51 protein-coding genes, 1 pseudogene and 1 riboswitch (1 of these 53 only partly in view) are annotated in these 56,249 nt (G+C 71.0%); of the genes and pseudogenes, 17 read left to right on the forward strand and 35 right to left on the reverse strand.

Going from position 1 to position 56,249, the window contains the following annotated elements:
- The 3 genes in view from AC5WS8_RS10080 to AC5WS8_RS10090 are tightly spaced (at most 1 nt apart) and all read right to left on the reverse strand, a layout consistent with a single transcriptional unit that may run on beyond the window.
- Positions 1-748: the 5' portion of a DUF3710 domain-containing protein gene (locus AC5WS8_RS10080; protein ID WP_496102975.1), read on the reverse strand. Its footprint begins 14 nt before the window's first position; only the first 748 of its 762 coding nucleotides appear in the window; its start codon is at positions 746-748; the stop codon falls past the left edge of the window.
- A gap of 1 nt (position 749) precedes the next feature.
- Complete coding sequence (gene dut / locus AC5WS8_RS10085; RefSeq protein WP_496102976.1) at positions 750-1,265, reverse strand: dUTP diphosphatase; 516 nt, start codon at positions 1,263-1,265, stop codon at positions 750-752.
- Positions 1,262-1,846, reverse strand: a complete 585-nt coding sequence (locus tag AC5WS8_RS10090; RefSeq protein ID WP_496102977.1) for a PaaI family thioesterase — start codon at positions 1,844-1,846, stop codon at positions 1,262-1,264. The genes dut and AC5WS8_RS10090 overlap by 4 nt, the downstream gene beginning before the upstream one ends.
- Positions 1,847-1,904: 58 nt before the next feature.
- On the opposite strand from AC5WS8_RS10090, the gene AC5WS8_RS10095 reads away from it, so the two are divergent.
- On the forward strand, positions 1,905-2,378 hold the full coding sequence (locus AC5WS8_RS10095) for a DUF3093 domain-containing protein (protein WP_496102978.1): 474 nt from the start codon (positions 1,905-1,907) through the stop codon (positions 2,376-2,378).
- A gap of 40 nt (positions 2,379-2,418) precedes the next feature.
- On the opposite strand, the gene AC5WS8_RS10100 is transcribed toward AC5WS8_RS10095, so the two are convergent.
- From AC5WS8_RS10100 to AC5WS8_RS10115, 4 genes are all read right to left on the reverse strand, one after another.
- Positions 2,419-3,309, reverse strand: a complete 891-nt coding sequence (locus AC5WS8_RS10100) for a hypothetical protein (protein WP_496102979.1) — start codon at positions 3,307-3,309, stop codon at positions 2,419-2,421.
- Positions 3,310-3,322: 13 nt separating this feature from the next.
- Positions 3,323-3,619, reverse strand: a complete 297-nt coding sequence (locus AC5WS8_RS10105; protein ID WP_003993510.1) for a DUF4193 domain-containing protein — start codon at positions 3,617-3,619, stop codon at positions 3,323-3,325.
- A 392-nt stretch (positions 3,620-4,011) separates the two neighbouring features.
- A complete protein-coding gene (locus AC5WS8_RS10110; protein ID WP_496103153.1) occupies positions 4,012-5,244 on the reverse strand; it encodes a sensor histidine kinase in 1,233 nt (410 codons plus the stop codon).
- A gap of 5 nt (positions 5,245-5,249) precedes the next feature.
- Positions 5,250-5,903 (reverse strand): response regulator transcription factor, encoded by a 654-nt coding sequence (locus AC5WS8_RS10115; protein WP_360960674.1) that lies wholly within the window; start codon positions 5,901-5,903, stop codon positions 5,250-5,252.
- A gap of 420 nt (positions 5,904-6,323) precedes the next feature.
- On the opposite strand from AC5WS8_RS10115, the gene AC5WS8_RS10120 reads away from it, so the two are divergent.
- Positions 6,324-6,497, forward strand: a complete 174-nt coding sequence (locus tag AC5WS8_RS10120; protein WP_388561937.1) for a hypothetical protein — start codon at positions 6,324-6,326, stop codon at positions 6,495-6,497.
- A 156-nt stretch (positions 6,498-6,653) separates the two neighbouring features.
- Here AC5WS8_RS10120 and AC5WS8_RS10125 read toward each other — a convergent pair whose 3' ends face one another.
- Positions 6,654-7,484 carry an inositol monophosphatase family protein gene (locus tag AC5WS8_RS10125; RefSeq protein ID WP_496102980.1) on the reverse strand — a complete coding sequence of 277 codons (831 nt, stop codon included), beginning with the start codon at positions 7,482-7,484 and terminating at the stop codon, positions 6,654-6,656.
- Positions 7,481-8,608: a ferrochelatase gene (locus AC5WS8_RS10130; protein ID WP_496102981.1), complete on the reverse strand. Its 1,128-nt coding sequence runs from the start codon at positions 8,606-8,608 to the stop codon at positions 7,481-7,483. The genes AC5WS8_RS10125 and AC5WS8_RS10130 overlap by 4 nt, the downstream gene beginning before the upstream one ends.
- A gap of 248 nt (positions 8,609-8,856) precedes the next feature.
- Here AC5WS8_RS10130 and AC5WS8_RS10135 point away from each other — a divergent pair, with 248 nt between their 5' ends.
- Both AC5WS8_RS10135 and sepH read left to right on the forward strand, forming a co-directional pair.
- Positions 8,857-10,173 (forward strand): D-arabinono-1,4-lactone oxidase, encoded by a 1,317-nt coding sequence (locus AC5WS8_RS10135; RefSeq protein ID WP_496102982.1) that lies wholly within the window; start codon positions 8,857-8,859, stop codon positions 10,171-10,173.
- A 461-nt stretch (positions 10,174-10,634) separates the two neighbouring features.
- Entirely contained in the window at positions 10,635-11,666 is a 1,032-nt protein-coding gene (gene sepH / locus AC5WS8_RS10140) for a septation protein SepH (RefSeq protein ID WP_496102983.1), read from the forward strand.
- Positions 11,667-11,771: 105 nt separating this feature from the next.
- Here the strand turns inward: sepH and AC5WS8_RS10145 are convergent, their stop codons facing one another.
- Positions 11,772-12,626 carry a sulfurtransferase gene (locus tag AC5WS8_RS10145; RefSeq protein WP_496102984.1) on the reverse strand — a complete coding sequence of 285 codons (855 nt, stop codon included), beginning with the start codon at positions 12,624-12,626 and terminating at the stop codon, positions 11,772-11,774.
- 324 nt (positions 12,627-12,950) lie between these two features.
- Here AC5WS8_RS10145 and AC5WS8_RS10150 point away from each other — a divergent pair, with 324 nt between their 5' ends.
- The gene (locus AC5WS8_RS10150) at positions 12,951-13,751 is read left to right on the forward strand and encodes a VOC family protein (protein WP_496102985.1); all 801 of its coding nucleotides are present in this window, start codon (positions 12,951-12,953) and stop codon (positions 13,749-13,751) included.
- A 31-nt stretch (positions 13,752-13,782) separates the two neighbouring features.
- On the opposite strand, the gene AC5WS8_RS10155 is transcribed toward AC5WS8_RS10150, so the two are convergent.
- The 4 genes from AC5WS8_RS10155 to AC5WS8_RS10170 form a co-directional block, all read right to left on the reverse strand.
- Positions 13,783-14,433: a thymidine kinase gene (locus tag AC5WS8_RS10155; RefSeq protein WP_496102986.1), complete on the reverse strand. Its 651-nt coding sequence runs from the start codon at positions 14,431-14,433 to the stop codon at positions 13,783-13,785.
- Positions 14,434-14,534: 101 nt separating this feature from the next.
- Entirely contained in the window at positions 14,535-15,725 is a 1,191-nt protein-coding gene (locus tag AC5WS8_RS10160) for an alkaline phosphatase family protein (protein ID WP_496102987.1), read from the reverse strand.
- Positions 15,725-16,312 (reverse strand): DUF5998 family protein, encoded by a 588-nt coding sequence (locus AC5WS8_RS10165; protein WP_471432974.1) that lies wholly within the window; start codon positions 16,310-16,312, stop codon positions 15,725-15,727. Before AC5WS8_RS10165 ends, AC5WS8_RS10160 begins: the two co-directional genes overlap by 1 nt.
- A 51-nt stretch (positions 16,313-16,363) precedes the next feature.
- Positions 16,364-19,177: a bifunctional acetate--CoA ligase family protein/GNAT family N-acetyltransferase gene (locus AC5WS8_RS10170; RefSeq protein WP_496102988.1), complete on the reverse strand. Its 2,814-nt coding sequence runs from the start codon at positions 19,175-19,177 to the stop codon at positions 16,364-16,366.
- A gap of 156 nt (positions 19,178-19,333) precedes the next feature.
- Here AC5WS8_RS10170 and AC5WS8_RS10175 point away from each other — a divergent pair, with 156 nt between their 5' ends.
- Positions 19,334-19,615 (forward strand): HPr family phosphocarrier protein, encoded by a 282-nt coding sequence (locus AC5WS8_RS10175; protein ID WP_103844608.1) that lies wholly within the window; start codon positions 19,334-19,336, stop codon positions 19,613-19,615.
- 433 nt (positions 19,616-20,048) lie between these two features.
- Here the strand turns inward: AC5WS8_RS10175 and AC5WS8_RS10180 are convergent, their stop codons facing one another.
- Positions 20,049-20,792 (reverse strand): SDR family oxidoreductase, encoded by a 744-nt coding sequence (locus AC5WS8_RS10180; RefSeq protein WP_496102989.1) that lies wholly within the window; start codon positions 20,790-20,792, stop codon positions 20,049-20,051.
- A gap of 104 nt (positions 20,793-20,896) precedes the next feature.
- Here AC5WS8_RS10180 and AC5WS8_RS10185 point away from each other — a divergent pair, with 104 nt between their 5' ends.
- Complete coding sequence (locus AC5WS8_RS10185) at positions 20,897-21,745, forward strand: LysR family transcriptional regulator (RefSeq protein WP_496102990.1); 849 nt, start codon at positions 20,897-20,899, stop codon at positions 21,743-21,745.
- A gap of 377 nt (positions 21,746-22,122) precedes the next feature.
- Here AC5WS8_RS10185 and AC5WS8_RS10190 read toward each other — a convergent pair whose 3' ends face one another.
- The 4 genes from AC5WS8_RS10190 to AC5WS8_RS10205 form a co-directional block, all read right to left on the reverse strand.
- Entirely contained in the window at positions 22,123-22,818 is a 696-nt protein-coding gene (locus AC5WS8_RS10190; protein ID WP_496102991.1) for a GntR family transcriptional regulator, read from the reverse strand.
- Positions 22,819-23,021: 203 nt separating this feature from the next.
- Entirely contained in the window at positions 23,022-23,774 is a 753-nt protein-coding gene (locus tag AC5WS8_RS10195) for a M23 family metallopeptidase (RefSeq protein WP_496102992.1), read from the reverse strand.
- A 12-nt stretch (positions 23,775-23,786) separates the two neighbouring features.
- Positions 23,787-23,937: riboswitch (cyclic di-AMP (ydaO/yuaA leader) on the reverse strand.
- Between the two features lie 223 nt (positions 23,938-24,160).
- Positions 24,161-25,549 carry a M16 family metallopeptidase gene (locus tag AC5WS8_RS10200; RefSeq protein ID WP_496102993.1) on the reverse strand — a complete coding sequence of 463 codons (1,389 nt, stop codon included), beginning with the start codon at positions 25,547-25,549 and terminating at the stop codon, positions 24,161-24,163.
- A complete protein-coding gene (locus AC5WS8_RS10205; RefSeq protein WP_496102994.1) occupies positions 25,546-26,904 on the reverse strand; it encodes a M16 family metallopeptidase in 1,359 nt (452 codons plus the stop codon). The genes AC5WS8_RS10200 and AC5WS8_RS10205 overlap by 4 nt, the downstream gene beginning before the upstream one ends.
- Before the next feature lie 333 nt (positions 26,905-27,237).
- On the opposite strand from AC5WS8_RS10205, the gene AC5WS8_RS10210 reads away from it, so the two are divergent.
- The gene (locus tag AC5WS8_RS10210; protein ID WP_496102995.1) at positions 27,238-29,694 is read left to right on the forward strand and encodes a DNA gyrase/topoisomerase IV subunit A; all 2,457 of its coding nucleotides are present in this window, start codon (positions 27,238-27,240) and stop codon (positions 29,692-29,694) included.
- Between the two features lies 1 nt (position 29,695).
- Here the strand turns inward: AC5WS8_RS10210 and AC5WS8_RS10215 are convergent, their stop codons facing one another.
- From AC5WS8_RS10215 to AC5WS8_RS10230, 4 genes are all read right to left on the reverse strand, one after another.
- Positions 29,696-30,775 carry a CobW family GTP-binding protein gene (locus AC5WS8_RS10215; RefSeq protein ID WP_496102996.1) on the reverse strand — a complete coding sequence of 360 codons (1,080 nt, stop codon included), beginning with the start codon at positions 30,773-30,775 and terminating at the stop codon, positions 29,696-29,698.
- A gap of 327 nt (positions 30,776-31,102) precedes the next feature.
- The gene (locus AC5WS8_RS10220) at positions 31,103-31,270 is read right to left on the reverse strand and encodes a hypothetical protein (RefSeq protein WP_496102997.1); all 168 of its coding nucleotides are present in this window, start codon (positions 31,268-31,270) and stop codon (positions 31,103-31,105) included.
- A 244-nt stretch (positions 31,271-31,514) separates the two neighbouring features.
- Positions 31,515-32,366 carry an NAD(P)H-binding protein gene (locus tag AC5WS8_RS10225; RefSeq protein ID WP_496102998.1) on the reverse strand — a complete coding sequence of 284 codons (852 nt, stop codon included), beginning with the start codon at positions 32,364-32,366 and terminating at the stop codon, positions 31,515-31,517.
- Positions 32,367-32,424: 58 nt separating this feature from the next.
- The gene (locus AC5WS8_RS10230; protein ID WP_496102999.1) at positions 32,425-33,138 is read right to left on the reverse strand and encodes an SDR family NAD(P)-dependent oxidoreductase; all 714 of its coding nucleotides are present in this window, start codon (positions 33,136-33,138) and stop codon (positions 32,425-32,427) included.
- Between the two features lie 112 nt (positions 33,139-33,250).
- On the opposite strand from AC5WS8_RS10230, the gene AC5WS8_RS10235 reads away from it, so the two are divergent.
- A complete protein-coding gene (locus AC5WS8_RS10235) occupies positions 33,251-34,159 on the forward strand; it encodes a helix-turn-helix domain-containing protein (protein WP_496103000.1) in 909 nt (302 codons plus the stop codon).
- A gap of 501 nt (positions 34,160-34,660) precedes the next feature.
- On the opposite strand, the gene AC5WS8_RS10240 is transcribed toward AC5WS8_RS10235, so the two are convergent.
- The gene (locus AC5WS8_RS10240; protein WP_496103001.1) at positions 34,661-35,440 is read right to left on the reverse strand and encodes an SDR family NAD(P)-dependent oxidoreductase; all 780 of its coding nucleotides are present in this window, start codon (positions 35,438-35,440) and stop codon (positions 34,661-34,663) included.
- 415 nt (positions 35,441-35,855) lie between these two features.
- Here AC5WS8_RS10240 and AC5WS8_RS10245 point away from each other — a divergent pair.
- Positions 35,856-36,155: pseudogene (locus tag AC5WS8_RS10245) on the forward strand (IS110 family transposase); the annotation flags it as partial.
- Positions 36,156-36,371: 216 nt separating this feature from the next.
- Positions 36,372-37,202 (forward strand): helix-turn-helix transcriptional regulator, encoded by an 831-nt coding sequence (locus tag AC5WS8_RS10250; RefSeq protein WP_496103002.1) that lies wholly within the window; start codon positions 36,372-36,374, stop codon positions 37,200-37,202.
- 142 nt (positions 37,203-37,344) lie between these two features.
- On the opposite strand, the gene AC5WS8_RS10255 is transcribed toward AC5WS8_RS10250, so the two are convergent.
- Together AC5WS8_RS10255 and AC5WS8_RS10260 are read right to left on the reverse strand one after the other, a co-directional pair.
- Complete coding sequence (locus AC5WS8_RS10255; RefSeq protein ID WP_496103003.1) at positions 37,345-37,731, reverse strand: hypothetical protein; 387 nt, start codon at positions 37,729-37,731, stop codon at positions 37,345-37,347.
- 134 nt (positions 37,732-37,865) lie between these two features.
- Complete coding sequence (locus AC5WS8_RS10260) at positions 37,866-39,032, reverse strand: citrate synthase/methylcitrate synthase (RefSeq protein ID WP_496103004.1); 1,167 nt, start codon at positions 39,030-39,032, stop codon at positions 37,866-37,868.
- Between the two features lie 96 nt (positions 39,033-39,128).
- Between AC5WS8_RS10260 and AC5WS8_RS10265 the strand changes: the two genes are divergently transcribed.
- The 4 genes from AC5WS8_RS10265 to AC5WS8_RS10280 all read left to right on the forward strand — a co-directional run bounded on the left by AC5WS8_RS10265 (position 39,129) and on the right by AC5WS8_RS10280 (position 43,990).
- Complete coding sequence (locus tag AC5WS8_RS10265; protein WP_496103005.1) at positions 39,129-40,385, forward strand: citrate synthase; 1,257 nt, start codon at positions 39,129-39,131, stop codon at positions 40,383-40,385.
- 136 nt (positions 40,386-40,521) lie between these two features.
- Positions 40,522-41,475, forward strand: coding sequence for a ferredoxin family protein (locus AC5WS8_RS10270; protein ID WP_496103006.1), 954 nt, complete (start codon positions 40,522-40,524; stop codon positions 41,473-41,475).
- Between the two features lie 119 nt (positions 41,476-41,594).
- The gene (locus AC5WS8_RS10275) at positions 41,595-43,316 is read left to right on the forward strand and encodes an ATP-binding protein (protein WP_496103007.1); all 1,722 of its coding nucleotides are present in this window, start codon (positions 41,595-41,597) and stop codon (positions 43,314-43,316) included.
- Positions 43,313-43,990: a response regulator gene (locus AC5WS8_RS10280; protein ID WP_496103008.1), complete on the forward strand. Its 678-nt coding sequence runs from the start codon at positions 43,313-43,315 to the stop codon at positions 43,988-43,990. Before AC5WS8_RS10275 ends, AC5WS8_RS10280 begins: the two co-directional genes overlap by 4 nt.
- Before the next feature lie 17 nt (positions 43,991-44,007).
- On the opposite strand, the gene AC5WS8_RS10285 is transcribed toward AC5WS8_RS10280, so the two are convergent.
- The 3 genes from AC5WS8_RS10285 to AC5WS8_RS10295 form a co-directional block, all read right to left on the reverse strand.
- Entirely contained in the window at positions 44,008-45,069 is a 1,062-nt protein-coding gene (locus tag AC5WS8_RS10285) for an ABC transporter substrate-binding protein (RefSeq protein ID WP_496103009.1), read from the reverse strand.
- A gap of 81 nt (positions 45,070-45,150) precedes the next feature.
- Complete coding sequence (locus AC5WS8_RS10290; RefSeq protein WP_496103010.1) at positions 45,151-46,014, reverse strand: ABC transporter permease; 864 nt, start codon at positions 46,012-46,014, stop codon at positions 45,151-45,153.
- The gene (locus AC5WS8_RS10295; RefSeq protein ID WP_496103011.1) at positions 46,004-46,819 is read right to left on the reverse strand and encodes an ABC transporter ATP-binding protein; all 816 of its coding nucleotides are present in this window, start codon (positions 46,817-46,819) and stop codon (positions 46,004-46,006) included. Before AC5WS8_RS10295 ends, AC5WS8_RS10290 begins: the two co-directional genes overlap by 11 nt.
- Before the next feature lie 161 nt (positions 46,820-46,980).
- Here AC5WS8_RS10295 and AC5WS8_RS10300 point away from each other — a divergent pair, with 161 nt between their 5' ends.
- On the forward strand, positions 46,981-47,673 hold the full coding sequence (locus AC5WS8_RS10300) for a response regulator (RefSeq protein ID WP_496103012.1): 693 nt from the start codon (positions 46,981-46,983) through the stop codon (positions 47,671-47,673).
- A gap of 51 nt (positions 47,674-47,724) precedes the next feature.
- Here AC5WS8_RS10300 and AC5WS8_RS10305 read toward each other — a convergent pair whose 3' ends face one another.
- Genes AC5WS8_RS10305 through AC5WS8_RS10320 form a run of 4 tightly spaced genes read right to left on the reverse strand, consistent with a single transcriptional unit; the run spans position 47,725 to position 52,501 of the window.
- Positions 47,725-49,317, reverse strand: coding sequence for a monocarboxylic acid transporter (locus AC5WS8_RS10305; RefSeq protein ID WP_496103013.1), 1,593 nt, complete (start codon positions 49,315-49,317; stop codon positions 47,725-47,727).
- Positions 49,314-49,877 carry a DUF485 domain-containing protein gene (locus AC5WS8_RS10310; RefSeq protein ID WP_496103014.1) on the reverse strand — a complete coding sequence of 188 codons (564 nt, stop codon included), beginning with the start codon at positions 49,875-49,877 and terminating at the stop codon, positions 49,314-49,316. The genes AC5WS8_RS10305 and AC5WS8_RS10310 overlap by 4 nt, the downstream gene beginning before the upstream one ends.
- Positions 49,861-50,331: a hypothetical protein gene (locus AC5WS8_RS10315; protein ID WP_496103015.1), complete on the reverse strand. Its 471-nt coding sequence runs from the start codon at positions 50,329-50,331 to the stop codon at positions 49,861-49,863. Before AC5WS8_RS10315 ends, AC5WS8_RS10310 begins: the two co-directional genes overlap by 17 nt.
- Before the next feature lie 46 nt (positions 50,332-50,377).
- Positions 50,378-52,501, reverse strand: a complete 2,124-nt coding sequence (locus AC5WS8_RS10320; protein WP_496103016.1) for a DNA gyrase/topoisomerase IV subunit B — start codon at positions 52,499-52,501, stop codon at positions 50,378-50,380.
- A 441-nt stretch (positions 52,502-52,942) separates the two neighbouring features.
- Between AC5WS8_RS10320 and AC5WS8_RS10325 the strand changes: the two genes are divergently transcribed.
- Positions 52,943-53,173, forward strand: coding sequence for a DUF7455 domain-containing protein (locus AC5WS8_RS10325; RefSeq protein ID WP_496103017.1), 231 nt, complete (start codon positions 52,943-52,945; stop codon positions 53,171-53,173).
- A 214-nt stretch (positions 53,174-53,387) separates the two neighbouring features.
- Here the strand turns inward: AC5WS8_RS10325 and AC5WS8_RS10330 are convergent, their stop codons facing one another.
- Both AC5WS8_RS10330 and AC5WS8_RS10335 read right to left on the reverse strand, forming a co-directional pair.
- A complete protein-coding gene (locus AC5WS8_RS10330) occupies positions 53,388-54,206 on the reverse strand; it encodes a serine protease (RefSeq protein WP_496103018.1) in 819 nt (272 codons plus the stop codon).
- A 120-nt stretch (positions 54,207-54,326) separates the two neighbouring features.
- Positions 54,327-55,865: an RNA polymerase sigma factor gene (locus tag AC5WS8_RS10335; protein WP_496103019.1), complete on the reverse strand. Its 1,539-nt coding sequence runs from the start codon at positions 55,863-55,865 to the stop codon at positions 54,327-54,329.
- Positions 55,866-56,249: the final 384 nt, after the last annotated feature.

Consider the following 56,249-nt stretch of genomic DNA (forward strand, 5'->3'; position numbering starts at 1 on the left):
TGATCTCCGGGCCGCGCTGCAGCTGGCCCATGCCGCCGGAGAAGCGGGAGGCGCCCTCCTCCTGCTGGACGCCCTCGGGCACCATCTGCGCATCGTTCGGCAGCTTCAGGACGATCGGGTCGCGCGGGGCCATCGGGCCGTCGCCCCGGACCACGACCGTGTCGCGGAAGATCTGCTCGAGCAGGCCGGCGGCCTGGGGCTGCACGGCGCCCTGCCCGGAGATCACGCCCCGCAGGAACCAACGGGGACCGTCCACGCCGACGAACCGCACCACCTGGAAACCGCTCGTGCCGTCCGGCAGCTGCACCGGCACCTGCGCGCGCAGCTCCCAGCCCAGCGGCCCCTCGACCTCGTCGACAATGCCACCCTGCTGGGTGATCCCGCTGGCGATCTCCTCGCGTACCTCGCCCCAGATGCCTTCGCGCTTGGGCGCGGCGAACGCCTGGAGCTGGACGGCGCTGTCGCGCAGCACGACGGTCGCCGCGACGATCGCGTCGCCCGCGACCTCCACCCGCAACTCCATGCCCTCGACCCCGGGCACGAACAGTCCGCCCAGGTCCACCCGGCCCTCGCCGGGCTCACGGACCTCGGACACGTCCCAGGGGCCGTCGGGCCGGGGCTCCGGTTCGAGCCTCACGCGCTCTCGCTCGACCTCGTCGTCCGCCTCAGTGTCGACACCGTCGACGACCTGCTCGGCCTCGCCGGCCGCGTCCTCGGCGGCACCCTTCTTCTTGCGACGTCCGAACACGTCACTGTCCTTCCCGGTCGGATACGACCGAAGCGTATCGATTCCCACCCGTTGTGCCGCCCACGGCGGCATGACCGCCGGTGGACCCGAAGCCCCCCTCGGCCCGCGCGGAGCCGGGAAGCTCCGCGACCTCCTGGAAGCGGACCCTCTCGACCTGCTGGACGACCAGTTGGGCAATCCGGTCGAAGCGCTCGAACCGCACGGACTCGCGCGGGTCGAGATTCACCACGATCACCTTGATCTCCCCACGGTACCCGGCATCCACCGTCCCCGGGGCATTGACGAGGGCGACACCGCAGCGTGCGGCGAGACCGGACCGCGGATGCACGAAGGCCGCGTACCCCTCCGGCAGCGCCACAGACACGCCCGTGGGCAGAACGGCCCGCTCTCCCGGTGCCAGTTCGCAGCCGACGGTGGTGCGCAGATCGGCTCCCGCGTCACCGGGGTGCGCATACGCCGGAAGCGGTACGTCCGGGTCGACGCGCCGGATCTGCACGTTCACCGGTTCGCCGCTCACGGGTTCACCTCGAAGGCTCGTGCGCGCCGGAGCCGGTCCGGGTCCTCCATGGCCGCCCGGATCTCCTGGGCGCGGCCGTGTTCGGTGAAGTGGTCCACCTTCACCTCGATGAACAGGGCCTCGGCACGGACCGCGACGGGTCCCCCGGGGCCGCCGATCCGCCCGGTCGCCCTCGAGTAGATCTTGCGTCCCGCCACCGCCGTCACTTCGGCCTCCAGATACAGCACGGTACCCACGGGCACGGGCCGTACGAAGTCGGTCTCCAGCCGCCCTGTGACCGCGATGGTGCGCAGCAGCCAGTTCAGGGAGCCGAGGGTCTCGTCGAGGGCGGTGGCGAGGACCCCGCCGTGAGCGAGGCCGGGCGCGCCCTGGTGCGCGGGGCGGACGGTGAACTCGGCGGTGACGGACACGCCCTCACCGGCCCGCGCCTCGAGACGCAGCCCGTGCGGCTGCTCTCCCCCGCACCCGAAACACTGCCCGTAGTGCGCGCCGAGGGGCTCACCCGGCGCCGGGGCGTCGGGGTGCCGTACGGGTGCCACCGCGTCGGCCGGGGGCGTCAGAACCGAGGAAGTACCACTCACAGGCGCAGACCTTACCCGCGCGTGAACGGGTCGCGGACACCGTGCCAAGCTTGGCTCCATGCAGCTCTCCGCGCCGCCGTACGAAGAACGCCTGACCGCGCCCCGCTCCTGGTGGCTGATGTGCCTCCTGGTCGGTGTCGCCATGGCCCTGGTACTGCTGCCGTTCGGACCGCTTCCGCTGCTCGGCGGACTGGTCGGCGGTACCGCGGCCTCGGCGGTCGTGGCCAGCTCCTACGGGTCGATCCGCATCCGCGTGGTCGGCGACGCGCTGATCGCGGGCGAGGCGAGGATCCCGGTGTCGGCGCTCGGCGAGGCGGAGGTGCTGGACCGGGACGAGGCCCGCGCCTGGCGCACGTACAAGGCGGACACGAGGGCTTTCATGCTGCTGCGCGCGTACATTCCGACGGCGCTGAAGGTGGAGGTCACGGATCCGGCGGACCCGACCCCGTACCTCTACCTGTCGACCAGGGAGCCGGAGAAGCTGGCGGCGGCGATCAAGGCGGCCCGGGCGGAGAGCCGGGGGACGCTGTAGGGCGGGTCGCCCTGTAGGGCGGGCCACGTTGCCGGGCCGCTCACTCCCCGAGCGGCGAGGGACCCGGTGGCTGCTCCAGCGGCGGCAGTTCCGGCAGGGCCTCCCACGGCACCTGCATCCTGCGCAGATCGTTCCGGATCCGCTGCGCGACCCTGCGGGTGTCGCGGCGGTTCATGACCGCGCCCACGGCGGCCCCGACCATGAACGGCATCAGGTTGGGCAGGTCCCGCACCACCCGCTTCATGATCCGCTGTCGCAGCTCCCGCTTCACGCGTCCGCCGAGGGCCGCGTCGACGGTGGCGGGGTTGGTCATGTCGATCCCGCGCTCGCCGGCCCAGGACCTCAGGTACAGCGTGCTGCGCTGGGCGAGGCCGCCGGGCGGCCGTAGCCCGTACACCTCGTGCAGTTCGGCGATCAGCTTGAGCTCGATCGCCGCGACACCGGTGATCTCCGCGGCCAGCTCGGTCGGGAGGGCCGGAGGCACCGGCAGCATCGCCGCGGCACCGACCGAGGCTCCGACCGTGGCCGTCGCCGCCGCCGCGCCCGCGACCAGTTTGTCGGCGATCTCCTCGGGTCCGAGGCCGGGAAACTGCCGGCGCAGGACGGCGAGGTCCCGTACCGGGATGCGCGGGGCCATGTCGATGATCCGGTCGGCGAGATACGCCAGAGCCGCCCTGGCCGCGTCGCCGCCCCTGCGGACGCCCTCCCGGAGTCCTGTGCGGATTCCCCCGCGGACGGCGGCCGCGCGGCGCCGTACGGCCGGCACCAGGGGCCCCGCCGGGGCCGCCGGGGCATGCGATTCGAGCGAGGCTGTTCTCTCACCGGAAGAGCCCCGCTCGACGTCACGTGCGCCGTGGGAGCCCTTGTCGGGCTCCTGCTCCGCTCCCCCGTGTGTGAAGCGGCGCTTCCAAGGAGGGGTCGAGCCGGTCACGGCCGACCCTGCCTCAGTCGCAGTCGCGGCAGATCGGCTGCCCGTTCTTCTCCCGTGCCAGCTGGCTGCGGTGGTGCACCAGGAAGCAACTCATGCAGGTGAACTCGTCCTGCTGCTTCGGGAGCACCCGGACGGCCAGCTCCTCGTTGGAAAGATCGGCGCCCGGCAGTTCCAGGCCCTCCGCGGCCTCGAACTCGTCGACGTCTACGGCGGAGGCGGACTTGTCGTTCCGCCTGGCCTTCAGCTCTTCGAGGCTGTCGGAGTCGACGTCGTCGTCGGTCTTGCGTGGGGTGTCGTAATCCGTTGCCATTTCGCTCTCCCCCTCTGGGTCTCTGCGGTGTCTCCAGCGCACGTAACGCGTGAGAGGCCGGACTTGTGCCCGCCTCGAGGCGGAGATTTTGCCTCACATCAAGGTCTGTTACTCAATCGACACCCAACCGGACTCCTCAAGAGTGATCGGCTTGGATGGCGAAGCGGACCGTACACGGTCCCGGTGGCACAGTTCAAAGCCATCTCACCGCGTACTACCCGTGATCCAGGCACCGGAAAACCCGGATATTCCGGCTTTGTTGACGCTCCCGACATCACGGAGCGTAGGTGGCCGGAATCATTTCCCTGTGATCGATCGCACACCGCCCAACCTGGACCCTCGCCCGAAAATTCCGCCCAAAGCGAACTCCGGGGCGAGGGTGGGGCATGATCTCAGAGCGGTAGGGTGACGCGCATCACAAGCCCACCCCCTTCGCGCGGCTGTGCGCTGATGTGACCGCCGTGGGCGCGGGCGACGGACCTCGCGATGGACAGGCCGAGGCCCACGCCCTTGTCGCTGCCCGTGCGCTCCGTGCGCAGCCGCGTGAAGGGTTCGAAGAGGTTGTCGATCTCGTACGCGGGGACCACCGGTCCGGTGTTCGAGACGACCAGCACCGCCTGGCCGTGCTCGGCCTGCGTGGTCACCTCGACCCAGCCGCCCTCCGGAATGTTGTAGCGCACCGCGTTCTGCACGAGGTTCAGGGCGATCCGCTCCAGCAGGACACCGTTGCCCTGGACGACCACGGGGGCTCGCTCGCCGCGGATCTCGACGCCCTTGGCCTCCGCCTCGGCGTGCACCTGGTCGATGGCCTGGGAGGCCACCTCGGCGATGTCGACCGGCTTGCGCTCGACGATCTGGTTGTCGCTGCGGGCGAGCAGCAGCAGGCCCTCCACGAGCTGCTCGCTGCGCTCGTTGGTGGCGAGCAGCGTCTTGCCGAGCTGCTGCAGTTCGGCGGGGGCGCCGGGGTCGGACAGGTGCACCTCGAGCAGCGTGCGGTTGATGGCCAGCGGGGTGCGCAGCTCGTGTGAGGCGTTGCCGACGAACCGCTGCTGGGCCATGAAGGCCCGCTGCAGCCGCTCCAGCATGTCGTCGAAGGTGTCCGCGAGCTCCTTCAGCTCGTCGTCCGGGCCGTCCAGCTCGATACGGCGGGACAGGTCCGAGCCGGCCACCGCACGTGCGGTGCGGGTGATCCGGCCGAGCGGCGAGAGCACACGGCCGGCCATCGCGTACCCGAAGGCGAAGGCGATCACCGCGAGGCCGAGCAGGGCCAGCAGCGACTGGCTGAGGAGGTTGTCCAGGGCGTGCTGGCGCTGTTCGTTCACGCAGGCGTCCAGGGCGTCGTTGAGCACGCTCGCCGAGGTCTGCTGCGGCAGGTTGCAGGTGTCGCTGGCCACCTGGCCCTGAAGGATCTTGAACGGGAGTTCGCTGCCCGCGTTGAGGGCGTGCGCCGCGAACAGGTAGATGATCGACAGCAGCAGGATGCCGGCGATCAGGAACATGCCGCCGTAGAGCAGCGTGAGCCTTATGCGGATGGTCGGACGCAGCCAGGGGAACGGCAGTTCCGGCCTGCGGGGGTCCCAGGTGGGCTTGGGCGGCGCCGTGGGTGGTGCGGGTGTCGTGGCCACGGTCATCAGATCCGGTATCCGGAGCCGGGAACGGTGACGATGACGGGGGGCTCGCCGAGCTTGCGGCGCAGGGTCATCACGGTCACGCGTACCACGTTGGTGAAGGGGTCGGTGTTCTCGTCCCAGGCCTTCTCCAGCAGCTGCTCGGCCGAGACGACCGCGCCCTCGCTGCGCATGAGGACCTCCAGGACGGCGAACTCCTTGGGAGCGAGCTGGACCTCGCGGCCGTCGCGGAAGACCTCGCGGCGGTTGGGGTCGAGCTTGATCCCGGCGCGCTCCAGGACGGGCGGCAGCGGCACGCTCGTACGCCGGCCGAGGGCACGCACGCGTGCGATGAGCTCGCTGAACGCGAACGGCTTCGGGAGATAGTCGTCGGCGCCGATCTCCAGGCCCTCCACGCGGTCACTGACGTCGCCGGACGCGGTCAGCATCAGCACACGCGTGGCCATGCCGAGCTCGACGATCTTTCGGCACACGTCGTCGCCGTGCACGAGCGGGAGGTCGCGGTCGAGGACGACCACGTCGTAGTCGTTGACGCCGATGCGCTCCAGGGCGGCCGCACCGTCGTACACGACGTCGACGGCCATGGCCTCCCGGCGCAGTCCGGTGGCCACCGCATCGGCGAGCAGTTGCTCGTCCTCGACGACGAGTACGCGCACGTCGCTTGTCCTTCCTCTGTCCACCCGGGTCGCCCGTTTGCGGGCAGCCCACGGGCAGGTTCTGTCACTGGTCAAGGGCTCCATCCTGCCCTTTTCGACCGTAAACCGGCTGTAAGGCGGCGGGAAGCGGCCTCCGGGGGCGGATCCGGGGGTCCGGGAATGCGAAATTTTCTCGCGCGGTTGAGGTTTCCGCGGGAGGGAGCCGGGGGAGGACGGCTTTACACCCCGCGATCACTCTCTGCATGTGGCACACCACCACGTGGTCGGCTGCTCACCGCTTCCCGCAGAGCGGGCGTGGGTGTCCGGCACCGTCGCCGCCCAGCCAGGGCTGCGCTGGGCACCCAACGGAGACGTGATCGCCCCTCCCACACGGCACACCCCCGTGCCACCGACCCACGACCCAGGACGAGGGGGCGCAGCATGGACGCATTCACCGCAGGACTTCTGCAGCGCATACGGGCGACCGAGTCCGACCTGACGCGGGCCCGCGAAACCGGCGACGACTTCCTCGCGGAGGTCGAGCAGTCGGAGCTCGACGACCTGCACCGCCTTGCCGCCGAGCACGGTGTGGAAGTCACCGCGACGCGCGTCTGATCAGCTCGCACGAAGCGGGGCCCCGGCAGATCCAGGCCGGGGCCCCGCTTCGCGTCGTACGACAGCTTCCGGCGGGGCGAGGGTGCCGGGCGCGGCCCAGCGGGGCACGGGCACGGGCGCCGCGGGGCGGTCCCCGCCGGGCCGGTCCTCCGGCCGTCAGTCGTGCCACGCCCCCAGCTCCTCCAGCCTTGTCTGGAGGTGTTCGAACAGGGGCGGTGGGGCGGCGATCGTCAGCTCCGGGGATACCGGCTCGCCGGGGCGGCCGCCGGTGCGGGCGCCCGCCTCGCGGGCGATCAGGTCGCCCGCCGCGTAGTCCCAGGGGTTCAGGCCGCGCTCGTAGTACGCGTCCAGGCGGCCCGCCGCCACATCGCACAGGTCGATCGCCGCGGAGCCGCCCCGGCGGATGTCCCGCACCTCGGGGATCATCCGCCGGACCACCTCGGCCTGCCGGACCTTGCGCTCGGCGAGGTAGCCGAAGCCGGTGCCCACCAGGGCGAGGCCCAGCTCGGGCGCGGGGCGCACACGCGCGGGGCGGTCGTTGACGAACGCGCCTGCGCCCAGGACCGCCCGGAAGGTCTCCCCGCGCATGGGTGCGTGGACCACCCCGACGAGTGTCTCCCCGTCCTTGCGGGCCGCGATGGACACCGCCCAACTGGGCAGGCCGTACAGGTAGTTCACGGTGCCGTCGATCGGGTCGATCACCCATTGGACGCCGCTCGTGCCCTCGGCGCTGGCACCCTCCTCGCCGAGCAGGCCGTCGTCCGGGCGGCGGTCGGCGAGCAGCCCGGTGATCAGTTTCTCGGAGGCGATGTCCATCTCGGTGACGACGTCGATCGCGCTCGACTTGGTGGCGGCCACCCCGAGGTCGTCGGGGCGCCCGTCGCGCAGGAAGGCGCCCGCGCGCGCGGCGGCCTCCAGCGCGATCTCGAGGAGTTCGGCCTTCAGCCGCTCGGACGGTTCGAACTGCTCGGTCACGGTGCTCCTCATGCGTAGGGGCTGTCGGCGCCCGCCGCGGCGGGCTTGGGGGCACGGGCCGGGCAGCATCCGGCCGGACAGACGTCGTGGCTCGGGCCCAGGGCGCCGAGGGCGCAGGGGGTCACCTGCTGCCCGCGCTCGGTCCCGGCACGCTCGACGATCAGGTCACGGATCGCGGCGGCGAACCGCGGGTCGGCGCCCACGGTGGCCGACCGGCGTACCGGCAGCCCGAGCTCCGCGGCCTTCGCCGTGGCCTCCGTGTCGAGGTCGTACAGCACCTCCATGTGGTCCGAGACGAACCCGATGGGCGCCATCACGACCGCAGGGACCCCGGCGCCGTGCAGCTCCTCGAGGTGGTCGCAGATGTCCGGCTCCAGCCACGGGATGTGGGGTGCGCCCGAGCGCGACTGGTACACGAGCTGCCAGGGGTGGTCGACGCCGGTCCGCTCGCGCACCGCCCCGGCGATCAGCCGCGCCACATCCAGATGCTGCTCGACGTACGCCCCGCCGTCGCCGTGCCGGTCGGCCGGGCCGGAGGTGTCGGCCGCGGAGGTCGGGACGGAGTGGGTGCTGAAGGCGATGTGCGCACCGGCCCGTACCTCCTCGGGGAGGTTGGCGAGGGACTTCAGGACGCCCTCGATCATCGGTTCCACGAAGCCAGGGTGGTTGAAGTAGTGCCGCAGCTTGTCGACCCGCGGCAGCGCGAGCCCCTCGGCCTCCAGGGTCGCCAGGGCTCCGGCGAGGTCCTCGCGGTACTGACGGCAGCCGGAGTACGAGGCGTACGCGCTGGTGGCGAGGACCAGGATGCGGCGGTGGCCGTCGGTGACCATCTCGCGCAGGGTGTCGGTCACGTAGGGCGCCCAGTTGCGGTTGCCCCAGTAGATCGGCAGGTCCAGGCCGTGGTCGGCGAAGTCCTTGCGGAGGGCGTCGAGCAGGGCTCGGTTCTGGCCGTTGATGGGACTGACCCCGCCGAAGAGGAAGTAGTGCTGCCCCACCTCCTTCAGGCGCTCCTTGGGGATGCCCCGTCCCCGGGTCACGTTCTCCAGGAACGGGACCACGTCGTCCGGGCCCTCCGGGCCTCCGAACGAGAGGAGCAGCAGGGCGTCGTACGGGCTGGCGTCGAGTGCGTCGGGCATGTCTCCGATCCTGCCACCCGCCACCGACAACGTGGCGGGCCACCCGCCGCCGACGATTGCTGGGCGCATGTGCCGGGGCCGTGAGTATGATCCCCCTCCTACTGGTCGGAAACTTACGTACTGTTTCCGATCACGGCGCTGTTCGTTGCGGGCTGTTCGCGCACCTCGGTGATCACCACGGCCCTTGCCGAACGGCCGTACGGGCGTCACCGGCCGGGCAAGGCCGGATCCGCGGCGGGGAGGGTCCCATGAGCACCACAGTGAGCGGGAAGAGCGGCACGTGGCGTAACTGGGCGGGGAACGTCACCGCCCGGCCCGTACGGGCGGTCACCCCCGCTTCGGTGGAGGAGCTCTCCGCCGCTGTGCGGAAGGCGGCCGAGGACGGCCTCAGGGTGAAGGCGGTCGGCACCGGACACTCCTTCACGGCCACCGCCGCCACCGACGGCGTGCTGATCCGCCCCCAGCTGCTGAGCGGCATCCGCATCGATCGCGAGGCCGGCACGGTCACCGTCGGAGCGGGCACCTCGCTCAAGAGGCTCAACACCGCGCTCGCGCGCGAGGGGCTGTCGCTGACGAACATGGGCGACATCATGGAGCAGACCGTCTCCGGCGCCACCAGCACCGGCACGCACGGCACCGGCCGCGACTCGGGCTCCATCGCCGCGCAGATCAAGGGCCTCGAACTGGTGACGGCGGACGGCTCGGTGCTCACCTGTTCGGAGCGGGAGAACCCGGACGTCTTCGCGGCCGCCCGCATCGGCCTGGGCGCACTCGGGATCATCACGTCGATCACCTTCGCGGTGGAACCGCTCTTCCTGCTCACGGCACGCGAGGAGCCGATGCCGTTCGACAAGGTCCTCGACGACTTCGACGAACTGTGGGCCGAGAACGAGCACTTCGAGTTCTACTGGTTCCCGCACACCGGGAACACCAACACCAAGCGCAACAACCGCAGCCTGGGGCCCCGGCAGCCGGTCGGGCAGGTGAGCGGCTGGTTCGAGGACGAGTTCCTCTCCAACGGCGTCTTCCAGGCGGCCAACTGGGTCGGCCAGGCCGTTCCCGCGGCGATCCCGGCGATCGCCCGGATATCGAGCCGCGCCCTGTCGGCGCGTACGTACACCGACATCCCCTACAAGGTCTACACCTCCCCGCGCCGGGTGAGGTTCGTGGAGATGGAGTACGCCGTCCCGCGCGAGGCCCTGGTGGAGACGCTGCGGGAACTGAAGGCCATGGTGGACCGGTCGGACCTGCGCGTCAGCTTCCCCGTCGAGGTCCGTACCGCCCCGGCCGACGACATCGTGCTGTCCACGGCGTCCGGCCGGGACAGCGCCTACGTCGCCGTACACATGTTCCGCGGCACGCCCTATCAGGCGTACTTCACCGCCGCCGAGCGCATCCTCACCGCCCACGAGGGGCGTCCGCACTGGGGCAAGGTGCACACGCGCGACGCGGCGTACCTGGCCAAGGCCTACCCGCGCTTCGCCGAGTTCACCGCGCTGAGGGATCGTCTCGACCCGGACCGGCGCTTCGGCAACGACTATCTGCGCCGGGTGCTGGGGTCCTAGCCGTCCGGCCCGCGGCCCCCTGCGAGTTGAGGGGTGCTCAGGGCGGCGGCACCCTGAGCGAATCGTTCCGTTTCTGCCGGTCAGATGATGTACGCCACGTTTGGCAGCCACGAAAACGGCACACCGGACGGCCAACTCGTACCCCTTGCCAGAACTTGGGCGGCGTGCCGATCCACGCGCGTGGCCCGAATGGAGTACTGTTGCGAACCCTGGGTCCGGTCTCCCGCCAGGGCGTCCGGGGCCTTGCTGGACCGCCGGGAGGGGGCTAGTTGCACAGGGTGACGGAGTTGGTCACTTTGCGTTGCGAATAGGTAACCGTGCCATAACGGCGACCCAGGGCCCACGCCCGACACGCCGGGCAACTCGGCAAGGTTGTGGCAGGCTGCACCCGGGCAGGCCACACTCGACTAGCGGAAGCAGCGACGCACGTGACGTCGGCAGGCACCACCCGGGAGGTCCCCATGCCCGAACTGCGTGTCGTGGCCGTCTCCAATGACGGCACACGGCTGGTGCTGAAGGCTGCGGACAGCACGGAGTACACGCTTCCGATCGACGAACGACTCCGGGCCGCCGTGCGCGGCGACCGTCCCCGCCTCGGCCAGATCGAGATCGAGGTGGAGAGCCATCTCCGCCCCCGCGACATCCAGGCCCGTATACGTGCCGGCGCGTCCGCGGAGGAGGTCGCCCAGCTCGCCGGCATTCCCGTCGACCGCGTTCGCCGCTTCGAGGGACCCGTCCTGGCCGAGCGCGCCTTCATGGCCGAGCGGGCCCGCAAGACACCCGTGCGCAGGCCGGGCGAGAACACCGGCCCCCAGCTGGGCGAGGCCGTCCAGGAGCGGCTGCTGCTGCGCGGCGCGGAGAAGGACACCGTCCAGTGGGACTCCTGGCGCCGCGACGACGGCACCTGGGAGGTGATCCTGGTCTACCGGGTGGCGGGCGAACCGCACTCGGCGACCTGGACCTACGACCCGCCCCGGCGGCTCGTCCAGGCAGTCGACGACGAGGCGCGCTCGCTGATCGGCGAGTCCGACGACCTCGCGGCGCCCGAGCCGAGTTACCCCTTCGTGCCACGGATCGCCCGTCTGCCCCGCGAGGGCCGGCTGGACCGCGGCGCGGAGCGGCAGACGGACCGTCCCGCGCTGCCCGCGCAGGCGTCCGAACCCTTGGAGGAGAGCACCGGGGAACGCGACTCGCTCACCAGTCTCCTGGAGGCGGTGCCGAGCTTCCGCGGCGACCTGGTGGTGCCCGAACGGCCCGTCGAGGAGCAGGAGGAGCCCGTCCAGGAGCCCGCGGCGGAGGAGCCTCCCGCGGCCTCGGCCGGGTCCGCGTACGCGGACGTTCTCATGCCGCGCTCGGTCGGCAGCCATCGCGACCGGCTGATCGGCGCGACGGACCGCCAGGCCGAGGCGGACGGTGTCCGCCCGGGCCGCAGGGCGGCGGTTCCGAGCTGGGACGAAATCGTGTTCGGTACGCGCCGCAAGAAGCAGGAGTAACCGGTCCGGAGCCGGACTTGGGGGATCGGGCCCTTGTGGGATCCGGCCGGAGCCGGACCGGTGGGCGGGGTGCACGTCATGGCGGCGCACACCCCGCCGCCGCGGTCACTGCGGGTCGGGGCCCACTGCCACGGGGCGGCTGCCGTCCGACGACCACTCCGACCACGAACCCACGTACAGAGCGGCCGGGATGCCCGCGAGCGTCAGCGCCAGCACCTCCTGGGCGGCGGAGACGCCCGAGCCGCAGTACACGCCGACCTCGGTTCCCTCGGTGGCGCCGAGGGACTTGAAGCGCTCGGCGAGTTCTTCCTGGGGCAGGAAGTGGCCTGTTTCGGCCAGGTTCTGCGCCGTCGGCGCCGACACCGCGCCCGGAATGTGCCCGCCCATCGGGTCGATCGGCTCGACCTCGCCCCGGTAACGTTCACCGGCCCGCGCGTCCAGGAGCAGCCCCGTCCGGGCGAGCGCCGCCGCGCCGTCCGCGTCGAGCAACGGCAGCGCGCCCGGCACGGGCCGGAAGTCGCCCGGCTCGGGCGCCGTTTCGATCCCGGAGGCCAGGGACCCCTCCCAGGCGGGCAGACCGCCGTCGAGTACCCGCACGTCCGGATGGCCGGTGAAGCGCAGCAGCCACCACGCGCGCGCCGCGGCCCAGCCCGGCCCGCCGTCGTACACCACGACCGGCCGGTCCGCGAAGACACCGGCGGCCCGCATCGCCGCACCCAAACGCTGCATGCCGGGCAGCGGATGCCGGCCCTCCGGCCCCGGCGGACCGGCGAGATCGGCGTCCAGGTCGACGAAGACGGCGCCCGGGATGTGCCCTTCCGCGTACGCGGCACGGCCGTCGTACGGAGCGGCGCCGGCCGCCGTCGCGGTGCTCAGCTGCCAGCGGATGTCCAGGAGCGTGGGCGGCCGCGCTCCCGCCAGTTCGCTCGCGAGTTCGGATGCGGAGATGATGGCCTTCATGCCCCCATCCTCGCGCACGGGGTGGCCCTGTCGCCCAGCTCCGGCTAGTCTGCTCCGCCGGACAGGTTCGATCACCCCCTGTACGCGATCGGGTACATCCCGTACAGTCGACGGACCGCACACGGCGACACACCGCGACGCGCGACCACCGTCCCATTCGAGCCCCCTGCGGCCGGAAGGCGCCACAGCGCACGGCGCGGCCGGAGCCCGTGGTGCGACCGGTGGTGCGACCATCGGCACTGACCGTGCACGCGCGCCCACCCTGCACAGCTGCACGCCGCGGAAGCTGAACGGCCACCACGAAGGGCCGAGGAGAGAATGACGATGATCGAGGCACCGGGGTCGGCGGGACTGACCGGCACGGCGCACGAGAGACACGCGCCCGGCACACCCTGCTGGGTGAGTCTGATGGTGCACACCATGGACGCGACCCAGGAGTTCTACCGGGCGCTGTTCAGCTGGGAGTTCCACCCGGAACCGCGGCGATTCGGGCCCTATGTGCGGGCCCTGCTGCACGGCCAGGAGGTGGCGGGCATCGGTCTGCTGCCGCCGGACCGCCACCTTCCGATCGCCTGGACGCCGTACCTCGGCTCGTACGACGTGGACGCGACCGCGGAGACGATCCGCAGCTGTGGCGGCACCGTCGGGGTCGGCCCCCTGGACGCCGCCGAGGCCGGGCGGCTGGCGATCGCCTGCGACCCGGCGGGCGCGGTCTTCGGCATCTGCCAGGCGGCCGGTCATCTCGGCACGGGCCTGACGGGCGTCCCCGGCGCCCCCGTCTGGAACGAGCTGTTCACCTACGACACGGAGAGCGTCGCCACGTTCTACCGGACCGTCTTCGGCTACGAGGAGGAGCCCGCGGCCGCGGGCCCCGACCGCCGCACCCTGCGCGTGGAGGGGCGTCCGGTCGCCGCGATCCACGGCGTCGGGTCCGACCTGCCGCGCGACCGGGGCCCGCACTGGATGACGTACTTCCAGGTGGAGGACGCCGACGCGGCCGCCGGGAGGGTCACCGAGCTCGGCGGGCACGTCGTGCGTCCCGGCTGCGACAGCGCCCTGGGCCGTACGGTCACGGTCGCGGACCCGGAGGGTGCGACGTTCTCGGTGGTGAGCCCGCTCGACTGAGCCTGCCTCTGACGGGTGAATCGCCGGGGCGTCAGGTGGACGGCACCGGCAGGACGTCCGGGGAGAGGGCCGCCGCGCGGGCGGCGGCCGCCGTCATACGGCGCCGGTGGTGGCGGCGGCACAGTACCTCGTAGCCGATCTCGTCCGCCGACTGGTTCACGTCGCCCACGACGACCTGGGCTCCCTCGACCACCATCTCGCCGCCCACCGTGCGGGCGTTGTGCGTGGCGCGGGCGCCGCACCAGCACAGCGCCTCCACCTGGAGGACCTCGACCCGGTCGGCCAGCTCCACCAGCCGCTGGGAGCCGGGGAAGAGCTTGGTGCGGAAGTCGGTGGTGATGCCGAAGGCGTAGACGTCGAGGCCGAGGTCGTCGACCATGCGGGCCAGCTGGTCTATCTGCCCCGGTGCCAGGAACTGCGCCTCGTCCGCGATCACGTAGTCCGCTCGCCCGCCCTGGGAGAGATGGTCGACGACGTGGGCGTACAGGTCCTGCCCGTCGGCCACCTCCACCGCGTCGGTGACCAGACCGAGGCGGGAGGAGAGCTTGCCCTCGCCGGCCCGGTCGTCGCGGGTGAAGATCATGCCCACGAGGCCGCGCGCGGAGCGGTTGTGCTCGATCTGCAGAGCCAGTGTCGACTTCCCGCAGTCCATCGTTCCGGAGAAGAAGACCAGCTCGGGCATGGGTGGTTGAGGCCTTTCGGGCGGCGCGGAGGCGTACGGGACGTCAGGAGCGTACTGGGCGCGCGGGACGCGCCGCGCTCAGGTGGCGGTCGGATGTACGGTCAGGTGCGGACTTCCAGCAGGGGCACCAGCTGTTCGACGGCCGTCATCGAGCCGTGGTTGCCGACCATGGCCGATTCCTTCGGCTCCCGCTCCGAGGCGATGATCAGCACGTCGTCACGGGCCGCCGCGACCACGTCACCGATGCGTGCGTGGACGCGGTCGTCGATGTGCGGGCCGAACCAGCCCGCCGCGATCGCCTCGTCCCGCGAGGCGACCCAGAACTGCTCGCCGAGGACCTCGCGCCAGCAGGTCAGGACGTCGTTCTCGGCGCCCGGCAGCGCGTAGACGTGTCGTGCTCGCCCCTCGCCGCCCAGCAGGGCGACGCCGGCGCGCAGCTCCCAGTCCTCGTCGAAGTCGATGCGGTGCCGCTCGTCGAACGGGATGTCGAGCATGCCGTGGTCGGCGGTCACGTACAGGGCGGTGCGCGGCGGCAGTTGCTCGGCCAGGCGCTGGACCAGCCGGTCGACGTGCATGAGCTGGCCGCGCCAGGTGTCGGAGTCGACACCGAAACGGTGGCCGGCACCGTCCAGCTCCGAGTAGTACGTGTACACCAGGGCGCGCTCCCCGACGGCCAGTTGCTCGGCCGCCAGGTCCATGCGGTCCTCGCCGGTCAGCTTCCCGTGGAACGTTCCGCCGCTGAGCGCGACCTTGGTCAGCGGGGTGTTCTCGAACGCCGGGGAGGACACCTGGGCGGTGTGCACACCGGCGTCGTGGGCGAGCCGGAAGACGGTGGGGTACGGCTGCCAGACCTGCGGCGCGGTCCACGGCTGCCAGCGCAGCTGGTTCATCAGCTGCCCGGTCTCGGGGTTGCGCACGGTGTAGCCGGGCAGGCCGTGGGCGCCCGGGGGCAGACCGGTGCCGACGGAGGCCAGTGAGGTCGCCGTGGTCGCCGGGTAGCCGGCGGTGATCGGCCGACCGGTGCCGCCGCGGGAGGACGCCAGGAGCGAGGTCATGAAGGGCGCGTCCGCGGGGTGCGCCTTCAACTGCTCCCAGCCGAGCCCGTCGATCAGGAAGACGCAGTTGCGGTCGGCGGCGGTCAGTTCCGGTATGGCGGCGCTCTGGCCGGGCACCCCCATGCCCGCCGCCAGGGTGGGCAGGAGGTCGGCCAGCGAGCCGGAGCCGTACTCGGGGACGGGCGCGGAGCCGAGGGCCAGCGGCTCCGGGTGGTCGGCCCAGGCGGGAAGTGCCATCAGCGGGAATCGTCCGCGGTCGCCTCGGAGAGGGCCTGCGCGAAGGCGAGCGCCTGGCGCACCGTCTCCGGGCCGTCCCCGGCCTCGCTGACCCGCAGGCTGAGGTCGTCCGCCGTCGAACTGCCCGTGTAGCCGTGGTCGGCCTCGCAGTTGGGGTCGCCGCAGGCGGCGGGTTCCAGGTCGATACGGGAGACGGCGCCCCAGCCGATGGTCAGGACGACCTCGCGGGGCAGCGTGCCCGGTGTGTACGACTCCGGGTTGGCGACGACGCGGCTGAGCACGACCGACGCGATCCGGCCGAGCTTCACGGATTCCGTCGAGGTCGTCGCGTACGGCGTCGGTGAGGTGTCGTCCGCGGCCTGCTCATCGGTGTGGCTGACGATGAAGCGGGTGCCGGTGAGGACCAGCACGGTCACGTGCCGGCGCACCTCGTTGGCGTCGAAGGTGGTCTCCTGGTGGACCAGGTACGACCGGATGGGCTCGCCGCCCACCGCGGCTTCCACCGCCTCGGCCACGAGCGCCGGGTAGTAGCCGCTGCGCTCGATCGCCGTGCGCAGCCCCTGGGTCGTCGTACTGGTCTTGGCCATGGGGTCCATCCTACGGGGGGACACTGACTCGGAGGCACCGCTCGCCGCCCCTCAGTACACGGGGAGCCTGCGCGGGCCGAGGTCGTCGCGCGCGGGCGGGGGCGCTAGGCGGACGGTGGCGCCCAGCACGCTCAGGCCGCGCGGGGCGACCACTATGGGCTCCAGGGTGACCGCGACGACCTCCGGATGGTCGTCGACCAGCCGCGACACGCGCAGCATGAGCTCTTCGAGGGCCGGGGTGTCCACGGGATCGGAGCCGCGCCAGCCGAACAGGAGCGGGGCCGTCCGGATCGACCGGACCAGAGAGGTGGCGTCGCGGTCGGTGACCGGAATCAGCCGGTGTGCCATGTCGCCGAGCAGCTGGGAAGCGGCCCCGGCGAGCCCGAACGACAGGACGGCCCCGGCCGCCGGATCGATGACCGTCCGTACAAAGGTGTCGACGCCGCGTGGTGCCATCCCCTGCACGACCGGCCGCAGCTCCTCCGGCCTTCCGAACAGGGACGTCAACTCGGCGTACGCCCGCCGCAGTTGCTCCTCGTCGGCGAGGTCGAGGCGTACGCCACCGAGGTCGGCACGGTGGCGCAGATGCGGGGCGGTGGCCTTCAGGGCCACCGGGTAGCCGATCGTGCGGGCGGCCTCGGCAGCGGCCTCGGGGGTGGGAGCGGGCAGCGCCCTTCGGACGCGGATGCCGTAGCGCGCGAGCAGGTCGCAGGTCTCCTCGGTGCCCGGCGTGAGCCCCTGGCCGCGTGCGAGCAGGTGGTGGATCAGCTCGGCGGCGCCCTTCTCGTCGATGTCGTCGAACTCGGGGACCTTGCCGGGCTCGGCGGCCTCCCGCTGCCACTGCGCGTACCTGACGGCTTCGGCGAGGGCCCGGACGGCGCGCTCGGCGGCGGGGTAGGCGGGGATGAGGCGGGAGTCGGGCGGTGCCTCGGTCGCAGGCGGCCGTACCGCGTCCGCGACCTCGTTCTGCAGCCGTTCTGCGGTGCCGGCCCGGGGCCCCGTGCTCGCGGCGGCGGACAGTGCCTCCGCCAGCCCGCCCAGTTCCACGTGCACCACGAGAACGGGCTTGGCAGGAGCCGCCGCAGCGGCGGACCGCAGCGCCTCGGCCAACTCGGCGTCCCCCGGGGACGTCTCCCCCACCGCCGGTATCGCCGTCACGACGACGGCGTCGCAGGAGTCGTCGGCCAGCGCGCCGACCAGCGCCCGGTGGAAGTCCTCGGCCGACGCCTCCGTCGTGAGGTCCAGCGGCGGTGAGGGCCGCAGGCCCTCCGTGAGACAGGCGTCGTACGTCAGCAGCCCCAGCGACTCCGAGTTCCCGAGGATCGCCACCCGGGGTCCGGTGGGCAGCGGCTGGCGGGCCAGCAGCAGGCCTGCGTCCACCAGTTCCGTGATCGTGTCCACCCGGATCACCCCGGCCTGCCGAAGCAGTGCGGACACCGTGGCGTGCGGCAGCCGGGTGGCCCGTACCGCATGCCCCTGCGGCGCGCCCCCGTGCCGGGCGCCCTGCACCACGACCAGCGGTTTGGACTCCGCCGTACGCCGGGCGAGGCGGGTGAACTTGCGCGGGTTGCCGATGGTCTCCAGGTACATCAGAGCCACGTCTGTGTCCGGGTCGTCGTACCAGTACTGGAGCACGTCATTGCCGGACACGTCCGCCCGGTTCCCCGAGGAGACGAAGGTCGAGACGCCCGTGACCCCGGTCACACCTCCACCGCGCCGGTGCAGCCGTGACAGCAGGGCGATGCCGATGGCGCCGGACTGGGCGAACAGCCCTATGCGCCCGGGGCGCGGCATCTCGGGGGCGAGGGAGGCGTTGAGCCGGACCTGCGGCGAGGTGTTGATGATCCCGAAGGCGTTCGGCCCGATGATCCGCATGCCGTACGACCGCGCCTGCCGCACCAGCTCGCGCTGCCGCTGCCGCCCCTCGGGCCCGCTCTCCGCATACCCGGCGGAGACGACCACGAGCCCCTGCACCCCGTGCTCGCCGCACTCGGTGACGACCTCGGGGACGTGTTCGGCGGGCACGGCCACGACGGCGAGATCGACCGGTCCGGCGATCTCGCGGACAAAGCGGTGCGCGGGGATGCCGTCGAGTTCCTTCCGGTCCGCGGCGAACGCCCGGTTCACGGCGTACAGGCGGCCGGTGTACCCGCCGTCCCTGAGATGGTCGAGAACACTGCGGCCCACTCCCCCGGGCGTACGGCCGGCACCGATCACGGCGACCGCGCCGGGTGCCAGCAGCCGCTGCACGGACCGCGCCTCGGCCCGCTGCTCCCGGGCGCGCTGCACGGCCAGCGACCGGTCGGTGGGCTCCAGATCGAACTCGAGGCGTACGACACCGTCCTCGAAGCTGCGCTTCTGCTGGTACCCGGCGTCGGTGAACACCTTGATCATCTTGTTGTTTGCGGGCAGCACCTCGGCGGCGAACCGGCGGATGCCGCGCTCCCTCGCCACCGCCGCGATGTGTTCCAGCAGGGCGGAGGCGACACCGCGTCCCTGGTGCGCGTCCTGCACGAGGAAGGCCACCTCGGCCTCGTCGGCGGGCGCGGAGGCGGGCAGGCCGTCGGTGCCGATGCGGTCATAGCGTACGGTGGCGATGAACTCGCCGCCGACCGTGGCCGCGAGTCCCACCCTGTCCACAAAGTCGTGGTGCGTGAAGCGGTGGACGTCCTTGGCGGACAGGCGAGGGTACGGCGCGAAGAAGCGGTAGTACTTCGACTCGTCCGAGACCTGCTCGTAGAAGCTGACGAGGCGCTCGGCGTCATCGACGGTGATGGGCCTGATGCGCGCGGTGCCGCCGTCGCGCAGCACCACGTCGGCCTCCCAGTGGGCGGGGTACTCGTGCCGGTCCGACGGGCTCTGCATGGGCCCAAGAGTAAGGCTCGCGTCCGTAGGCGGCGCGGGGCAGGCTGAGGAGACCACGCCCGGCCCGCAGGAGGACGTCACGAAGCCCTCCCGGGTGGGCCTCACATATGGAAAACTGGTCTAGACAACCCTGGAACACCTGAAGGGCAGCAACACATGGCTGAGCGCCGCGTCAACGTCGGCTGGGCCGAGGGCCTCCATGCCCGCCCCGCCTCCATCTTCGTCCGGGCAGCCACGGCCTCCGGCATCCCGGTGACCATCGCCAAGGCCGGCGGCACCCCCGTCAACGCCGCCTCCATGCTGGCGGTTCTGGGCCTCGGCGCCCAGGGCGGCGAGGAGATCGTCCTGGCCTCCGACGCGGAGGGCGCGGACGCCGCGCTCGACCGCCTGGCCAAGCTGGTCGCCGAGGGTCTCGAGGAGCTCCCCGAGACCGTCTGACCCTTCGGGAAGCAGCACCCTGCTTCAAGCCGCGTCGCCGTGACCGGCGACGCGGCTTCTGCGGCGTGCCGGACCCCGCGCGAGCGGTACGCGGACGCCGCAGGGGCGAACGGCACAGGGGCAAACGGCACCGGACACGAACAGCCACGGCTTGAAACGACTCCGCGTCCGCTGGGAACGACTCCCGCACAGCACCTGCCGGTCCGGGACCGGCTTGCGGCCCGGGTACCTGAACCGCAAGGGCCGGGCCGAAGCAGCCTGGTGGTCACCTGGAAGGCAGGCCACTTGTCACAGACGCCCGGTGCCTTTCGATCCCTCACCTCGTGGTCCGCCGGCGGCTCGGGCTCGACGGCCGTACCGACATGGCGTGACGGCGCCGGTCACGAGGACGCGCATGCGCCATCTCCCCGGGGTGGCGCGAACCGGAAGCGCGTCACCAGGGCACCTCTCCCTCGTCGTCGAAGAAGCGGCCCGTCGGCCCGTCGGCCGATACGGTGGCCAGCCGGATCGCGACGGCTGCGCCCTGCTGGGGGGTGCGCACTCCCCGGAAGCCGTTGAGGTCGGTCGCCGTGTAGCCGGGGCAGACGGCGTTGATCAGGATGTGGGTGTCGGCCAGTTCCTTGGCGTACTGCACGGTGACGGCGTTGAGGAACGTCTTCGACGGAGCGTAGGCGATGGCGATGGGGCCCGTCTCGGCGCCGGGCGTGGTCTGGAGTGTGAGGGAGCCGACGCTGCTGGAGACGTTCACAATCCGCGGCGACGGCGAGCGGCGCAGCAGAGGGAGCAGGGCGTTGGTGACGCGGATGACGCCGATCACGTTGGTCTCCACGGCCGCCCGTACCCGGTTCACGTCGACCGTGGTGGGCTCCTGCGGTCCGCCGCCGGTGATCCCCGCATTGTTGACGAGCGCGTCGAGCCGCCCGGCCCGCTCCTCCATCAGTCGAGCCGCCGCTGTCACGCTGGCGTCGTCGGTCACATCCAGCGGCACGCCGAACGCGTCGGCTCCGGCCGCGCGCAGCTTGTCCACGGCGGCCTCGCGCCGTTCCTCGTTCCGCGCGCCGATTCCGACGGACCATCCGAGGGCGCCGAGCCCGGCGGCGATCTCGTACCCGATGCCCTTGTTGGCCCCGGTCACCAGCGCGACCTTGTGGTGGTTCACGGTGTTCGTCTCACTCATGACATCGATACTTCTCCCCCGCCGGGCAGGGCGTCCAAGACCGACTGGGTGGACGGCGATACCGCCCGGGTATCGCCCCTGGCCGTCCCGGTTAGGCTGGCGGGGTGGAGACACGTGAGCTGCGGTACTTCGTCGCGGTCGCCGAAGAGCTGCACTTCGGCCGGGCCGCGCAGCGGCTCGGGATCGCCCAACCGCCGCTGTCGCGGGCGATCGGCGGGCTCGAACGGCGCCTGGGCACCCTCCTGCTGGAGCGCGGCAGCCGGGGTGTCACGCTGACCGGGGCAGGGGCGGTGCTGCTGCGGGAGGCGCGGGCGGCGCTGGACGCCGTCGCGGCCGCCGAACGGCGCACCCGCCGGGCCGCCCTCGCGGCGGCCGGCCGGCCCGCCGTGGTCCTGGCCGCGAAGGCGGGTGCCTCCGGTGAACTGCTGGCGAAACTCCTCGACGCCTACGCCGCCGAGCCCGGCGCCGTCGCCGTGGACGTCGTGCTGTGCGGACCGGGCGAGCAGGCACGGTTGCTGCACGACGGCCGGGCCGACGTAGCCCTGCTGCATCGGCCATTCGACGACACGGCCGGCTTCGACACCGAGGCCCTGCACTCCGAGGGTCAGGTCGCGATCCTCCCGGCGGGTCATCCTCTCAGCGCCCGCCCCCACGTGCGGCTCGCCGAGGTCACCGACCTTCCCGACCTGCCCCTGCCCCGCTGGCCTCGCCCTGACGGCACCTTCCCGGACGGCCCCGGACCGCAGGTGCGCGACCACACGCAACTCACCCAGCTCATCGCCCTCGGCCGCGCCTGCGCGGTCGTGCCGGAGTCGGGCCGCACCGGCCTGCGCGAGGACCTCACCGCCGTACCGGTCCCCGACGCCCCCCACGTCACCACGGTCATCGCCTGGCCCCCGCACAGCCGCTCAACGGCGGTCGCGGGGCTGGTCCGCGCCGCCACTGCCCTGTGACCGGCGGCGGTGAACGCGGGGACACCGTGCTGGATTTCGGGGACAGCGTCCGGTCTGCCATCAGTTCCCGACACATCGTGCGGTACGAGGTGACCGGCCTGCACCGGCGTTGAGGGGACCGGCCTGCACCGGCGTTGCCGGAACCACAGCCAGGTTCCGATGCGAAGTGACAACAAGCCTGCCTCGGTGACACCTGTCGCGCCTCGGCTCACCACCAGGACCGATCACCTCATGGTGTGAGGCGTTCTTGTTCAGCAGCGCCCGAATGAAGTCGTCGCGACGCGCCGAAATGACGCACCAAAGTTTTCGGAGGTGCGCAAAAAAGGCAGCCGAAAACAGGCCCCGCCGGATATCCCTCTTTGTATACGGTGCCCGTGTTAATGCCGGAGCGCGGAGATGTTTACGCCGTGTTGCGAAGTCCTCACACGTTCCGGGCGGTCCGGACCGCCCGGAAAGCGGAGCCGGTGCGCGGACGTCGAGCGTTCCGTGTGCAGCGCCGTGATCGCCCGCGCGCGCTCGCTGTCGCCGCGTGCGACGGCGTCCACGATGCCGCCGTGCTCGGCCCAGGACTCCGCGGGGTCGGCCGGCGCGTCGACCGTGTACGTCCATGTGATCTTGTGCCTCAGCTGTGCGAGCGTCGAGGTCAGCGCGGGGCTCCCGCAGGCCTGCGCCAGCGTCTCGTGGAACCAGCCGCCCAGAGAGCGCAGATCCTCGCTGTTGCCCCTCCTGGCCCGCTCCTGGCCCAGTCTGACCAGGCCGCGCAGCACCTTGAGGTGGGCCTCGGTGCGCCGCTGCGCGGCCCGCGCGGCTCCGAGCGGTTCCAGCAGCATCCGCATCTCCAGCAGGTCGGCGGCCTCCTGTTCGGTGGGCTCCGCCACGCACGCGCCCGCGTGCCGGCGGGTCACGACGAAGCCCTCGGCCTCCAGGGTGCGCAGCGCCTCGCGCACGGGGACACGGGAGACGCCGTAGCGCCGCGCGAGGAGTTCCTCGGTGAGCCGGCTGCCGCGCTCGTAGACACCCGCGACGATGTCATCGCGGATCGCCGTGCAGACCGAGTGCGCCGGAATACGCATGACCGACCTCCGCCTTAATCCCCGTGAAACGTACGCGATTGGCGCGTGTTCAACCGACTCTATTGCAGCGGACCAAAATCTCCGACGGGGAGCTGAAATCCATGCATATTTTTTGGACACACAGCCGTTCGAAAGCCCACGACGGCCCCGGCTGATCAGCCGGGGCCGTCGGGTGCGGGCGCGCCCGTCGCGGGCGCGGGCCGTCAGACGTTCACGCCGTGCGCGCGGAGGTAGGCGACGGGGTCGATGTCCGAGCCGTACTCGGGAGTGGTACGGGCCTCGAAGTGCAGGTGCGGTCCCGTGGTGTTGCCCGTGGACCCGGAGAGGGCTATCCGCTGGCCGGGGGTGACCCGCTGCCCCACGGAGACGCCGATGGACGACAGGTGGCCGTACTGGGTGTAGGTGCCGTCGTTCATCCTGATGACGATCTGGTTGCCGTACGCACCGCCCCAGCCGGTCCGGACCACGGTGCCGGAGCCGACGGCGTGCACGGGCGTGCCCGTGGCGGCGTGGAAGTCGATGCCGGTGTGGGCGCCGGAGGACCACAGGGAGCCGCCGGTCTTGTAGCCGGTGGACACATAGGAGTCGGAGATCGGCGGCACGAACGTGTTGAGTCGCCTGCGCTCGGCGTCGCGTGCGGCCCGCTCCTTGGCCTCCCGCTCCTGCCGGGCCTTCTCGGCGGCCTTCCTGCGCGCGGCCTCCTCGGCCTGCTTCCGCTCGGCGGCCTGCTTCTGGACGGCGGCCTGTGCGTCGATCTTCTCGGCGACCGAGTCACCGAGGGTGACGGCCTGGAGCAGTCCGGTCTGTTGGACGGGGGCGCCGGCGGCCAGGGCCGGGGCGGCCAGGGTGCCGAGGACACCGGTGGTGGTGAGCGCGGCGACGCCGACGGCGTTCGCAGTCGTACGCTTCACACGGCTGGGGGGACGGTGCTTCCCGGTGGCGCAGGTGAACGCCATGAAGTGGCTGGTCCTTTCCTTCCCTCTCGCCTACCGGGTTAGCTGACGGGTTCGGAGCAGGAAGGTCTCCTACGGGCTTGCGCCCGATTCACCCCAGGGACTGTGGTTTTGGGTCCCCGGCTCCCCTGGCTCGCGCCGTACGGGGACTCGGCGATGACTGTCCGCTGCCGCGGGTGCGGCGCACTGCCTGACGAACAGCCCGAACGAAGCTAAGGGGACCGGCTTTCAATCAGCAAACAGAGAACGGGGTTTGTAGCGCATCCCACAGGGCAGAGAGGCAACCTCTGTGGCAATACGGACAAACCCGCCGACGGGCGGGGCCCCGATGACACGGAAGGTCACCGGGGCCCCCGGGACGGCGCGAGAAACGCGCGCGTGCGTGCTTTCTACTCGGCTGCGACGACGCTGACTTCACCGATGCCGAGCGCCTCGACAGGCTCCTTGATCTGGGCGGCGTCGCCCACCAGAACGGTGACCAGGCGGTCCACGGGGAACGCGTTCACCACGGCCGCGGTGGCCTCGACCGTGCCCGTGGCGGCCAGCTCCTGATACAGCGTCGACTGGTAGTGGTCCGGCAGGTGCTGCTCGACCTGGTCGGCGAGCGTGCTCGCGACGGCCGCCGCCGTCTCGAACTTCAGCGGTGCCACCCCCACCAGGTTCTGCACGGCGACATCGCGCTCGGCGTCCGTCAGGCCCTCGGCGGCGAGCGTGCGCAGCACCTTCCACAGGTCGTCGAGCGCCGGGCCGGTGTTCGGCGTGTCGACCGAGCCGCTGATGGCGAGCATCGCGGCGCCCGTGCCGTCGGGCGCGGAGCGCAGCACCTGGCCGAAGGCCCGCACCCCGTAGGTGTAGCCCTTCTCCTCGCGCAGGACGCGGTCCAGGCGGGAGGTGAGGGTGCCGCCGAGGCAGTACGTGCCGAGCACCTGGGCGGGCCACACGCGGTCGTGGCGGTCGGGCCCGATACGGCCGATGAGCAGCTGTGTCTGGACGGCGCCGGGACGGTCCACGATGATCACGCGGCCGGTGTCGTCGGCGGTCACCGGGGGCACCGGGCGCGGCTTGGATGGCTCCCCCGTCCAGGCGCCGAGAGTGTCGTCGAGGAGCGCGTCGAGATCGATCCCGGTGAGGTCGCCGACCACGACCGCGGTGGACGTCGCCGGGCGCACATACCGCTCGTGGAACGCGCGGACGGCGGCGGCGTCGATGTTCGCGACCGTCTCCTCGGTGCCCTGCCGCGGGCGGGACATGCGCGAGGCCGCCGGGAACAGCTCCTTGGAGAGCTCCTTGGCGGCGCGGCGGGCCGGGTTGGCCGTCTCGTGCGGGATCTCGTCGAGGCGGTTGCGCACCAGGCGTTCCACCTCGCTGTCCGCGAAGGCCGGCGACCTGAGAGCGTCGGCGAGCAGCCCGAGCGCCTTGGGGAGGCGGGAGACGGGCACCTCGAGGGAGAGGCGGACGCCGGGGTGGTCGGCGTGCGAGTCGAGGGTGGCGCCGCAGCGCTCCAGCTCGGCGGCGAACTCCTCGGCGGAGTGCTTGTCGGTGCCCTCGGAGAAGGCGCGCGCCATGATCGTGGCGACGCCGTCGAGGCCGGCCGGCTCGGCGTCCAGGGGGGCGTCGAGGAGCACCTCGACGGCGACGACCTGCTGGCCGGGGCGGTGGCAGCGCAGCACGGTCAGGCCGTTGTCGAGCGTGCCGCGCTGGGGCGCCGGGAACGCCCAGGGCCGGGCCTCGCCGGGCTGGGGCTGCGGGTGGAAGTCCATGGTCGCGAGCTCGGTCACTTCGCCGACTCCTCGGTCTCGTCGGTGGTCTCGGCTGCTTCCGGGGCCTCGGTCGCGACCGGTTCGTACACGAGCACCGCGCGGTTGTCGGGGCGCAGGCGGGCCTCGGCGATCTCCTGCACCTCCTCGGCGGTGACCTCCAGCACGCGCTTGACGGCGGTCAGAGCGAGTTGCGGGTCGCCGAACAGCACGGCGTACCGGCACAGTTCGTCCGCCCGGCCGGCGACCGTGCCGAGCCGGTCCAGCCACTCGCGCTCCAACTGGGCCTGGGCGCGCTCCATTTCCTCGGCCGTCGGCCCCCGCTCGGCGAACCGGGCGAGTTCCTCGTCGATGGCGGCCTCGATGACGGGCACCTCGACGTCGCCGGAGGTCTTCACGTCCAGCCAGCCGAGGGAGGGTGCCTCTGCGAGCCGCAGCAGGCCGAACCCGGCGGCGACGGCGGTGCGGTCGCGGCGGACGAGACGGTTGTAGAGGCGGGAGGACTCGCCGCCGCCGAGGATCGTCAGCGCCAGGTCGGCCGCGTCGCACGCACGTGTGCCGTCGTGCGGCAGCCGGTAGGCGGCCATCAGGGCGCGCGCCGGGACCTCCTCCTCGACGACCTCCCGCAGCTCGCGGCCGATGACCTCGGGCAGCGAGCCGTCACGCGGCTGGGGCTTGCCGTCGTGGGAGGCGATGGACCCGAAGTACTTCTCGATCCAGGCGAGGGTCTGCTGGGGGTCGATGTCGCCGACGACGGACAGCACCGCGTTGTTCGGCGCGTAGTAGGTGCGGAAGAACGCGCGCGCGTCCTCCAGGGTGGCCGCGTCCAGGTCGGCCATCGACCCGATCGGCGTGTGGTGGTAGGGGTGGCCCTCCGGGTAGGCGAGCGCGGTCAGCCTCTCGAAGGCGGTGCCGTAGGGAACGTTGTCGTAGCGCTGGCGGCGCTCGTTCTTCACGACGTCCCGCTGGTTCTCCATGGACTCGTCGTCGAGCTCGGCGAGAAGGGAGCCCATGCGGTCGGCCTCCAGCCAGAGGGCGAGCTCCAGCTGGTGGGCGGGCATGGTCTCGAAGTAGTTGGTGCGCTCGAAGCTGGTGGTGCCGTTGAGCGAGCCGCCCGCTCCCTGCACCAGCTCGAAGTGGCCGTTGCCCTTGACCTGGGCGGAGCCCTGGAACATCAGGTGCTCGAAGAGGTGGGCGAGCCCCGTGCGCCCCTGGACCTCGTGGCGGGATCCGACGTCGTACCAGAGGCACACCGCCGCGACCGGGGTCAGGTGGTCCTCGGAGAGCACCACGCGCAGGCCGTTGGCCAGGCGGTGCTCGGTCGCTGTCAGGCCGCCGGAGCCTGCCTCGGCTGTGGCCGTGTGACCCATGGGCATGTATGTCCCTTCGATCGCGGAAGCTGTCGCGGAAACCCGCGGTTTCCTGCCGGTCCTGTCACTGTATGCAAGCGTGCCGACCGGTGGCGAAGTTCCCGGGCGACGTACGCCGAGAGCGAGACCACGATTACGGGGTGTGGGGGAGGCTCGCCGTTGACGCGGCGGGGAACGGTGGTGATCGTCGGCTCGGGCCGGGGCGGTGACGAGCGTCGGCGGGCCGGTGCACAGTCCCCTGGGACGGGCCCTGCTCCGCGTTGTCGGTGCCTCGGTCCACAATGGTCGGCGTCAGATTCGTTTTCTTGCCCAGCACAGACGGTGAAGGAGCCGGCAGCGATGGCCCGCCGCAGCACGAAGACCCCGCCACCCGACGACTCGTACGAGGAGAGGATCCTCGATATCGACGTCGTGGACGAGATGCAGGGCTCCTTCCTCGAGTACGCCTACTCGGTCATCTACTCAAGGGCCCTGCCGGACGCCCGCGACGGACTCAAGCCGGTGCACCGGCGGATCGTCTACCAGATGAACGAGATGGGCCTGCGCCCCGAACGCGGCTATGTGAAGTGCGCCCGCGTCGTCGGCGAGGTCATGGGCAAGCTGCATCCGCACGGCGACGCGTCGATCTACGACGCCCTGGTGCGCATGGCCCAGCCCTTCTCGATGCGGGTGCCGCTGGTCGACGGCCACGGCAACTTCGGCTCGCTGGGCAACGACGACCCGCCGGCCGCCATGCGGTACACCGAGTGCCGGATGGCCGAGGCGACGAGTCTGATGACCGAGTCGATCGACGAGGACACGGTCGACTTCGCGCCCAACTACGACGGCCAGGAGCAGGAGCCGGTGGCCCTGCCTGCCGCCTTCCCGAACCTGCTGGTCAACGGCTCGTCGGGGATCGCGGTCGGTATGGCGACCAACATGCCGCCGCACAACCTGCGCGAGGTGATCGCGGCCGCCCGCCACCTGATCAGGTATCCGAACGCGGATCTGGACGCCCTGATGAAGCACGTCCCGGGCCCCGACCTGCCCACCGGCGGCCGGATCGTGGGCCTGCCCGGGATCCGCGACGCCTACGAGACGGGCCGCGGCACCTTCAGGATGCGGGCCACGGTCTCCGTGGAGAACGTGACGGCGCGCCGCAAGGGCCTCGTCGTCACCGAGCTGCCCTTCATGGTCGGCCCCGAGAAGGTGATCGCCAAGATCAAGGACCTGGTGGGTTCGAAGAAGCTCCAGGGCATCGCCGACGTCAAGGACCTCACCGACCGGGAGCACGGCCTGCGCCTGGTCATCGAGATCAAGAACGGCTTCGTGCCGGAGGCGGTCCTGGAGCAGCTCTACAAGCTGACGCCCATGGAGGAGTCCTTCGGCATCAACAACGTGGCCCTGGTGGACGGTCAGCCGCTGACGCTGGGTCTCAAGGAACTGCTCGAGGTCTACCTGGACCACCGCTTCGACGTGGTCCGCCGCCGCTCGGAGTTCCGCCGCGGCAAGAAGCGCGACCGTCTGCACCTGGTCGAGGGTCTGCTGACGGCGCTGGTGGACATCGACGAGGTCATCCGTCTGATCCGCTCCAGCGACAACTCCGCGCAGGCCAAGGAGCGCCTGATGCGGCGCTTCTCGCTGAGCGAGATCCAGACGCAGTACATCCTCGACACGCCGCTGCGCCGCCTCACCAAGTACGACCGCATCGAGCTGGAGGCGGAGAAGGACAGGCTCAATGCCGAGATCGAGGAGCTGACCCGGATCCTGGAGTCGGACGCGGAGCTGCGCAAGCTGGTTTCGAACGAACTGGCCGTGGTGGCCAAGAAGTTCGGCACCGACCGGCGCACGGTGCTGCTGGAGTCCTCCGGTGTCCCGGCCCCGACGGTCCCGCTGCAGGTCGAGGACGCCCCCTGCCGGGTGCTGCTGTCGTCGACCGGCCTGCTGGCGCGCACCGCGAACAACGACCCGTTCGCGGAGGACACCGACGGCAAGCGCGCCAAGCACGATGTGATCGTCTCCGTCGTCCCGGCGACGGCTCGCGGCGAGGTGGGCGTGGTGACGTCCGCCGGGCGACTGCTGCGGGTGAACGTGATCGACCTTCCGCAGCTGCCGGAGACGGCGACGCGCGCGAGCCTGTCCGGGGGCGCGCCGGTCTCGGAGTTCCTCTCCCTGACCGAGGACGAGACGGTGGTGTGCCTGACCACGCTGGACGAGTCCTCCCCCGGTCTCGCCCTCGGCACGGAACAGGGCGTGGTCAAGCGCGTGGTCCCCGACTACCCGGCGAACAAGGAGGAGTTGGAGGTCATCACTCTCAGGGAGGGCGACCGGATCGTCGGCGCGGTGGAGCTGCGCACGGGCGAGGAGGACCTGGTCTTCATCACGGACGACGCCCAGTTGCTGCGCTACCCCGCCTCCCAGGTCCGCCCGCAGGGCCGTCCCGCGGGTGGCGTGGCGGGTATCAAGCTGACCGAGGGCGCCAAGGTGATCTCGTTCACGGCGGTGGACCCGGCGGCCGACGCCGTGGTCCTCACGGTCGCCGGATCGCGCGGCACGCTGGACGACTCGGTGCAGACGACGGCCAAGATGACGCCGTTCGACCAGTACCCGCGCAAGGGCCGCGCCACGGGCGGCGTGCGATGCCAGCGGTTCCTGAAGGGCGAGGACTGCCTGTCGTTCGCGTGGGCGGGCGCGGCCCCGGCCCGGGCCGCACAGAAGAACGGCACGCCGGCCGAACTGCCCGAGATCGACCCGCGGCGCGACGGCTCGGGTGTGTCGCTGCCGAAGACGGTCGCGGCGGTGGCGGGGCCGGTGTAGATCAGTCCTCGAGAACGGCGGGGTCCGCGGGGGCCCCGGCGGTCTCCTTGTCCTGCACATAGCGGAGGACGCCCCACATGCTGTGCTCGTCGGCGTGCGGGGCGTCGTCCGTGCACGCCTGGAGTTCCTTGTCCAGGGCGGCGGTGTCGATACCCGATCCGATGAGGACCAGCCGGGTGAGCCGCTCGTCGCCGGCCTGCCGGGGCTCCGGGTAGAACCTCAGGAACCGCCCCACGGCGTGCACGGCGTACCGGTTGCGCGGATCCGCCGGGCCGAAGTCGACGTACCCCTTGATCCGGTACAGGCCCTCGGGACGGCTGTCGAGGAAGTCCAGCAGACGGCGGGGGTTCATGGGCACGGCGGAGCGGAAGGACAGGCTGTCGTAGGCGGTGTGCAGATGCGCCTGGTGCGCGTCGTGGTGCTCGTCCTGCCGGGGGATGTCGTCGAAGGACAGCTGCCCGATGCGCTCCTCGGCCGGCCGGCAGTCGAAGAGGAACTCCGGGGCGATGCGCCCGTAGGCGGCCGGGACGACGGCGGCACGGTCGGCGAGCGAGCGCACCAGCCGCAGGACCCGCTCGCTGTCCTCGGCCCGGTCCGTCTTGTTGACGACGACGAGGTCGGCGAGGGCCAGATGGCGGTCGAGTTCGGGATGCCTGTCGCGGGTGGCGTCGAACTCGACGGCGTCGACCACCTCGACGAGTCCGCCGTAGACGACGCGCGGCTGCTCGCTGGCGAGCACCATCCGCACGAGTTCCCGGGGTTCGGCAAGCCCGCTGGCCTCGATGACGATGACGTCGGTGCCGGCCGAGGGCTGGGCAAGACGGTCGAGGTAGAGGTCGAGTTCGCTCGCGTCGACGGCACAGCACAGGCATCCGTTGCCGAGGGAGACGGTGGAGTCCCCGAGCGCCCCGGCGACGGCCATCGCGTCGATCTCGATGGCTCCGAAGTCGTTGACGACGGCCGCGATGCGGCTGCCTGCGCTGTGGTGGAGGAGATGGTTGAGCAGGGTGGTCTTGCCGGAGCCCAGGAATCCGGCGAGTACGACGACCGGAATCTGCTGCGGACTCGACGACTGGGTCACTGTGCGCCCTTTCTCACACCCGTGCGTGCGCCGGCGCGCGGATCGGCGGGCGTGCGGGGACGGCTCGCGGACCGGCTCGCGCCGAAGCGGGTCGGCTCTCGTACCAGGACTGATTGCCGACCCAGGATACGAGTGCGGAGAAACCAGCCTCCTCTCCGCCTCCCGGCCGATCAGAGCCGCTCGGCACCCTGGGAGACGGCAAGCGCGCCGCCCATCGCTCGCGGGTCCCCACCCGTCGACCCGCACCCGTCGACCGGCGGACGGTCGCCTGAGTCGGGGTTGGCATGGTCACACAGAGGCATGGGACAGGGCCCTGTTCTCCCGAAGCTACGGGAAGTGACAAGTAGCTCTCTGTGATCGGAGTGACGCCCGGTCAGGGAGCGCGAGGTTCTGGCCGCCGGTGGACACCCGCGCGTAGCCGATGAGGATCTCGGTGCGGTGGGCGGGCTCGGCGACGAGGAGGTCGAACGGGTCGGGCTCCGAGGGGATGCTCACGCCCGGGATTCCGACAGAAAAGGGTGTCTCGTGGTTCTTGAAACACCTTGGTTTTCGAAGGACTTCTTGAAGGTTCTGAGGGGTTGTCGGGCGGTCCGCCCACCAGTCTTCAGTAAACGATGGTTTTTCGACGGAAGGGAGTGCACTGCCAGGCACCTTCCGGTGTGCTGGAGAACAACCCGGCTGCTCCGTGCCGAACCGGGGTGGCGGCGGGCCATGACCCGCCGCCGTCCGTTGTGGCGTCTTAGTGGAATTCGCCTGCGTGTTCCTCGCACCACTGGCGGAAGGTCCGCGGGGCGATGCCGGTGAGGTTGGTGATGTCGTCGCTGATGACTCCGGCGCGTCCGGCGCGGAACAGCTCGTTGAGGTTCTGCACGGCGGCGGCCATCTCGGGTGGGGTGCCCTGCTCGATGCTCCGCTGGGCGAACTGCTCGGGGGTGACCGGCACGAACTCGATCGGCCGTCCCAGGACGTCGGCGAGGATCTCCACCTGCTCGCGGGCGGTGAGCGCCTGCGGGCCGCCCAGGATGTAGGCGCGGCCGGCGTGGCCGTCCCGGGTGAGGGCGACGGCGGCGACGCGGGCGATGTCGAAGGTGTCGACGGGCACGGTCTTGCCGGGGTCGCTCGCGTCGTAGACGCGGCCTTCGTCGCGGATCGTGGGCAGCCACCACGTCGCGTTCGACATCAAGGTGTTGGCGCGCAGGTAGGTGACGTCGAGCCCGGAGTCGCGGAAGACCTGGTCGCGGGCGGCGATCCTGGATCCGATCATGGGCAGCGGTTCCAGGACGGTACCGATGGAGGACAGCACCACGATCTTGCGCACTCCGGCGGTGCGGGCGGCCTTGATCATGTTCTCGGCCTGTGCGGGCAGCGGGGCGAGCTGCATGAAGAAGACGCCGTCGACACCGCGGGCGGCCTCGGTCAGGCTCTCGGCGTCGTCCAGGTCGCCGACGGCGATGTCGACGCCGGCCGGGATCAGTTCGGCGCGCGAGGCACCGCGGACCAGGGCCCGCACGTGGTGGCCCTGCTCGTGGAGCTGGGTGACCAGGGCCCCGCCGACGTTTCCGGTGGCTCCGATGATGAGGAAGGAGGACATGACGGATCCTTTCGGGATCGATGGGTGGTGGAGCGATTGATGAAGGGGAGAAGCCCGGCTACCAGGGCAGGTCGCCGTCGCGGTCGCGGAAGGTCCCGGTCACGCCGCCCGGTCCGTCGAGGGCGTGGGCGATGACGGCGTCGGTTCCGTCCTTCACGGAGTGGCCCTGGCCGCCGCTGAGGTCGGTCGCGGACAAGCCGGGATCGGCGGCGTTGATGCGCATGTGGGGCAGCAGCCGCGCGTAGCGGGCGGTGAGCATGTTGATCGCGGCCTTCGAGGCGCCGTAGAGCGGGGAGCCGAAGCGCGATTCGATCCGGCTGTCGTCGTGGAAGAGGCCGAACGAGCCCAGGCCGCTGCTGACGTTGACGATGCGGGGGTTCGTGCTGCGTTCGAGCAGCGGCAGGCACGCGTGGATCATGCGCACGTAGCCGACGCCGTTGGTCAGCAGTACCGCGGTGGCATCGTTCGGGGTGCAGTCCTTCGCGTCGGCCACGGGGCCGGTGATGCCGGCGTTGTTGACCAGCACGGCCAGGTGGCCCTCGGCCTGCTCGACGAAGTCGGCGGCGTGCTCGACCGACGCGTCGCAGGTCACGTCCAGTTCCAGGAACCGGGCGCCGACCTCGTCGGCGGCGGGCTTGTCCAGGTCGGGGTTGCGGGCGGTGAGGTAGACGCGGTACCCCGCCTCCACCAGGCGCCGGACCGTCTCCAGGCCGATGCCCTTGTTGCCGCCGGTGACCAGCGCGAGCGGTGCCTCCGTGGTCGGAGTGTTCATCTCTGGCTTCCTTTTCTCGCGGCGCCAGATCGAGTCTGGCCCGCGGGAGCCGGGGCAGCGTGGCCCAGGTCGGGCCACCCAAGGAGTCGGGCGGCGCGTCGACAATCAGGCCATGACCACCGAGAATGCAGCTGTGAGCGAGGGACCGGATCTGGCGACGATGCTGCGCTCCTGGCGTGCCCGGCTCCGCCCGGAAGATGTCGGCTCTCCCTTCGCCCGGGGTACGCGCCGCACGCCCGGGTTGCGGCGCGAGGAGGTGGGCTGGCTCGCCGGTGTCTCGCCCGACTACCTCAAACGCCTCGAACAGGGCCGCGCGCACCCCAGCGCGGCCGTCCTGCGGGCGCTGTCCCGCGCCCTGCGACTCACCGAGGCCGAGTTCAAGCTGGCCTGCCGCCTCGCCGGCCACGCCGCCGAGCTCGACGGGACCGTCCCCCAGCTGATCGGCCCCACCGTGCAACGGCTGCTCAGCCGCCTGGCCGACGCGCCGATCGCGGTCTTCGACGCGGCCTGGACCCTGCTGGAGCACAACGAGCTGTGGGCGGCCCTGCACGGCGACACGCAACGCCGCGCCGGCCGCGAGACGAATCTGGTCTGGCGCACCTTCCACAACGACCCCGGCAGGGTCCGGCACCCCTCCCCGGAGGACCATCGAGCCTCCCTGGTCGCCGACCTTCGCGACGTCGCCTCGCGCTACCCGGCCGACCGCCAGCTGTCCGCCATGATCAGCGACCTGCGCCGGTCGAACACCGACTTCGCCCGACTGTGGGACGGCTCCGCCGTCGCGCACCACGCCGGCGAACGCAAGATCATCGACCACCCGCAGGTCGGCGCGATCGAACTCGACTGCGACGTGCTCTCCCTCCACGGCGCGGACCTGCGCATCATCGTCTTCACCGCGGCCCCCGACAGCGAAGCCGCCGACAGGCTCCGGCTCCTGACCGTCATCGGCCTCCAGGACATGACCTCGCCGACCCCCAGCTCACCCGCCCACGCGAAGGATCGCGGCCTGGGGACCGCCTGAGCCCGCAACGTTCACCTCAACGTGTGCCACGCCTGACAAGCGATTTCAAACCGAGGGATATGGCTACTGCACGAACTTCCGCGCGCACCGGCCTCGTTCGGCTGATCGCTCCGCAGTCGGCACATAGGAGAGGGGTAAGGGGCCTCCCGCACAGTTCGGTGATGTCGGGTCAACGAACCACCAGGAGGCCCGGGTGTCCCGCGGTGGCGTGCTCGCTCCGTCCGCGTCCAGCTCCGAACGGCCGTCGGCGCCTCGGATACAGCGGCTTCATCGGCCGCCTCGGCCAGGCCTCGACGGTCTTCTCGTGAGCGATGACCGCGCGCCGCGTAGTGGCACGCCGCGTCGCGGTGGTAGTTCTGCATGATGACCTGCCGCAGGGCCTCGGCCTGCGGGCCGGGCCGGTGATCCGGCCCGTGACGGAGGTGTTCGAGTAGCCGACAGGCGGCAGTTCCCGTGTCGCCCGGCCCCGGCCGCATGGCCGGGGCCGGGCGAGGGTCTGGTTCAGTCGGCCCGGTAGCGGGAGGCGAGAGCGGGGCTCTGGCCGCCGAACGCGGCGAGGTCGGCCTGGAAGACGGCGTCGAGCAGGCCGGCGTCCTCGACGCCGGGGGCGCAGACGACCTCGCCGAGTTCGAGACCGCGCAGGCCGGCGGTGACGACGTCCTCGGCGCTCATGCGGGGCACGACGCTCATGTCGAGGCCCTGGCGGGTGTGGAACTCGGTGGCGACCACGCCCGGGCACAGCACCTGGACCTGGACGCCGGTTTCCTCCAGTTCGGCGCTGAGGGTCTGGGACATGGCGACGAGGTGGGCCAGGCTGCCGGCGTAGACGGCGCGGCGGGGCATGACGGACTTGTCGGCGGGGCCGCTGAAGGCGATCATCCCGGCCACGTTGATGATTTGTCCCTCGCCGCGGTCCTGCATGCCGGCGACGGCGGCGCGGGTGAGCATGGTCGGTGCGACGACCTTGACGTGGACGAGTTCGCGGGCCTTGTCGGCGGGCAGCTGGGCCAGCGGCATGTAGTGGGCGACTCCGGCGTTGTTGACGAGCATGGTCAGCGGCTCGGTGGCGCAGATGTCGGCGACGGTGTCGACGCCGATGTCGGTGGACAGGTCCGCGGCGACGGTGCGGACGGTGACCTCGGGGTGGGCGGTGGCGAACTCCTCCAGGCGGTCCTTGTTGCGGCCGACGATGATCAGGTCGTAGCCGTCGGCTGCGAGGCGTTCGGCGAAGGCCTTGCCGATGCCGGAGGTGGCGCCGGTGACGAGGGCGAGCTTGCTCACGGGAGTGTTTCCTAATCCTTGAGTAAGCGGTTCCGGTCGGCTCCGTCAGGGGCGGCCCGGACTGTTGATGTGGCGCGGTTTGCGGCGGCCTCGTGGGCACCGGGCTGACCCCTCTGGGTTCCCGGTCCTCTGAGACCTTCTGAAAGAGCGGTGGCGCCCGGTGTCTTCGGGCCGCTGCGAAACCCACCGGCCTGTGCTGAACGTTGATCGTCGTGGTGCGAGCCCACCGCACGGTGACCCCCGCGAACTCCGCGAGCCGTTCGAGCTCTGATCGAGACCGGGGCCCGCGCGGTGCGCTGGTGCCGCGAACGGCTGATGAGATGGCGGACCGTCGAGTCCTGGGATTAGGTCGCCGCGTGGCCCGCACAGGCTTGTCACCTGCGCAAACACACGATGAGAGGGGAACGGCTCGAGCATGTTCTGCGGGATCGACTGGGCCGAGTCGCACCACGATGTGGCCCTGGTAGATCAAGACGGCCAGCTGGTGGCCAAGTGCCGCATCAGCGACGACCTCGCCGGCTACCGGCTGCTGCTGGACCTGCTCGCCGAGCACGGCGACAGCCCCGAGACGCCGATACCAGTGGCCATCGAGACCTCCAGCGGCCTGTTCCCGGCCGTCCTGCGCACCGGCAGGCGGAAGATCTTCGCCATCAACCCGCTCGCCGCCGCCCGCTACCGCGACCGTCACGGCGTCTCGCGCAAGAGGGCGCCGGGCCCAGGCGTGCAGGGGGAAGCCGGCTTCGAAGATCGCGGTGGCCATGGGCAGGCCCTGGTCACCCAGCCCGATGAAACCCACGACGGGTCGTTCAGGGAATCGTGCTCGTGTCATGCCTCCACGGTCGGCGAGGACCGTGCGACCAGCCAGTAGACCGGTTTTCCTGGGAATGGCAGTACCAGGCTGGTCATCGACTCGTTTGCCACAATCGACGGTATGGCGACCACAGAACTCGGCGCGGCCCTGCGCCACTGGCGCGATCACGTCCCGCCCCAGGCCGTCGGCCTGCCCGGCGGGGGTCGCCGGCGTGCCGCCGGGCTGCGCCGCGAGGAGCTGTCCCAGCTGGCCGGCATCTCCGCCGACTACATCATCCGGCTGGAACAGGGACGCGCCACCACCCCCTCACCCCAGATCGTAGAAGCCCTGGCCCGCGCCCTGCGGCTCACCCAGGACGAACGCGCCCACCTGTTCCGCCTGGCCGGCCTCGCGCCGCCCGGGCCCGGCATGGTCCCGCGGCACATCACCCCCGGCGTCCACCGCATGCTGGACCGCCTGGCCGGCACACCCGTCGCCGTCTTCGACGCCGCCTGGAACCAACTGCTCGCCAACCCCCTCTACACGGCTCTCATGGGCGAATGGCAGGGCGACGACCTCAACGGCGTCTGGCGCAACTTCCTCAACCCCGACCACCGCGTGCGCCAGACCCCCGAATCCAGGGGCGCCCTGCAGGCCTCCCTCGTCGCCGACCTGCGCAGCACCGCCGCCCGCTACCCCGACGACGCAAACCTCAAGGCCCTCATCGCCGAACTGCGCCGCCGCAGCGCCCACTTCGAGACGCTGTGGGAGTCGGGCGCGGTCGCCGAGCACCAGGCCGCCCGCAAGACCATCGACCACCCCATTGTCGGCGCGCTGACCCTGGACTGCGACATCCTCAGCGTCACCGGCAGCGACCTGCGGATCATGGTCTACTCCACCCAGCCCGGCACCGAGGACGCCGACCGGCTGGCGCTCCTGAACGTCATCGGGACGCAGTCCCTCCTCGGGTGAGAAGCGATCTACAAACCGAGGGATACGGCTGCTGCTCGAACTTCCGCGCGCATCGGCCTCGTCTTGGCGATGGGCTGGTCCGGATATCGCTTGGGCAGGTCGATGGCGTCCATCACCGGCCGGTAGGCGGTGTTGTTGCACTTCAGCTCCGGGGCGTTCGGCAGCGGCGAGAGCATCCGCCGCCAGTGGTTGCAGTACGACGAGCGCAGCACCGTCCGCACCCGGGCCCGGTAACGGGCCTCGTTGCCGCGGCCTCCGCCGCCAGCGCCTTCAGCGTGGACTCCCCGGCCACCGGATGGATCACCTTGCGGACCGTGCCGCCCGGCTCCGCGACCGCTGCCTCCGCCAGCCGCAGCAGGATGCCCTCCTTGCCGCGGACCCGCTTGAGTTCCTTGTCGAACTCGCCCTCGACCTTCTTCTCCGCCCGCGTGTTGATCTTCTGCACGAGCTGGATGAGCAGCTCCACCATCGAGTCGATGATCTCCGTCTCCCGTACGTGGCACAGTGTCGAGAGCAGCGTGCAGCGCACCGGTCCGGCCGCCGTCCGCAGGTCCGAGGAGTATTCCTTCGCCGCCCGCGCCCGCCAGGCCGCGACCAGCTCTCATCGCTCGCACCGAATACGCGAGGTCCGGCACCAGACCGGTGCCGGACCTCCTGCACACCTCAGGCCAGGGCCGGCACCGACACCGGTGGCTCCGGACCCACATAGCGGGCCGCCGGGCGGATGATCTTCGCTTCCTCCGCCTGTTCCAGGAGGTTGGCGCTCCAGCCGACCACCCGGGCCGTCGCGAAGGTCGGAGTGAACATCTCGCGTGGAAGGCCGCAGAGTTCCATGACCACACCCGCATAGAACTCCACGTTCGTGTGAAGCTCCCGGCCGGGCTTCAGTTCGGCGAGGATGGCCTCCACGTGACGCTCCACCTCGATCGCGAACTCGACCAGGGGGCCGCCGAACCGTTCCGCGATACCGCGCAGCATCCGCGAACGCGGGTCCTCCGTGCGGTAGACAGGGTGCCCGAAGCCCATGATGCGGTCGCCCGCGAGGACGCGTTCGCGGATCCATGAATCGATGCGGTCGGGCCTGCCGATCGCATCCAGCGTGTCCAGGGCGCGACTCGGCGCCCCGCCGTGCAGCGGACCGGACAGAGCACCCACGGCGCCCACCAGGGCCGCCGCCACATCCGCCCCCGTGGACGCGATCACCCGCGCCGTGAACGTTGATGCATTGAATCCATGATCAATGGTTGATATCAAGTACTGCTCGACGGCCCGCGCACGTGCCGCGTCCGGTTCCGAACCGGTCAACATGTACAGGTAGTTGGCGGCGTGCGACAGATCCGCCCGCGGCTCGATCGGGTCACGCCCCCTGCCCAGCCGGTACAACGCCGCCAGCAGCGTGGGGACGGCCGCGCTCGCGGCGAGGGCGTCCTCGCGCCGCTGGTCCGCGTCGATGTCGTACACCGGCCGGAACCCCTTTGACGCCCCGAGCAGCGAAAGCGCCGTACGCAGCCCCGACAGCGGACCGGACCGCCCGCTCGCCGCAGCCACCGCGGGAAGCGCGGCCCGTACGTCGCCGGGGAGCCGGCGCAGTTCCGCGGTGTGCGCGGCGAAGGCCGAGCGCTGCGCCGCGTCGGGCAGTTCGCCGTGGACCATCAGGTGCCAGACATCCTCGAACCCACGGGTCCGCGCGAGTTCGACGGCCGAGTACTGGCGGTAGTGGTAGAAGCCCTCCGCCCCCCTGACGTCACCCAACGCCGTGTCGGTGACGACGACACCCGCGAGTCCCCGCGGAACGTCGACAGAGGTGGATATGGCCCTGTTGATCGGCATGTTCCCTCCTTGCACTTGACCCGACTGTCCATGGTTGATTATTCGGTTGTCAATATTGATTGAATCAATGCTCCATCCCTGGGTACGGTGTCGGCCATGAGGGATCAACAAGCGGCTTCCGGTCGCGACGCGGGTCGGCTCACCACCAAGGAGGCCGCCGAGCTGCTCGGCGTGAAGCCCGAGACCGTCTACGCGTATGTCAGCCGCGGACAGCTCACCAGCCGACGCGAGTCCGGCGGCCGTGGCAGCACCTTCGACGCCAAGGAGGTGGCGGCACTCGCCCGGCGCAACAGGCGCGAACCGGCCGGGATGTCACCCACCACCGGCGATCTCTCGGTCCGTACCGGCATCACCCTGATCGACAGGGACCGGTATTACTACCGCGGCGTCGACGCCACCGAGCTGGCCGCCCGCCACTCCTACGAGGAGATCGCCGAGTGGCTGTGGACCGGACGACTGCGGCCGGGAATCACCTTCACCGCCCCGGACGCCACCGTCGCCGTCGCCCGACGAGCGGTGAACGCCCTGCCCGAGCACAGCGGCCCCCTCGACCGGCTGCGGGTGGCGGCGATCGCGGCCGCCACCGCCGACCCGCTCCGCTACGACCTGTCGCCGGACGCGGTCCTCGGCACCGCGCGCACCCTCATCCCCACCCTCGTCGCCGCCCTGCCGCCACGGCGTCACGACCACCGCGACGACGAGCCTCTGGCCCGGCGCCTGTGGGGGCGGCTCACCGGCCGCGATCCCGACGAGGCGTCACTGCGCGCGCTGGACACGGCGCTCGGACTGCTCGTCGACCATGACCTGGCCGCCTCGACCCTCGCGGTTCGCGTCGCCGCTTCCGCCCGCGCGCACGCGTACGCCGCCGTCTCGGCCGGGCTCGGCGCGCTGGAGGGCCCTTTGCACGGCGCGGCCAGCAGCCTCGCGCACCGGATGCTTCTGGAGGTCCTGGACCGGGGCACCGCGGTCCCCGTGGTGGCCGACGAACTGCGCGCCGGACGCCGGATCCCCGGCCTCGGGCACCGCCTGTATCCCGGCGAGGACCCCCGCGCGCACACGCTGTTCGCGCTGCTGGAGGACATGCCGTCCGCAGCACCCGCGCTGGCGGCGGCCCGGGACATCGAGTCCACAGCGGCGCGCCGCACTCCTCTGCACCCGAACGTCGATCTCGCCCTCGCCGTTCTCACGGTCTCCTCCGGTATGGACGCCACGGCCGGCGAGACCGTCTTCGCCGTCGCGCGCACGGCGGGCTGGATCGCGCACACCCTGGAGGAGTACGAGGAGCGGCCGCTGCGCATGCGTCCGAGCGGGCGCTATGCCGGAGCGCGTCCACCGCAGCCGCTCCCTCAGTGAGCCGCGTGCGCGTCCGCCCGCATCCACTCACCGAACGTGCTCCTCACACTCCCCCGCACTCTGGTGCGCGCCCCGAACGCGCCCCGTAGGCACGGCTGGAAGTCACCGTCGAACGAGTCAGGTTAGGCTTACCTCCGTGAGTACGTGTACGACTGCGTCACGGGACCTCGACGAGCCCCTCGCGGGTACCGCGGCGCCCGCGCGGACCTGGCTGCTCGTGGAGCAGCCCGGCCCGTGGGGCCCCCAGGCGCTCACATCCAGCCATCTGGATCCGGCGCTCGGCCGGGCTCTGGAGGCCGCCGCGGAGGGCACCGGCGTACGCGTCGCGCTGATCCGCCGCCCCGGCCGGCACGCCGACTGCGGCACGCCCTCCGAACGGCAGGTGTACGCGGCTCACACCGTTCCCGGGAACGTCTGGCTGTTCGCCGCCACGACATCCGAGCCGGAACGACTGCTCGATCTGGACTTCACCGCGCTCGGCACGGGTGACCCGCACAGCTTCGACGCGGTCTTCGAGGGACGGCCGCACACCGGTGAGCCGCTCGCCTTCGTCTGCACCAACGGCAGGCGGGACCGTTGCTGCGCCCTCCTCGGCCGCCCCCTCGCGGCCGAGCTGACCGCCTCCGGGGTCGACGGCGTCTGGGAGGTCACCCATCTGGGCGGCCACCGCTTCTCCCCCACCCTGCTCGTCCTGCCGTTCGGATACGCGTACGGCCGGGCCCAGGCTCCGCACGTCAAGGACGTCCTCCAGGGCGTGCGCGAGGGCCGGGTCGTGGTCGAGGGGTGCCGCGGCAGCTCCGCCTGGGAACGGCCCGCACAGGCGGCGGAACTCGCGGTGCGCACGGCGGCCCACGAGTACGCGGCCGACACCCTGACCGTCCTGCGCACGGACGGCGCCGCACCGCACTGGGAGGTCACCGTCGCCCACACCGACGGCCGGCTGTGGCGCGTCGTCGTGGCACACGGCGCCTCCGCGCCACCACGCCCGGAGAGCTGCGGCTCGATGCTCGGCTCCCCGGCACGGATGGACGTCGTGTCGGTACGGGAGCTGCGTGCCGCCGCGGTCGTCGCCGACCCGGCGCACTGTTGAGACGCGAGCCCTGAACGGCATGCGGTCGCCCCGGGACACGGACCGCACGGGCGCACCCCGGGTAATCCACGCCACACCCCCCTACGGCACCGTGCGCCCGTCCCCGTACCGTCGTACCCATGAGCCCCTCTGCCCCGGCACGACGACTGCGCCTCGGTCTGCCGCGGCGGATGTTCTCGCAGGTCCTGCTGATGCAGGTGGCGATCGCCGCGGGTGTGGCCGTGCTCGCCACCGGACTGTTCCTGGCGCCGCTCAGCCGTCTGCTCGACGATCAGGCGATGCGCCGGGCCCTCGCGATCGCGCAGACCACGGCGGCCCAGCCGCAGATCGCCAGGGATCTGCAGGCAACGCTGCCGTCGCCCCGTGGGCCGGTGCAGAAGGAGGCGGAGCGCATCCGCAGGGCCAGCCACGCCGAGTACGTCGTGGTGATGAACACGAGGGGTGTGCGCTGGTCCCACCCCGATGCCTGGCAGATCGGCAAGATCGTCTCGACCGACCCGAGCGAGGCTCTGGCCGGCAGGGAGATCATGCAGATCGACAGCGGCACCCTCGGCCGCTCGGCCCGCGGCAAGGTGCCGCTGCGCGACGGACACGGCAGGATCATCGGCGCGGTCTCGGTGGGCATCGAGTACGACAACGTCCGGGCCCGGCTGATCCACGCGATACCGGGGCTGTTCGCGTACGCGGGCGCGGCCCTGGCGATCGGCGCGCTGGCCGCGTACCTGATCTCCCGCAGGGTCCAGCGGCAGACCCGTGACCTCGCCTTCTCGGACATCTCGGCGCTGCTCGCCGAGCGCGAGGCGATGCTGCACGGCATCAGGGAGGGCGTCGTCGCCCTGGATCCCGCGGGCCGGGTGCGCCTGCTCAACGACGAGGCCCAGCGCCTGCTGGGCCTCGGTGACGAGGTAGTCGGCCGCTCCCTCGACGAGGCCCTCGGCGCGGGCCGTACGACCGATATGCTGGCCGGACGGGTCACGGGCACCGACCTGCTCACCGTGCGCGGGCACCGGGTCCTCGTCGCCAACCGCATGCCCACCGAGGACGGAGGTGCCGTCGCCACCCTGCGCGACCGCACCGAACTGGAGCGCCTCGGCCGCGAACTGGACTCCACACGCGGTCTGATCGACGCCCTGCGCGCGCAGGACCACGAACACGCCAACCGCATGCACACGCTTCTGGGGCTCCTGGAACTGGAGATGTATGAGGACGCCGTGGAGTTCGTGGGCGAGGTGGTGGGCGACCACAGAGCCACGGCGGAACAGGTGACCGAGAAGATCCACGATCCGCTGCTGGCGGCCCTGTTGGTGGGCAAGGCCACGGTCGCCGCCGAGCGTGGCGTGGCGTTGTGGATCGCGGACACGACGCTGCTGCCCGACCGGCTGATCGACCCAAGAGGACTGGTCACGATCGTCGGCAACCTGGTCGACAACGCACTCGACGCCGTCGCGGGTACCCCGCACGCGCGTGTGGAGGTCGAACTGCGCGCGCAGGGGCGCACAGCGATCCTCAGGGTGCGCGACACAGGTCCCGGAATACCCGCCGAGCGGCGGGAGCTGATCTTCACGGACGGCTGGTCGACCAAGCAGCCACCGGCGCACGGCAAGCGCGGCATCGGGCTGTCCCTGGTACGCCGTCTCGCCGAACGCCAGGGCGGTGGCGCCCAGGTGGCCGAGGCGGACGGAGGAGGCGCGGAGTTCGTCGTCGTCCTCCCCGAGGCGCTCGAGGACCCGGCGCCGGCCTCCGCGGACAGTGGGGACCTCGTCCGGGCCCGTCAGGCACCGGCGGGCAGGGCGCCGGTCCCGGACCCACCCGCCCCGATTCCCGGGGAGGAGTCGCGATGACCCGGCCGATCGACGTACTGGTCGTGGACGACGACCCCCGGGTCGCCCGGGTCAACACCGCGTACGTGGAGAAGGTCGCCGGTTTCCGGGTGGCCGGCCAGGCGCACAACGCGGCCGATGCCCTGATGCAGTTGGAGACCCTGCCCCACCTGGACCTGGTCCTGATGGACCACTGCCTGCCCGACGGCACGGGGATCGCGGTATTGCAGGAGATGCGCCGGCGCGGTGTCCAGACGGATGTGATCATGGTGACGGCGGTCCGTGACGTCCGGACCGTCCAGGCCGCGATGCGGCACGGCGCGCTCCAGTACCTCGTCAAGCCGTTCGCCTTCGCGGGCCTGCGCGCCAAGCTGGAGGCGTACGCCGAGCTGCGCCGCACCCTCGACGGCGGCGGTGAGGCCGAACAGCCGGAGGTCGACCGGATCTTCGGCGCCCTGTCGGCGGGTTCGGAGCCGGGGCTGCCCAAGGGGCACTCGGCGACGACGGCGGAACTGGTACGCCGTGCCCTCGTGGAAGCCCCCGGACCGCTGTCCGCCCAGGAGATCGCCGAGCGGACCGGGCTGAGCCGCCAGACCGCCCAGCTCCTGGAGCGCACAGGACGGGCCACGCTGACCCTGAAATACGGCGACGCGGGCCGCCCCGAGCATCGCTACGCGTGGGCGACCCGCGCCTGAGGCACGGCCCGTCGGGCTCAGCCCGTGGCCTTCTTGACGAACTCCGTGGTGTACGTCTTGCCGAGGTCGATCGTGGCGTTCTTGATGTTGGGGTTGAACGCCTTGAGGACCTTCTCGACGGTCTGTGGACCGTCCTCGGGCATCACACCGTCCTTGGTGAACATCGGCAGCGTGCTCTTGATCGCGCTCGCGTAGAGCGTCCTGTCGCCCTTCGAGTAGTCGGCCGGCATCTTGGCGGCGATCTCGTTCGCGGAGTGCGCGGACATCCACGTGAGGGTCTTGACGAACGCGTTGGCAAGCTTCTGGACGGTGTCCTTGTGGCTGTTGACCCAGTCCGTCTGCATGTACAGGCTCGACGACGGGTACGGGCCGCCCAGTGCCTCCTGCGACCCCTGCGGTGTCCGCATGTCGACGAGCACCTGGCCGAGGTTCTTCTGCAGGACGGTGGCGACGGTCGGGTCCGTGGTCATGCCGGCGTCGATGGAACCCTGCTGGAGCGCGGAGATGAACGTCGGACCGGCGCCGACGGCGACCGGGCTGAACTCGCTGACCTGCACGCCGTTCTTGACCGCGAGGTACTTGGTGAGGAAGTCGGTGGAGGAGCCGAGACCGGTGACGCCGAGCTTCCCGCCCTTGAAGTCCTTGGGCGAGGTGATGTCCTTGGCGCGCTTTTCGGAGACGATCTCCACCTCGCCGGGTGCGTGCGAGAACTGCACCACGGACTCGACCTGCTTGCCCTTGGTCTGCAGGTCGAGCGTGTGGTCGTAGAAGCCGACGGCACCCTGCACCTGGCCGGAGACGAGCGCGGTCTCGGCCTGCACACCGGCCGGCTCGCTCAGCAGTTCCACGTCCAGGCCTTCGGCGTCGAAGTAGCCGAGCCGCTGGGTGAGCATGGCCGGCAGGTAGATGACCTTGTCCAGGCCACCCACCATGATCTTGACCTTCTCGCCCTTGCCGTCGCCCTTGCTGCCGTAGTCCGACGAGGCGGTGGTGGCCGCGTCGTTGGCGCAGGCGGTGAGCGAGGTGACGGCGAGCAGGCCGGCCGCGGCGAGGGCGGCGATTCTGGCGGAGTTGCGCATGGCGGTTCACGTCCTTGTGGGAGGGCGGTGCGGGGTGCGAGCGGATGCTCGAGGAGGTGTTGAAGGAAGCTTCCGGGGCGGTCAGTGCCCGGAGTCCGACGGCTTCCAGCGGAAGATGCGGCGCTCGGCGAAGGTGAGCAGCCCCTCGGCCAGCAGCGCGACGACCGCGAGGATGACCATCGCGGCGTAGACGCCGGCCGCGTTGAAGGTGCCCTGCGACTGGGCGACGAGCAGACCGATGCCCTTCGTCGCGCCGATGTACTCGCCGACGATGGCGCCGATGAGGGCGAAGCCGAAGCTGACGTGGAGGCTGGTGAAGATCCAGGAGGTGGCCGACGGAATGACGACCTGGAGTGTCACCCGGCGGTCGCTGGCGCCCAGGATGCGGGCGTTGGCGACGAGGTTGCGGTCGACCTCGCGGGCGCCCTGGAAGGCGTTGAAGAAGACCGGGAAGAAGACCAGGACGACGGCGGAGGCGACCTTGGAGGACGGTCCGAGTCCGAACCAGATCACGAAGATCGGGGCGAGGACGATCCTGGGTATGGAGTTGAGCACCTTGATGTAGGGACCGAGGACATCGGCGAGGAAGGCGATCCGCCCGAGCGCGATGCCGAAGACGACACCGGCGATCACGCCGAGGATCCAGCCGAGCAGTGCCTCGTGGAGGGTGACCCAGATCTGTTCGCCGAGCGCTCCCTGTGCGGTGCCGTGCATCACCCAGGTGGAGATCTGGTCCCAGATCTTCGATGGCATCGAGAAGTTGAACGGGTCGATGACCTGGCTCCGGGAGAGCACCTCCCAGAGGCCGAGCACGGCGACCAGGAGCAGCACACGGACCAGCAGGACGACGGCCTTGCGTCTGCGGGCGGCACGCGCGCGTGAGTGGGCGCGGCCGGTCTTGGCGGTGTCGACGGGAGCGGGCGCGGAGACGACATCAGGCGACATGGGCGGCACCCCTCTCGCGCGTGATGCGGACCTCTTCGCCCAGGGACTCCCAGATCTCGCGGTAGATCTCGATGAACCGCGGCTCCAGGCGCACCGACTCGACCTTGCGCGGGCGGGGCAGGTCGATGTCGAAGACCTGCTTCACGGTGGCGGGACCGGCGGTCATCACGACCACCTTGTCGGCCAGCGCGATCGACTCCTCCAGGTCGTGGGTGACGAAGACGACCGAGGCGCCCGTGCCCTCCCACAGCTCCAGCAGCTCGTCCGACATCAGCGCCCGGGTCTGCACGTCGAGCGCCGAGAACGGCTCGTCCATCAGCAGGATCTCGGGGTCGTTGACGAAGGTGGCGGCGAGGGCGACACGCTTGCGCTGACCGCCGGAGAGCTGGTGCGGGTAGCGGTCCTCGAAGGCCGCGAGCCCCACCCTGGCCAACCACTCACGGGCCTTCTGCCTGGCCTCCGCATGCGGCAGGCCGCGGAAACGCGGACCCGCCATGACGTTGGACAGGACCGTGCGCCAGGGGAACGTGGCGTCCTGCTGGAAGACGAAACCGACCTTGTCCCCGACTCCCGAGACCGGCTCCCCGGCCACCAGGACGTCACCCTCGGTGGGCTCCTCCAGGCCGCTGACCAGGGTCAGGGTCGTCGACTTGCCGCATCCGGTGGGTCCGACGACGGCGACGAACTCGCCGCGCCCGACAGTCAGGTCCAGGTCCCTGACAGCCGTGTGCAGACCACCTGACGGGGTCCGGAAGGTCTTGCTCGCGCCCCGTAGCTCGATGGCGGGGCTGGTGTCTGCGCTCATGGCCCGGGACGGTAGGCGGGGCGCGGGCCACGGCAGGAGTCTTCCGGGCGCAACCTCGACTTCTGCTTGCAAGAGTCTGTTGTGCTCTTTTTGCTCGCGCTACAACTGCGGAGCCGAAACACGGGCGTAACGCCCGCACGGCCTGGGGAGAAAGAGGCCCGATGATTGACGTCCTGGTCGTGGACGACGACTTCCGTGTCGCCGAGATCAACGCCAAGTACGTGGGAAAGGTTCCCGGCTTCCGGGTCACCGCCCGCGCGCACAGCGCTGCCCAGGCGCTCACCGCAGTGGAACGCGCCCCGATCGACCTGGTGCTGCTCGACCACTACCTGCCCGATCAGACGGGGCTCGACCTGGTCCACCGCATGCGCGACCGCGGCCACGGCACGGACGTCATCATGATCACTGCCGCGGGCGACGTGGCGACCGTCCAGGCCGCCATGCGTCTGGGCGCCCTGCACTACCTGGTCAAACCGTTCACCTTCGCGGCCCTGCGCACCCGTCTCGACTCCTACGCCGCCCTGCGCCGCACCGTCGACCGTGTCGGCGGCCGGGGGGTGGCCGGTCAGGAGCAGGTGGACCGGATCTTCGGCGCCCTGCGGACCACGCCCGCGGTCCCGTCGCCGAGGCTGCCCAGCGGCCACTCCGAACCGACGACGGACCTCATCTGCGAGGTGCTGCACCGGGCCGGCCGGCCACTCTCCGCGCACGAGGTGGCGGCCAGGACGGGCCTGAGCCGCTCCACCGCCCAGCGCTATCTGCGACACCTCGAACAGGCGGGCCGGCTGTGCCTGTCCCTGAAGTACGGCGACACGGGGCGGCCCGAACACCGGTACGCGTGGGTGGCGCCGTAGCTCTCGAGAGGGCGCCCCGGCTCGCGGGTACGCGGGCGGGGCGCCCGTCGGTCAGACCGCTCCCGCTCCGGTCAGTGACCGCACCTCGGTCTCCGCGTACTGCGTCTCGTCCGGCGCTTCGGGTGAGGTGACCGTGCCGAGCCAGCCCGCGAGGAAGCCGAGCGGGATGGAGACGAGGCCCGGGTTCTGCAGCGGGAAGTACTGGAAGTCGACGTCAGGGAACAGCGATCCCGGGCTGCCCGAGACGACCGGGGACAGCAGCACGAGCGCCAGTGCGGGCACGAGGCCGCCGTAGACCGCCCAGACGGCGCCGCGAGGGGTGAAGCCGCGCCAGAAGAGCGTGTACATCAGCACCGGCAGATTCGCCGACGCCGAGACCGCGAAGGCGAGCCCCACAAGGAAGGCCACGTTGAGGTCGCGGACCAGCAGGCCGAGAACGATCGCGACCACGCCGACACCGACGGCGGCGGCCCGCGCGACCGCCACCTCGCTGCGCGCCTTGCCGCCACGGCGCCGCAGTGAGGCGTACAGGTCGTGGGCGACGGAGGCCGAGGCGGCGAGGGTGATCCCGGCGACGACGGCGAGGATCGTGGCGAAGGCGATCGCGGCGACCATGGCGAACAGCACCGTCCCCCCGGTGGTGTCCGCACCGCCGCCCAGTCGCTGCGCCAGCAGCGGTACCGCCGTGTTCCCGGACGCGTTCGACGCGCGCACGGCGCCGGGCCCGACGACGGCGGCGGCCCCGAAGCCCAGCACGATCGTCATCAGGTAGAAACCGCCGATGAGCCCGACCGACCAGACGACCGAACGGCGGGCCGCCCGCGCGGTCGGCACCGTGTAGAAGCGGGACAGGATGTGCGGCAGCCCGGCCGTACCCAGCACCAGTGCGAGGCCGAGGCTGATGAAGTCGATCCGGGCGGTCCAGTCCCCGCCATACCTCAGCCCGGGGGCGAGGAAGGCCTCCCCGTGCCCGCTCCGCTCCGCCGCCGTGCGCAGCAACGCGTCGACGTCCCCGTGGAAACGCATCAGCAGCGCAGCCGTCAGCGCGACCGTCCCGCCGAGCAGCAGGACCGCCTTGACGATCTGGATCCAGGTGGTGGCCCGCATCCCGCCGAGCGCCACGTAGATCACCATGAGCGCGCCGACGACGACCACCGTCCAGGCGCGCGCCGCCGTGGTCGTCCCCCCGAAGAGCAGCGCCACGAGACTGCCCGCGCCGACCATCTGCGCCACCAGGTACAGCACGGACACCGTCACCGAGGAGGTGCCCACCGCGATCCGCACCCGTCGCTCGCTCATCCGTGCCGCGACGACGTCGGCGAGCGTGAACCGCCCGCAGTTGCGCACCAGTTCGGCGACGAAGAACAGCACCACCAGCCAGGCGACGAGGAAGCCCACCACATAAAGGATGCCGTCGTACCCGAAGAGCGCGATGAGCCCTGTCACGCCCAGGAAGGAGGCCGCCGACATGTAGTCGCCGGCGATGGCAAAACCATTCTCCATCGGTGAGAACAGCCGCCCGCCCGCGTAGAACTCCTCCGCGGACCCATGCCGGTCACGGCTCACCCACGTGGTGATCGCCAGGGTGATCGCGACGAACACGCCGAACAGCAGCAGCGCCGGCGTCTGATGGTGACCGGTCACCGCTCGTCACCCCTGAGCGGCCGTGTCAACTCCTGGGTGTCCCAGCGCAGATCCAGCGCGGCGCGGTCCCTGCGCAACCGTGCGTGCCGGGCGTAGGCCCACGTGAACAGGAACGTCGTCAGGAACTGTCCGAGCCCGGCCAGCATCGCCACGTTCACGGCTCCCGCGACCGGCCGCGCCATCAGCCCCGGTGCCGCCTGGGCGGTCACCACATAGCCCACGTACCAGGTGAAGAAGACCACGAGCCCCGGAACCACGAACCTCCGGTACCGACTGCGCACCTCCCGGAACGCCACGCTCCGCTGCACCTGGACATAGACGCCGGCGGCGCGGTCGGCGTCCTCATCGTCCCGGCGCGCGGACGGCACGACCACGGCAGGGGCGCCCGTGCCGTCCACTTCGCCCCAACCGGATGCGAGCGCGTCGTACCAGGGGTCGTCGTACTGCGCCTGTCCGGCCGGTCCCGCGCCCGCCAGGGCAGGATCACAGCCGTGGCCATTCTCGACCGAACTCTCGGGACCGTCTCCGCCTCCGCGGAAACGATCATGGTTTGACCTCATGCCCAAGCATGGACAGAGCGGGTGGATCCCAGACCTTCTTCTCCCCCCGCTTCACCCCATCAGGTGACCGACTGCGACGGGCGCCGGACCTCCCACCGGGCCTCACAGCTGGGCGGTGGACACGGAACGATCGCCGGACCAGGATCCCGCCGCGCACCAGCCGGGTGGCGGCGAGGGCGGGGAACAGGGCGGAGCCGTCCTGACGCGCGCCGATGCCGAGGAGACCGACGCGCAGGGCTGTGCCGACGATCCACACCGCGACGCCCGCCTCGGTGCCGCGGCTCCCGACCGTGCCGACCGGCTCGGTCCGTATGCGGTGGCCCAGGCCCGGCCGGCACCGGTTGCCGGCCCGATGAGCGGCCCGGCCCGACGAGCGGGGCGGACTCGGCGGGATGACGGGGGGGGCGACCGCGCCGGGCTCGCGTACGGCCAGGAAGACCAGGTGGGCAGGCACGGTCCGGCAGCGACGGCCGGCCGGGATCCGGGGCCCCGCCACAGCACTAGGCGTCGATGCGGGACCTGTCCAGCGTCGCCGCCGAGCTGGAGATGAACTCCTTGCGCGGTGCCACGTCGTTGCCCATGAGAAGGTCGAAGACCTGTTCGGCGGCTTCCAGGTCGGAGAGGTTGATCCGGCGCAGGGTGCGGTGGCGCGGGTCCATCGTCGTCTCGGCCAGCTGGTCGGCGTCCATCTCGCCGAGGCCCTTGTAGCGCTGGATGGAGTCCTTGTGGCGGATGCCCTTGCTCTGGAACTCGAGGAGCTTGTCGCGCAGCTCGCGGTCGGAGTACGTGTAGACGTACTTGTCCTGGCCCTTCTTCGGCTGGATCAGTTCGACGCGGTGCAGCGGCGGCACCGCGGCGAACACCCGCCCCGCCTCCACCATGGGCCGCATGTAGCGGTGGAAGAGCGTGAGGAGCAGCGTCCGGATGTGGGAACCGTCCACGTCGGCGTCGGTCATCATGATGATCTTGCCGTAGCGGGCCGCGTCGAGGTCGAAGGTCCGGCCGGAGCCCGCTCCTATGACCTGGATGATCGCGCCGCACTCGGCGTTCTTCAGCATGTCCGTGACGGACGACTTCTGGACGTTCAGGATCTTGCCGCGGATCGGCAGGAGCGCCTGGAACTCGGAGTTCCGCGCGAGCTTCGCCGTGCCGAGCGCGGAGTCGCCCTCGACGATGAACAGCTCGCTGCGGTCGACGTCGTCGCTGCGGCAGTCGGCCAGCTTGGCGGGCAGCGAGGAGGACTCCAGAGCCGTCTTGCGGCGCTGGGCGTCCTTGTGCTGGCGGGCCGCGATACGCGTGCGAGCGGCGGCGACGGCCTTCTCCAGCACGACCCTGGCCTGCTGGGCGGCATCGCGCTTCGTGGAGGTCAGGAACGCCTTGAGCTCCTTGGAGACCACGTTCGCCACGATGCGGCGCGCCGCGGACGTACCGAGGACCTCCTTGGTCTGCCCCTCGAACTGCGGCTCGGCCAGGCGCACCGTGACGACCGTGGTGAGTCCCTCGAGGGCGTCGTCCTTGACGATGTCGTCCTCGGCGACGCGCAGCAGCTTCTTGGCGCGCAGGACCTCGTTCATCGTCCTGGTGACGGCCTGCTCGAAGCCGGCGACGTGGGTGCCGCCCTTGGGGGTGGCGATGATGTTCACGAACGACCTGAGCGTGGTGTCGTAACCGGTGCCCCAGCGCAGCGCGACGTCGACGCCGAGCTCCCGGGTGACTTCGGTGGGCGTCATCTGGCCGTGGTCGTCCAGGACGGGGACCGTCTCCTTGAAGGTGCCCTGCCCGGAGAAACGGAGGACGTCGCAGACCGGCTTGTCGCTCGCCAGGTACTCGCAGAACTCGCTGATACCGCCGTCGAACCGGAAGGACTCCTCGCCCTTGCTGCCGCCCTCGCCCAGCCCGTACTCGTCGCGGACGACGATGGTGAGGCCGGGCACCAGGAACGCGGTCTGGCGGGCACGCTGGTGCAGCGTGTCCAGGGCGAGCTTGGCGTCCTTCAGGAAGATCTGACGGTCGGCCCAGTAGCGCACGCGCGTGCCGGTGCGGGTCTTGGGGATCTTCCTGGTCCTGTGCAGGCCGCTCTTGGCCTCGAACCTGGCGTCCGGGCCGTCGCCCGCGAAGACTCCGGGAACGCCGCGCCGGAAGCTGATCGCGTGCGTGTGGCCGGCGCGGTCGACCTCGACGTCGAGACGTGCGGAGAGCGCGTTCACCACGGACGCGCCCACGCCGTGCAGACCGCCGGACGCCGCGTAGGAGCCGCCGCCGAACTTGCCGCCCGCGTGCAGCTTGGTCATCACGACCTCGACGCCGGACAGGCGGGTCTTGGGCTCGACGTCCACCGGGATGCCCCGGCCGTTGTCCCGCACCTCCACCGAGGCGTCGTCGTGCAGGATCACCTCGATGTGGTCGCAGTAGCCGCCCAGGGCCTCGTCGACGGAATTGTCGATGATCTCCCAGAGGCAGTGCATCAGGCCCCGGCTGTCGGTGGAGCCGATGTACATGCCGGGGCGCTTGCGTACGGCCTCGAGGCCCTCGAGGACGAGCAGGTGCCGCGCGGTGTAGTTGGAACCGTCCCGGTCTGCTCCGGTCAGCAGCGCTGTGGACGGCACGGACGTCTCGGCGGTCACGCGGTTCGCTCCTCGCTGAATTTCAGGGGCCCCTCTGGGACAGGGGGTCGGCTTCGGTCGCCGGTCCGAGGGTACCGAGGCCTGGTAGAGCCGTTGTAACGCCACCCTCGTCAACAACTCAGACTAGTCCACAGTCGTACGAGCGTTCGATCCTTCTGTGGGGGTGAAGTGCATATCACGTTCCCTTGGAGGCATGAACCATTTAGCCTCGGGGCACGTCCTCATGCACAACCGGCACCCCGCCGGGAGGACGGACAACCGACACACAGCGCGAACCCGTACGACACAAGAGACGTAATACGGCACATTCGCCGCCAACCGGCAGCAGACAGCCGGCTCGGAAAGATTTTTTTTCGAGGAGAAGCCGGGAGCGGGAACGTTTTCGGCCTGGTTGGATGTTGACCCTGGTACGACAGCTCGTCGAGCTAGAGAAGAGGCGACGTGACTACTGTTCTGACCCCCGCGAGCCCGCTGACGGCCGCTGACCGCTGCGACCGTTGCGGCGCCCAGGCGTATCTGCGCGTCGTCCTCCTGAGCGGCGGAGAACTGCTCTTCTGCGCCCACCACGGCCGCAAGTTCGAGCCGGAACTCAAGAAGATCGCCGCTGAGATACAGGACGAGACGGAACGGCTCACCTCCGTTCCGACGAACGCGTCCGACGAGGAACGCTGACCCCTCGCGTCCTCGACGAGCCGGCACCGGCACCGAGGCCGGTGAACGGGCGGCCATCCCATCCGGGAAGTGGCCGCCCGTACTCGTAGGACGCGCAGGGCCGGCGTCCTCATGGCGCGCATCGACCGCACACTCCGTGCCGGCGCCGATCCGCAGGTGTGCCCTTTCGCACCGGGTTTCATACGGGGCGGGACGGCGTCCGGAGGCGCCGCCCTCAGTGACCGCCCCCCAGCGCCTTCGCGGCCTGCGACACCCGCGTGTAGACACCGGGACGACCCGGCTGCCCGCACCCGCTTCCCCACGACACCACGCCGATCAGGCGCCCCTTGGCTACCAGCGGCCCGCCGCTGTCCCCCTGGCAGGCGTCATGGCCGCCTTCCGGCGCCCCGGCGCACAGCATGGAGGACGCGTCGTACCTGCCCTCCAGACCGCCGGGGTACGCCCGCTCACAGGTCGCGTCCGTCAGAACCTGAAGGTTCGCGGCCCGCAGGCGGGTCGTGTAGTCGGCATTCCCGGTGATGTCCCCCCAGCCGTACACCGTCGCGGGCGTGCCCGGCCTATAGGCCGGGTCACCAGCCGGTGCCATGGGGATGACCGAGCTCTCGGGGAGCGGGGAGGCGAGGGTGAGCACGCCGAAGTCCCCGGCGTTCGTGTAACTGTTGTACTGCGGATTGACCCATGTGGAGGTCACGGGGATCTCCTTGCCCTGGCCGGACGTGAGGTCCGTGCGGTCCGCGATCACCTTCAGATCCCGCAGCCGCCCCGACGGCCCTCCCAGGACGGCCGGGCTCAGACAGTGCGCGGCGGTCAGGACCGTGGAGCGGCCCACCACCACGCCTCCGCAGAATTGCCCCGCCCGGGTACCTCCGAACCGGTCACGGCTGGACAGCGCGACTGTCCACGGACTCTGTGAGACATCGGCCGGAACCCCTCCGATGACAACGCTGTCGGCCGTCGCCGGCGCGGGGGCCGCAAGCTCTGTCAGGGCTGCCGCGGCTGCGAGTGCCAGGCATCGGGCGTAGGGGCGACGCATGCGCTCTCCTCACTGTCGGATCGTCGTAGAACACCCACAGTGATCCAGCTCACCGCATCCCGCACATGCAAAGGGGCCGCCTCTCGTAGAAGACGGCCCCTGATGACGTACGGCCGAGGCCTAGTCGAGGTAGTCGCGCAGCACCTGGGAGCGCGACGGGTGGCGCAGCTTCGACATCGTCTTGGACTCGATCTGGCGGATGCGCTCACGGGTGACGCCGTACACCTTGCCGATCTCGTCGAGGGTCTTCGGCTGACCGTCGGTGAGACCGAAACGCATGGAGACGACGCCCGCCTCGCGCTCGGACAGGGTGTCGAGCACGGAGTGCAGCTGCTCCTGCAGCAGCGTGAAGCTGACCGCGTCGGCCGGGACGACGGCCTCGGAGTCCTCGATGAGGTCGCCGAACTCGCTGTCGCCGTCCTCGCCCAGCGGAGTGTGCAGCGAGATGGGCTCCCGGCCGTACTTCTGAACCTCGATGACCTTCTCCGGGGTCATGTCCAGCTCCTTGGCCAGCTCCTCCGGGGTGGGCTCGCGGCCCAGGTCCTGGAGCATCTGGCGCTGCACACGCGCGAGCTTGTTGATGACCTCGACCATGTGCACCGGGATACGGATGGTGCGGGCCTGGTCGGCCATGGCACGGGTGATCGCCTGACGGATCCACCAGGTGGCGTACGTGGAGAACTTGTAGCCCTTGGTGTAGTCGAACTTCTCGACCGCACGGATCAGACCGAGGTTGCCCTCCTGGATCAGGTCCAGGAAGAGCATGCCGCGACCGGTGTAGCGCTTGGCCAGGGAGACCACCAGACGGAGGTTGGCCTCCAGGAGGTGGTTCTTGGCGCGTCGGCCGTCCTCGGCGATGATCTCCAGCTCGCGCTTGAGCTTGGGGGCGAGCTTGTCGGCGTTGGCCAGCTTGTCCTCGGCGAAGAGGCCCGCCTCGATGCGCTTGGCGAGCTCGACCTCCTGCTCGGCGTTGAGCAGGGGCACCTTGCCGATCTGCTTCAGGTAGTCCTTGACCGGGTCCGCGGTGGCACCGGCGGCGGCGACCTGCTGCGCGGGCGCGTCGTCCTCGTCCTCGTCGGAGAGCACGAATCCGGCGTTCTCCGTGCCCTCGGGCTCCTCGCCGGCCTTGACGGGGGCGTCCTCGAGAACCTCCTCGTCGAGCAGCTCGACGTCGTCCTTCTTGGCGGCGGTCGTCTTCTTGGCCGCCGTCTTCTTGGCGACGGCCTTCTTCGCGACCGTCTTCTTCGCTGCCGCAGCCTTCTTGGCCGCGGTCTTCTTGACGGGCGCGTCCTCAGCCGGGTCGTCGGCGACCGGAACTGCCGGAGCGGCGGGGGCGGCGGCCTTCTTGGCGGTCACCGCCTTCGCCGGGACGGACTTGGTGGCGGTGCGCTTGGCCGGACTCTTCGCTGCGACGCTCTTGCGGGTGCGCTTGGGCTCTGCGGCACTGACCATCAGCGTCACACCCTCTTCCTCGAGGATCTGGTTGAGGCTGCGCAGTACGTTCTTCCACTGAGTGGCCGGAATCTGGTCAGCTTCGAAGGCCCGACGCACATCGTCGCCGGCGATCTGCCCCTCAGCCTTTCCCCGCTCAATGAGAGCCATGACAGAGACGGACTCGGCGATCTCCGGCGGGAGCGTACGGGATGTGCTGGCCGACACGAACAACCTCTCGGAACGTTGGAAAACGGCTTCCGGCCCCATCCACGACGGACAGGAGCCGACCGCCGGCTTGGGGATGGGCCGACGGCGCGGGCGGGGGCCGGGAAGATGCACAGCGCCGCGAGCGGCGTCCGTATTCCCTCCTCGGCTATCACCTCTTAGGTCATCGCGCAGCCCCGAAGAGCGTTACGCCCAATCTGCGTGGCCCGGATCACATCCCGTAACCGCTCAAAAACGTCCAGATGCGGGCAGAGGTGGTCGCGGACGCCGCTGCCGACGCTTCGTCGCCGACGGTTTCACACCCTCGCGTATCCAGGAAGCCGGATCCGACACAGGGAATCCGTATCCGACACCGGCAGTCCCTCGCCGGCTCGGAGGACCCGC

This window comes from Streptomyces sp. PTL18 (assembly GCF_059510295.1).

What these genes read in the sequence shown, in the direction of transcription:
- AC5WS8_RS10095 (WP_496102978.1), top strand. Translation starts at nt 1,905, where the DNA reads ATGCAGCTCTCCGCGCCGCCGTACGAAGAACGCCTGACCGCGCCCCGC.
- AC5WS8_RS10105 (WP_003993510.1), bottom strand. Translation starts at nt 3,619, where the DNA reads ATGGCAACGGATTACGACACCCCACGCAAGACCGACGACGACGTCGAC.
- AC5WS8_RS10120 (WP_388561937.1), top strand. Translation starts at nt 6,324, where the DNA reads ATGGACGCATTCACCGCAGGACTTCTGCAGCGCATACGGGCGACCGAG.
- AC5WS8_RS10125 (WP_496102980.1), bottom strand. Translation starts at nt 7,484, where the DNA reads ATGAGGAGCACCGTGACCGAGCAGTTCGAACCGTCCGAGCGGCTGAAG.
- AC5WS8_RS10130 (WP_496102981.1), bottom strand. Translation starts at nt 8,608, where the DNA reads ATGCCCGACGCACTCGACGCCAGCCCGTACGACGCCCTGCTGCTCCTC.
- AC5WS8_RS10135 (WP_496102982.1), top strand. Translation starts at nt 8,857, where the DNA reads ATGAGCACCACAGTGAGCGGGAAGAGCGGCACGTGGCGTAACTGGGCG.
- sepH (WP_496102983.1), top strand. Translation starts at nt 10,635, where the DNA reads ATGCCCGAACTGCGTGTCGTGGCCGTCTCCAATGACGGCACACGGCTG.
- AC5WS8_RS10145 (WP_496102984.1), bottom strand. Translation starts at nt 12,626, where the DNA reads ATGAAGGCCATCATCTCCGCATCCGAACTCGCGAGCGAACTGGCGGGA.
- AC5WS8_RS10150 (WP_496102985.1), top strand. Translation starts at nt 12,951, where the DNA reads ATGATCGAGGCACCGGGGTCGGCGGGACTGACCGGCACGGCGCACGAG.
- AC5WS8_RS10155 (WP_496102986.1), bottom strand. Translation starts at nt 14,433, where the DNA reads ATGCCCGAGCTGGTCTTCTTCTCCGGAACGATGGACTGCGGGAAGTCG.
- AC5WS8_RS10160 (WP_496102987.1), bottom strand. Translation starts at nt 15,725, where the DNA reads ATGGCACTTCCCGCCTGGGCCGACCACCCGGAGCCGCTGGCCCTCGGC.
- AC5WS8_RS10165 (WP_471432974.1), bottom strand. Translation starts at nt 16,312, where the DNA reads ATGGCCAAGACCAGTACGACGACCCAGGGGCTGCGCACGGCGATCGAG.
- AC5WS8_RS10170 (WP_496102988.1), bottom strand. Translation starts at nt 19,177, where the DNA reads ATGCAGAGCCCGTCGGACCGGCACGAGTACCCCGCCCACTGGGAGGCC.
- AC5WS8_RS10175 (WP_103844608.1), top strand. Translation starts at nt 19,334, where the DNA reads ATGGCTGAGCGCCGCGTCAACGTCGGCTGGGCCGAGGGCCTCCATGCC.
- AC5WS8_RS10180 (WP_496102989.1), bottom strand. Translation starts at nt 20,792, where the DNA reads ATGAGTGAGACGAACACCGTGAACCACCACAAGGTCGCGCTGGTGACC.
- AC5WS8_RS10190 (WP_496102991.1), bottom strand. Translation starts at nt 22,818, where the DNA reads ATGCGTATTCCGGCGCACTCGGTCTGCACGGCGATCCGCGATGACATC.
- AC5WS8_RS10195 (WP_496102992.1), bottom strand. Translation starts at nt 23,774, where the DNA reads ATGGCGTTCACCTGCGCCACCGGGAAGCACCGTCCCCCCAGCCGTGTG.
- AC5WS8_RS10205 (WP_496102994.1), bottom strand. Translation starts at nt 26,904, where the DNA reads ATGCCCATGGGTCACACGGCCACAGCCGAGGCAGGCTCCGGCGGCCTG.
- AC5WS8_RS10210 (WP_496102995.1), top strand. Translation starts at nt 27,238, where the DNA reads ATGGCCCGCCGCAGCACGAAGACCCCGCCACCCGACGACTCGTACGAG.
- AC5WS8_RS10225 (WP_496102998.1), bottom strand. Translation starts at nt 32,366, where the DNA reads ATGTCCTCCTTCCTCATCATCGGAGCCACCGGAAACGTCGGCGGGGCC.
- AC5WS8_RS10230 (WP_496102999.1), bottom strand. Translation starts at nt 33,138, where the DNA reads ATGAACACTCCGACCACGGAGGCACCGCTCGCGCTGGTCACCGGCGGC.
- AC5WS8_RS10235 (WP_496103000.1), top strand. Translation starts at nt 33,251, where the DNA reads ATGACCACCGAGAATGCAGCTGTGAGCGAGGGACCGGATCTGGCGACG.
- AC5WS8_RS10250 (WP_496103002.1), top strand. Translation starts at nt 36,372, where the DNA reads ATGGCGACCACAGAACTCGGCGCGGCCCTGCGCCACTGGCGCGATCAC.
- AC5WS8_RS10260 (WP_496103004.1), bottom strand. Translation starts at nt 39,032, where the DNA reads ATGCCGATCAACAGGGCCATATCCACCTCTGTCGACGTTCCGCGGGGA.
- AC5WS8_RS10265 (WP_496103005.1), top strand. Translation starts at nt 39,129, where the DNA reads ATGAGGGATCAACAAGCGGCTTCCGGTCGCGACGCGGGTCGGCTCACC.
- AC5WS8_RS10275 (WP_496103007.1), top strand. Translation starts at nt 41,595, where the DNA reads ATGAGCCCCTCTGCCCCGGCACGACGACTGCGCCTCGGTCTGCCGCGG.
- AC5WS8_RS10280 (WP_496103008.1), top strand. Translation starts at nt 43,313, where the DNA reads ATGACCCGGCCGATCGACGTACTGGTCGTGGACGACGACCCCCGGGTC.
- AC5WS8_RS10285 (WP_496103009.1), bottom strand. Translation starts at nt 45,069, where the DNA reads ATGCGCAACTCCGCCAGAATCGCCGCCCTCGCCGCGGCCGGCCTGCTC.
- AC5WS8_RS10290 (WP_496103010.1), bottom strand. Translation starts at nt 46,014, where the DNA reads ATGTCGCCTGATGTCGTCTCCGCGCCCGCTCCCGTCGACACCGCCAAG.
- AC5WS8_RS10295 (WP_496103011.1), bottom strand. Translation starts at nt 46,819, where the DNA reads ATGAGCGCAGACACCAGCCCCGCCATCGAGCTACGGGGCGCGAGCAAG.
- AC5WS8_RS10300 (WP_496103012.1), top strand. Translation starts at nt 46,981, where the DNA reads ATGATTGACGTCCTGGTCGTGGACGACGACTTCCGTGTCGCCGAGATC.
- AC5WS8_RS10310 (WP_496103014.1), bottom strand. Translation starts at nt 49,877, where the DNA reads ATGAGGTCAAACCATGATCGTTTCCGCGGAGGCGGAGACGGTCCCGAG.
- AC5WS8_RS10330 (WP_496103018.1), bottom strand. Translation starts at nt 54,206, where the DNA reads ATGCGTCGCCCCTACGCCCGATGCCTGGCACTCGCAGCCGCGGCAGCC.